This is a genomic window from Granulosicoccus antarcticus IMCC3135, from assembly GCF_002215215.1.
GTDB classification, from domain to species: domain Bacteria; phylum Pseudomonadota; class Gammaproteobacteria; order Granulosicoccales; family Granulosicoccaceae; genus Granulosicoccus; species Granulosicoccus antarcticus.
The window spans coordinates 3152154-3209476 of sequence record NZ_CP018632.1; the positions used below are offsets into that span (position 1 = coordinate 3152154).

The 57323-nt window shown below is 52.4% G+C and carries 55 protein-coding genes (2 of these 55 cut by a window edge); 31 read left to right on the forward strand and 24 right to left on the reverse strand.

Features of this window, described 5'->3' with window-relative positions; translation table 11 throughout:
• From IMCC3135_RS13565 to soxB, 6 genes are all read left to right on the forward strand, one after another.
• Nucleotides 1–1648, forward strand: partial view of a sensor domain-containing diguanylate cyclase gene (locus IMCC3135_RS13565; RefSeq protein ID WP_169727459.1) — the 3' portion only. 158 nt of this gene lie to the left of the window's left edge; the window shows 1648 of its 1806 coding nt (coding positions 159–1806); its start codon lies off the left edge, out of view; the stop codon is at nt 1646–1648.
• A 274-nt stretch (nt 1649–1922) separates the two neighbouring features.
• Entirely contained in the window at nt 1923–2393 is a 471-nt protein-coding gene (soxX, locus tag IMCC3135_RS13570; RefSeq protein WP_205738032.1) for a sulfur oxidation c-type cytochrome SoxX, read from the forward strand.
• A 36-nt stretch (nt 2394–2429) separates the two neighbouring features.
• Nucleotides 2430–2885, forward strand: a complete 456-nt coding sequence (soxY, locus tag IMCC3135_RS13575; protein WP_088918115.1) for a thiosulfate oxidation carrier protein SoxY — start codon at nt 2430–2432, stop codon at nt 2883–2885.
• 74 nt (nt 2886–2959) lie between these two features.
• The gene (gene soxZ, locus IMCC3135_RS13580; RefSeq protein WP_205738033.1) at nt 2960–3265 is read left to right on the forward strand and encodes a thiosulfate oxidation carrier complex protein SoxZ; all 306 of its coding nucleotides are present in this window, start codon (nt 2960–2962) and stop codon (nt 3263–3265) included.
• Nucleotides 3266–3331: 66 nt separating this feature from the next.
• Nucleotides 3332–4192 carry a sulfur oxidation c-type cytochrome SoxA gene (gene soxA, locus IMCC3135_RS13585; protein ID WP_205738034.1) on the forward strand — a complete coding sequence of 287 codons (861 nt, stop codon included), beginning with the start codon at nt 3332–3334 and terminating at the stop codon, nt 4190–4192.
• An 18-nt stretch (nt 4193–4210) separates the two neighbouring features.
• Nucleotides 4211–5905: a thiosulfohydrolase SoxB gene (gene soxB, locus IMCC3135_RS13590; RefSeq protein ID WP_088918118.1), complete on the forward strand. Its 1695-nt coding sequence runs from the start codon at nt 4211–4213 to the stop codon at nt 5903–5905.
• A gap of 242 nt (nt 5906–6147) precedes the next feature.
• Here soxB and IMCC3135_RS13595 read toward each other — a convergent pair whose 3' ends face one another.
• The 10 genes from IMCC3135_RS13595 to IMCC3135_RS13640 all read right to left on the reverse strand — a co-directional run bounded on the left by IMCC3135_RS13595 (nt 6148) and on the right by IMCC3135_RS13640 (nt 16156).
• Nucleotides 6148–8025, reverse strand: a complete 1878-nt coding sequence (locus tag IMCC3135_RS13595; RefSeq protein WP_157735972.1) for a sulfate permease — start codon at nt 8023–8025, stop codon at nt 6148–6150.
• Between the two features lie 171 nt (nt 8026–8196).
• Nucleotides 8197–8865, reverse strand: a complete 669-nt coding sequence (locus IMCC3135_RS13600) for a fumarate hydratase C-terminal domain-containing protein (RefSeq protein ID WP_205738035.1) — start codon at nt 8863–8865, stop codon at nt 8197–8199.
• On the reverse strand, nt 8862–9818 hold the full coding sequence (locus IMCC3135_RS13605; protein WP_088918121.1) for a fumarate hydratase: 957 nt from the start codon (nt 9816–9818) through the stop codon (nt 8862–8864). Before IMCC3135_RS13605 ends, IMCC3135_RS13600 begins: the two co-directional genes overlap by 4 nt.
• The gene (locus IMCC3135_RS13610; protein WP_088918122.1) at nt 9818–11581 is read right to left on the reverse strand and encodes an L-aspartate oxidase; all 1764 of its coding nucleotides are present in this window, start codon (nt 11579–11581) and stop codon (nt 9818–9820) included. Before IMCC3135_RS13610 ends, IMCC3135_RS13605 begins: the two co-directional genes overlap by 1 nt.
• A gap of 2 nt (nt 11582–11583) precedes the next feature.
• Nucleotides 11584–11925 (reverse strand): succinate dehydrogenase, cytochrome b556 subunit, encoded by a 342-nt coding sequence (locus tag IMCC3135_RS13615; RefSeq protein WP_088918123.1) that lies wholly within the window; start codon nt 11923–11925, stop codon nt 11584–11586.
• On the reverse strand, nt 11922–12254 hold the full coding sequence (locus IMCC3135_RS13620; RefSeq protein ID WP_088918124.1) for a succinate dehydrogenase: 333 nt from the start codon (nt 12252–12254) through the stop codon (nt 11922–11924). The genes IMCC3135_RS13615 and IMCC3135_RS13620 overlap by 4 nt, the downstream gene beginning before the upstream one ends.
• Nucleotides 12255–12256: 2 nt before the next feature.
• Entirely contained in the window at nt 12257–12961 is a 705-nt protein-coding gene (locus IMCC3135_RS13625; protein ID WP_236994784.1) for a succinate dehydrogenase/fumarate reductase iron-sulfur subunit, read from the reverse strand.
• Between the two features lie 89 nt (nt 12962–13050).
• Nucleotides 13051–14586 (reverse strand): tripartite tricarboxylate transporter permease, encoded by a 1536-nt coding sequence (locus IMCC3135_RS13630; RefSeq protein WP_088918126.1) that lies wholly within the window; start codon nt 14584–14586, stop codon nt 13051–13053.
• Complete coding sequence (locus IMCC3135_RS13635; RefSeq protein ID WP_088921836.1) at nt 14583–15077, reverse strand: tripartite tricarboxylate transporter TctB family protein; 495 nt, start codon at nt 15075–15077, stop codon at nt 14583–14585. Before IMCC3135_RS13635 ends, IMCC3135_RS13630 begins: the two co-directional genes overlap by 4 nt.
• A 101-nt stretch (nt 15078–15178) precedes the next feature.
• Nucleotides 15179–16156: a Bug family tripartite tricarboxylate transporter substrate binding protein gene (locus IMCC3135_RS13640; RefSeq protein WP_088918127.1), complete on the reverse strand. Its 978-nt coding sequence runs from the start codon at nt 16154–16156 to the stop codon at nt 15179–15181.
• A 183-nt stretch (nt 16157–16339) separates the two neighbouring features.
• Between IMCC3135_RS13640 and IMCC3135_RS13645 the strand changes: the two genes are divergently transcribed.
• The 8 genes from IMCC3135_RS13645 to IMCC3135_RS13680 all read left to right on the forward strand — a co-directional run bounded on the left by IMCC3135_RS13645 (nt 16340) and on the right by IMCC3135_RS13680 (nt 25153).
• Entirely contained in the window at nt 16340–17245 is a 906-nt protein-coding gene (locus tag IMCC3135_RS13645; protein ID WP_088918128.1) for a LysR family transcriptional regulator, read from the forward strand.
• 2 nt (nt 17246–17247) lie between these two features.
• Nucleotides 17248–17991, forward strand: a complete 744-nt coding sequence (locus IMCC3135_RS13650) for a sulfite exporter TauE/SafE family protein (RefSeq protein ID WP_088918129.1) — start codon at nt 17248–17250, stop codon at nt 17989–17991.
• A 123-nt stretch (nt 17992–18114) separates the two neighbouring features.
• Nucleotides 18115–19617 carry a CoA-acylating methylmalonate-semialdehyde dehydrogenase gene (locus tag IMCC3135_RS13655; RefSeq protein WP_088918130.1) on the forward strand — a complete coding sequence of 501 codons (1503 nt, stop codon included), beginning with the start codon at nt 18115–18117 and terminating at the stop codon, nt 19615–19617.
• A 12-nt stretch (nt 19618–19629) separates the two neighbouring features.
• Complete coding sequence (locus tag IMCC3135_RS13660) at nt 19630–19956, forward strand: NIPSNAP family protein (RefSeq protein ID WP_088918131.1); 327 nt, start codon at nt 19630–19632, stop codon at nt 19954–19956.
• Nucleotides 19957–20062: 106 nt separating this feature from the next.
• Nucleotides 20063–21106, forward strand: a complete 1044-nt coding sequence (locus tag IMCC3135_RS13665) for a YeiH family protein (RefSeq protein ID WP_088918132.1) — start codon at nt 20063–20065, stop codon at nt 21104–21106.
• Between the two features lie 232 nt (nt 21107–21338).
• On the forward strand, nt 21339–22943 hold the full coding sequence (locus tag IMCC3135_RS13670; protein WP_088918133.1) for a thiamine pyrophosphate-binding protein: 1605 nt from the start codon (nt 21339–21341) through the stop codon (nt 22941–22943).
• A gap of 437 nt (nt 22944–23380) precedes the next feature.
• The gene (locus IMCC3135_RS13675) at nt 23381–24745 is read left to right on the forward strand and encodes a selenium-binding family protein (RefSeq protein ID WP_088918134.1); all 1365 of its coding nucleotides are present in this window, start codon (nt 23381–23383) and stop codon (nt 24743–24745) included.
• Nucleotides 24746–24799: 54 nt separating this feature from the next.
• Nucleotides 24800–25153 carry a 2Fe-2S iron-sulfur cluster-binding protein gene (locus IMCC3135_RS13680; RefSeq protein WP_088918135.1) on the forward strand — a complete coding sequence of 118 codons (354 nt, stop codon included), beginning with the start codon at nt 24800–24802 and terminating at the stop codon, nt 25151–25153.
• A 38-nt stretch (nt 25154–25191) separates the two neighbouring features.
• On the opposite strand, the gene IMCC3135_RS34985 is transcribed toward IMCC3135_RS13680, so the two are convergent.
• From IMCC3135_RS34985 to IMCC3135_RS13715, 7 genes are all read right to left on the reverse strand, one after another.
• Entirely contained in the window at nt 25192–26796 is a 1605-nt protein-coding gene (locus tag IMCC3135_RS34985) for a sensor histidine kinase (RefSeq protein WP_088918136.1), read from the reverse strand.
• A gap of 31 nt (nt 26797–26827) precedes the next feature.
• The gene (locus tag IMCC3135_RS13690; protein ID WP_088918137.1) at nt 26828–27637 is read right to left on the reverse strand and encodes a phosphate/phosphite/phosphonate ABC transporter substrate-binding protein; all 810 of its coding nucleotides are present in this window, start codon (nt 27635–27637) and stop codon (nt 26828–26830) included.
• 34 nt (nt 27638–27671) lie between these two features.
• The gene (gene nosR, locus IMCC3135_RS13695) at nt 27672–28973 is read right to left on the reverse strand and encodes a response regulator c-di-GMP phosphodiesterase, NosR family (protein WP_088918138.1); all 1302 of its coding nucleotides are present in this window, start codon (nt 28971–28973) and stop codon (nt 27672–27674) included.
• A gap of 256 nt (nt 28974–29229) precedes the next feature.
• On the reverse strand, nt 29230–29667 hold the full coding sequence (trxC, locus tag IMCC3135_RS13700; RefSeq protein ID WP_088918139.1) for a thioredoxin TrxC: 438 nt from the start codon (nt 29665–29667) through the stop codon (nt 29230–29232).
• 251 nt (nt 29668–29918) lie between these two features.
• Complete coding sequence (locus IMCC3135_RS13705) at nt 29919–31211, reverse strand: TRAP transporter large permease (protein WP_088918140.1); 1293 nt, start codon at nt 31209–31211, stop codon at nt 29919–29921.
• Entirely contained in the window at nt 31201–31734 is a 534-nt protein-coding gene (locus tag IMCC3135_RS13710) for a TRAP transporter small permease (RefSeq protein WP_088918141.1), read from the reverse strand. Before IMCC3135_RS13710 ends, IMCC3135_RS13705 begins: the two co-directional genes overlap by 11 nt.
• 49 nt (nt 31735–31783) lie before the next feature.
• The gene (locus tag IMCC3135_RS13715) at nt 31784–32761 is read right to left on the reverse strand and encodes a TRAP transporter substrate-binding protein (protein ID WP_205738037.1); all 978 of its coding nucleotides are present in this window, start codon (nt 32759–32761) and stop codon (nt 31784–31786) included.
• A 208-nt stretch (nt 32762–32969) separates the two neighbouring features.
• On the opposite strand from IMCC3135_RS13715, the gene IMCC3135_RS13720 reads away from it, so the two are divergent.
• Entirely contained in the window at nt 32970–33707 is a 738-nt protein-coding gene (locus IMCC3135_RS13720; protein WP_088918142.1) for a glucosamine-6-phosphate deaminase, read from the forward strand.
• 56 nt (nt 33708–33763) lie between these two features.
• On the opposite strand, the gene IMCC3135_RS13725 is transcribed toward IMCC3135_RS13720, so the two are convergent.
• Complete coding sequence (locus tag IMCC3135_RS13725) at nt 33764–34930, reverse strand: ROK family protein (protein WP_088918143.1); 1167 nt, start codon at nt 34928–34930, stop codon at nt 33764–33766.
• Between the two features lie 316 nt (nt 34931–35246).
• Between IMCC3135_RS13725 and IMCC3135_RS13730 the strand changes: the two genes are divergently transcribed.
• The 9 genes from IMCC3135_RS13730 to IMCC3135_RS13770 all read left to right on the forward strand — a co-directional run bounded on the left by IMCC3135_RS13730 (nt 35247) and on the right by IMCC3135_RS13770 (nt 43608).
• Complete coding sequence (locus IMCC3135_RS13730; RefSeq protein WP_088921838.1) at nt 35247–36242, forward strand: N-acetylglucosamine-6-phosphate deacetylase; 996 nt, start codon at nt 35247–35249, stop codon at nt 36240–36242.
• A gap of 691 nt (nt 36243–36933) precedes the next feature.
• On the forward strand, nt 36934–37593 hold the full coding sequence (locus tag IMCC3135_RS13735; protein WP_157735973.1) for a TetR/AcrR family transcriptional regulator: 660 nt from the start codon (nt 36934–36936) through the stop codon (nt 37591–37593).
• The gene (locus IMCC3135_RS13740) at nt 37590–38363 is read left to right on the forward strand and encodes an ABC transporter ATP-binding protein (protein WP_088918145.1); all 774 of its coding nucleotides are present in this window, start codon (nt 37590–37592) and stop codon (nt 38361–38363) included. The genes IMCC3135_RS13735 and IMCC3135_RS13740 overlap by 4 nt, the downstream gene beginning before the upstream one ends.
• Nucleotides 38356–39072: an ABC transporter ATP-binding protein gene (locus IMCC3135_RS13745; RefSeq protein ID WP_088918146.1), complete on the forward strand. Its 717-nt coding sequence runs from the start codon at nt 38356–38358 to the stop codon at nt 39070–39072. The genes IMCC3135_RS13740 and IMCC3135_RS13745 overlap by 8 nt, the downstream gene beginning before the upstream one ends.
• Nucleotides 39069–39932, forward strand: coding sequence for a branched-chain amino acid ABC transporter permease (locus IMCC3135_RS13750; protein ID WP_088918147.1), 864 nt, complete (start codon nt 39069–39071; stop codon nt 39930–39932). Before IMCC3135_RS13745 ends, IMCC3135_RS13750 begins: the two co-directional genes overlap by 4 nt.
• Nucleotides 39929–40831 carry a branched-chain amino acid ABC transporter permease gene (locus tag IMCC3135_RS13755; protein WP_088918148.1) on the forward strand — a complete coding sequence of 301 codons (903 nt, stop codon included), beginning with the start codon at nt 39929–39931 and terminating at the stop codon, nt 40829–40831. Before IMCC3135_RS13750 ends, IMCC3135_RS13755 begins: the two co-directional genes overlap by 4 nt.
• A 33-nt stretch (nt 40832–40864) precedes the next feature.
• Nucleotides 40865–42073, forward strand: coding sequence for an ABC transporter substrate-binding protein (locus IMCC3135_RS13760; RefSeq protein WP_088918149.1), 1209 nt, complete (start codon nt 40865–40867; stop codon nt 42071–42073).
• 59 nt (nt 42074–42132) lie between these two features.
• Nucleotides 42133–42678, forward strand: coding sequence for a carboxymuconolactone decarboxylase family protein (locus IMCC3135_RS13765; RefSeq protein WP_088918150.1), 546 nt, complete (start codon nt 42133–42135; stop codon nt 42676–42678).
• A 21-nt stretch (nt 42679–42699) separates the two neighbouring features.
• Nucleotides 42700–43608 carry an MBL fold metallo-hydrolase gene (locus IMCC3135_RS13770; protein WP_088918151.1) on the forward strand — a complete coding sequence of 303 codons (909 nt, stop codon included), beginning with the start codon at nt 42700–42702 and terminating at the stop codon, nt 43606–43608.
• 104 nt (nt 43609–43712) lie between these two features.
• Here the strand turns inward: IMCC3135_RS13770 and IMCC3135_RS13775 are convergent, their stop codons facing one another.
• A complete protein-coding gene (locus IMCC3135_RS13775; RefSeq protein ID WP_157735974.1) occupies nt 43713–44606 on the reverse strand; it encodes an alpha/beta hydrolase family protein in 894 nt (297 codons plus the stop codon).
• A 131-nt stretch (nt 44607–44737) separates the two neighbouring features.
• Here IMCC3135_RS13775 and IMCC3135_RS13780 point away from each other — a divergent pair.
• A protein-coding gene (locus IMCC3135_RS13780) for an IS5 family transposase (protein ID WP_418251411.1) occupies nt 44738–45498 on the forward strand; the annotation gives its coding sequence in 2 pieces (ribosomal slippage) (nt 44738–45065 and nt 45065–45498; 762 coding nt in all).
• A gap of 77 nt (nt 45499–45575) precedes the next feature.
• Here IMCC3135_RS13780 and greB read toward each other — a convergent pair.
• The 3 genes from greB to IMCC3135_RS13795 all read right to left on the reverse strand — a co-directional run bounded on the left by greB (nt 45576) and on the right by IMCC3135_RS13795 (nt 48046).
• On the reverse strand, nt 45576–46052 hold the full coding sequence (greB, locus tag IMCC3135_RS13785) for a transcription elongation factor GreB (protein WP_088918153.1): 477 nt from the start codon (nt 46050–46052) through the stop codon (nt 45576–45578).
• A 98-nt stretch (nt 46053–46150) separates the two neighbouring features.
• A complete protein-coding gene (locus tag IMCC3135_RS13790) occupies nt 46151–47437 on the reverse strand; it encodes an NAD(P)/FAD-dependent oxidoreductase (protein WP_205738038.1) in 1287 nt (428 codons plus the stop codon).
• A 78-nt stretch (nt 47438–47515) separates the two neighbouring features.
• A complete protein-coding gene (locus tag IMCC3135_RS13795; protein WP_088918154.1) occupies nt 47516–48046 on the reverse strand; it encodes a hypothetical protein in 531 nt (176 codons plus the stop codon).
• A 141-nt stretch (nt 48047–48187) separates the two neighbouring features.
• On the opposite strand from IMCC3135_RS13795, the gene IMCC3135_RS35225 reads away from it, so the two are divergent.
• Complete coding sequence (locus tag IMCC3135_RS35225) at nt 48188–48316, forward strand: hypothetical protein (RefSeq protein WP_257790409.1); 129 nt, start codon at nt 48188–48190, stop codon at nt 48314–48316.
• 94 nt (nt 48317–48410) lie between these two features.
• Here the strand turns inward: IMCC3135_RS35225 and IMCC3135_RS13800 are convergent, their stop codons facing one another.
• On the reverse strand, nt 48411–49847 hold the full coding sequence (locus tag IMCC3135_RS13800; protein WP_088918155.1) for a hypothetical protein: 1437 nt from the start codon (nt 49845–49847) through the stop codon (nt 48411–48413).
• Nucleotides 49848–50137: 290 nt separating this feature from the next.
• Nucleotides 50138–51103, reverse strand: a complete 966-nt coding sequence (locus IMCC3135_RS13805) for a hypothetical protein (RefSeq protein ID WP_088918156.1) — start codon at nt 51101–51103, stop codon at nt 50138–50140.
• A gap of 888 nt (nt 51104–51991) precedes the next feature.
• On the opposite strand from IMCC3135_RS13805, the gene IMCC3135_RS13810 reads away from it, so the two are divergent.
• The 5 genes in view from IMCC3135_RS13810 to IMCC3135_RS13830 are tightly spaced (at most 60 nt apart) and all read left to right on the forward strand, a layout consistent with a single transcriptional unit that may run on beyond the window.
• Nucleotides 51992–53488: a CoA-acylating methylmalonate-semialdehyde dehydrogenase gene (locus IMCC3135_RS13810; protein WP_088918157.1), complete on the forward strand. Its 1497-nt coding sequence runs from the start codon at nt 51992–51994 to the stop codon at nt 53486–53488.
• A 60-nt stretch (nt 53489–53548) separates the two neighbouring features.
• Complete coding sequence (locus tag IMCC3135_RS13815; protein ID WP_088918158.1) at nt 53549–54694, forward strand: acyl-CoA dehydrogenase family protein; 1146 nt, start codon at nt 53549–53551, stop codon at nt 54692–54694.
• Nucleotides 54694–55782 (forward strand): enoyl-CoA hydratase/isomerase family protein, encoded by a 1089-nt coding sequence (locus IMCC3135_RS13820; protein ID WP_088918159.1) that lies wholly within the window; start codon nt 54694–54696, stop codon nt 55780–55782. The genes IMCC3135_RS13815 and IMCC3135_RS13820 overlap by 1 nt, the downstream gene beginning before the upstream one ends.
• A gap of 4 nt (nt 55783–55786) precedes the next feature.
• Nucleotides 55787–56668, forward strand: coding sequence for a 3-hydroxyisobutyrate dehydrogenase (gene mmsB / locus IMCC3135_RS13825; protein ID WP_088918160.1), 882 nt, complete (start codon nt 55787–55789; stop codon nt 56666–56668).
• On the forward strand, nt 56661–57323 hold the 5' portion of the coding sequence (locus tag IMCC3135_RS13830; protein ID WP_088918161.1) for an enoyl-CoA hydratase-related protein. 120 nt of this gene lie beyond the right edge of the window; only the first 663 of its 783 coding nucleotides appear in the window; it begins with the start codon at nt 56661–56663; the stop codon falls past the right edge of the window. The genes mmsB and IMCC3135_RS13830 overlap by 8 nt, the downstream gene beginning before the upstream one ends.

The window sequence follows — 57323 nt, forward strand, 5'->3', positions numbered from 1 at the left end:
TACCCGTTCGGCCTACTGGTTTGCCACGCAACTCGAACGGCCCGCAAACGGCAACTCCCTGTTTCTGAAAATATCGTATCCACTGCTGGATCAGATTGATTTGTATCTGCGTTCGGATGATGGCAGAAATAAACAGTTTGCAGCCGGGGATAGTTTTGAGTTCGACACACGGCAGGTAAATCACCGAGCCTTCATATTTCCGATATTCTTTGAGCCCGGTGAGCAGACTCTACAGGTATATCTGCGAGTAAAAACCACAAGCGCCATGCAGGTGCCCATCAGCGTGTGGGACCCCGAGGCCTTTCATAGTGAAAGTTATGATGAGCAGATAGTACTGGGTCTCTACTATGGTCTGCTGCTAGCCATCATGGTGTCCAATATCATGCTGGCACTGTCTGTCAGAGAGCCGGTTTATGCTTACTACTCGGCATACATAATGTTCTATGGCGGGTTTCAGCTCTGTCTGAATGGGCTGGCTTTCGAATACCTGTGGCCCACCTCTACCTACCTTGCGCAAAAAGGGACGGTCATGTTCATGGCTCTCAGTGCGGTCATGGCAACAGCCTTCTCAGCAGAAATACTGGAGATAAAGAAGGAGTCTGGGCGTCTACGAGCGTGTTTCATCGCCTTTGGCCTGATCAATATGGGGTCGGTCTTGCTTTGTATTGCGTTGCCGTACTCCATTGCCATACAACTTCAGACGCTGTTGACGACAGCAGGCACGATCCTGTTTTTCTGTGCCGGTATGATGCAGCTTCGTCGTGGGGTCGCAGCTGCTCGCTACTATCTGTTTGCCTGGACCATGTTTTTGCTGGGTATCTTCATCTATAGTTTGAAGACCTACGCTGTGCTACCAGAGAACGTTTTCACCGAATATGCCATCCAGGTGGGGTCCGCTATGGAGACTCTATTGCTGTCTTTTGCTATTGCGCACCGATTCAAGGTCTTGCGAGAAGACAAATTGCGCTTGCAGAGTGAGTCCACCGAGCTGTTGGAGACTCGAGTTTCAGAAAGGACACTGGAGCTGGAGCAAACGCTGCTGGAGTTGTCGACCGTGAATTCGCGTCTGGAAAAACTCAGCATTGTAGATCCCTTGAGTGGTCTTTTCAATCGAGCGTATTTCAATGGCAACTTTGACAGGATGTGGAAGCTGGCACAAGAAGAGCAGAGGAGCATGGCGATGCTCATGATCGACATAGATCACTTCAAGCAGGTCAATGACAAGCATGGTCATCTGGTCGGCGACAACGTTATCAGCGTTGTCAGCAAGCTGATTTCTGACACAGTGTCTCGAAAAGAGGATTTTGTTGTCCGATACGGTGGCGAAGAATTCGCTGTGGTATTACCTGATACAGATTTACAGATGGCAACGGTATTGGCCGAAAAAATTCGTGTCGCGGTCAATGAATTTGTCAGCGAGCTGGAAGCTGTGAGCCGGGTTGGTCGCATCAGTGTGAGTATTGGCGTTGCCGGCGGTATTCCAGCGGCTGCTGATTCGGAAGCTGGTAGTGAGACCTTGTTGTCACAGGCAGATAGTGCACTTTATGATGCTAAAAATCAGGGCAGGAATCGTGTGTGCCGGGCACCCGACAGCCATTCGCAGGAACCGTTTAATGATCCAGACTTTCGCAAGGTGCACCTGGGCTAAAGGCGGTCCCTAGCGAGTCGTCTACCTCCGGATTCAGCCTCGGCCATGTCTTCTGCTACATCCTCTATGGAGGGCTCATGTTTTCACGATGTCTGATGCCATGCAAGCACGGTAGAGGATGAGCTGCTTGCTGGCGTGGTGATATGCATTCATCAATGAACTCAAAAATATGAATTTCTATATTTGTTCCAAAAGAAGATAAGATTAGTGTACAGATAGGTTGGGAAAGTAGCTCGATACCCTGATTCGTGCAGTGCCTGGAGAGAGATTACGCATGTTCTTACGAGTCCCCGGAATGGTTGGTACAACCATGGGTATTGCGATGATTATCACCACCACATTAGCATTGGCTGACGTGACTTTACCTGATGAGGTGGTGGTGGAGAACCTGAGAATCGAGAAATCACTCTCAGGCTCACCCGGTGATGCTGCACAGGGGCGCAAGACGTTTGCCGATCGCAGTCTGGGCAATTGTCTTGCTTGCCACCTCAATTCAGATCTGAGTGATGAGTTGTTCCACGGCAATGTCGGGCCCTCGCTAGACGGCGTTGCCACACGCTGGAAGCCGGAACAGCTGCGTACCATCGTCGTGAATGCCAAGAAAGTCTTCACTGAACGCACCATTATGCCAGGGTTCTACTCACTGGACGTCGGGGAAGACGTGCGTGAGGATCTCATCGGTAAAACCATCCTCACGGCTCAGCAAGTTGAGGATGTTGTGGCGTATCTGAACACCCTTGAATAGCTTTGATCTCATGGATATTCTGGAGTATATTAATCAATGAGCATTAGTAGACGAAGTTTACTGAGCACCTCTGCCGGCCTTCTGCTTGCCGGTTTTTTTGGCACGAGTACTCGCGCCTTTGCCAGTGTGGAGGATGTCGAAAAAGCGATAGCGGACTTCTCTGGAGGCATAAGCCCGACAGATTCCGGCGTACTAAACCTGACAACGCCCGAGATCGCAGAAAACGGTAATAGTGTGCCGGTTTCCGTGTTTGTTGATAGTCCAATGAGCCCGGATTCCTACGTTGAGTCGATAATCATTCTGGCTGAAGATAACCCGCATGCTGATGTCATCACTTTCCACTTCACACCCGCAAGCGGTGTGGCAAGTGCCTCTACGCGTATTCGGCTTGCCAGAACTCAAAGTGTCATGGCTCTGGCAAAGATGAGTGACGGATCCATTCATTCTGCAAGGAATGAAATCAAAGTCACGATCGGAGGCTGCGGCGGGTAACGCTCGATCCCGTTCCCGATCTCGTCTACATTTGAAAAGAACCAGAGGCAGTTATGGCAATCGCAAAACCCCGCATGAAAATTCCCAAGAGTGCCGCAGCAGGCGACATCATCACGATCAAGACCTTGGTGAGTCATGCGATGGAATCTGGTCAGCGAAAGGATCTGGACGGTGAAGTCATACCGCGCATGATCATCAATAAATTCTCGTGCGAATTTAATGGCAATCCTGTTTTTTCCTGTGATATGCACTCTGCAGTTTCAGCCAACCCCTATTTTGAATTCTCTGCCAGGATTGAGGAGGCAGGCACATTCAAGATGACCTGGGTCGATGACAACGGAGTCGTTATCGAAGCTGAACAAGATATAGCGCTCAGGTAGTCATGCTGTGAGAGACCACTACAAGAAAGTCCCAGAAGGCAGAAGGTGCGAAATCGGAGTTTTGACTTGAAGAATTTGACGCTAGCAATCGCACTCGTTGCCGCCGGTGTAATGGCTTTTTTTTCCATGTTTGTTGCCGCAGCGCCAGTTGATGAAGAATTGATTATCGATGGTGAATTCAATATGATCACGCGCACCGCATCACCTGAAGGCCACCCATTGTCGGAGGTCACATCAGGCTGGCTCTACCGGACTGATGAGACGCGAGACCAGCAAGCTGATTCTTTTGAAAATCCGGGTATGTTGGCTGTGGAAGAGGGGGAGGTTTTTTGGAATACCGTTGATGGCAGCGCCGGTAAATCCTGTGCGTCTTGCCATGATGATGCAGCGACATCAATGAAAGGCGTGGGTGCCAAATACCCTGTCTGGGATGTAGCCTCATCAAAACCTATCAATATCGAACAGCGTATCAACCTGTGTCGGATCGACAATATGGGTGCCCAAGCCTGGGAGTTTGACGAACAAGGTCAGAAACCACTGGCTGCTTACATCAAGAATCAGTCTCTGGGGCTGCCTGTTTCCATGAAGTTGGATGAAGGGGATATGCAGAAATGGTGGGAAAAAGGCAAGGAGACGTATTACTCCCGTATGGGGCAGCTCGATTTTTCGTGTGCCAACTGTCATGAGCAATACAACGGCAGTTATATTCGTGCTGATCACCTGAGTCAGGGCAATGCGAATGGCTTTCCGACTTTCCGTCAGAAGCAGGGAACGCTTGTATCGTTGCATAGCCGGTTCCAAGGATGTATCAGGGATACGCGTGCTGAAATACCCGAGGCATTTTCCGATGACATGATGGCGCTGGAAGTCTATGTCACCTGGCGTGGAACTGGCCTGTCAGTAGAAACACCAGCGGTTCGACAGTAGCTTCTCTGGATACTCGCCATGCATTCTCGTAGAGATTTCCTTCAGTTTGCTGCAGTGATAGCGGCAATGAGCGGATTCTCAGGTGGGTTGACGCGGGTTGCAGCACGGCAAAGAGTAACTCAGGATGATCTGTTGTCATTCGATAGCAAGGGGCAGGTTACCTTGCTGCATATTACCGATATGCATGCGCAGCTGATGCCCATGTATTACCGGCCACCGTCCCAGAACATCGGTGTCGGTAGCTATTCCGGCATACCACCTCACGTTGTAGGGGAGGATTTTCTAAAGCATTTCGGGCTGGAGCGAGATAGCGCACTTGCCTATGCACACACCATGGTCGACTACGTCGATATGGCCAGAAGCTACGGCCGGCTGGGTGGGCTTGATAACACTGCAACTCTGGTTAATGCCATACGTGCAGAGCGCGGTGATGACAAGGTATTGCTTCTGGATGGCGGGGACACTTGGCAAGGCTCCTACACCACGTTGAAAACAGAGGCACAAGACATGGCCGAGTGTATGAGTCTGCTTAAACCTGATGCCATGGTGGGGCACTGGGAGTTCACCCTCGGTGAAAAACGTGTTCTTGAATTAATCGATAGTCTGGATTATCCCTTCCTTGCCGGCAATATTGTCGATAACGACTGGGAAGAACCCGTTTTCGAAAGTACCGCTTTCTACGACAAGGGAGGGGTGCGAGTAGCGGTTATCGGGCAGGCCATGCCATACACGCCCATTGCCAATCCTCGCTGGATGTTCCCGCAATGGTCCTTTGGATTGCGAACCGAGCTTCTGCAGGTAAACGTTGATAAGGCGCGCAGTGATGGAGCCCAGCTTGTGGTGCTGCTGTCGCACAACGGGTTTGATGTTGATCGAAAACTCTCAACGGTTGTCAGTGGTATCGATGTGATTCTCACCGGACATACCCACGATGCCATTCCAAAGGCCATCAAGATAGACAACACACTGATTCTGGCATCAGGCTCACATGGCAAGTTTCTGGGTCGAATTGATCTTAAGGTGAAGAATGGCAAGGTGGCGGACTATAGTTCCAAGCTCATTCCCGTGTTGTCCGACGTCATAAGACCTGACGTCAGCATGAGTCAGATGATTGCCAAGGTACGAGCACCCTATGAATCGGAATTGAAGCGGGTTATTGGTAAAACAGATTCACTGCTTTACCGTCGTGGCAATTTCAATGGAACCTGGGATGATCTTATCTGTCGGGGCATGATGGAAGAGCGCGATGCCGAGTTGTCGTTCAGCCCCGGATTCAGATGGGGAACGACGGTGCTACCTGGTGATGAGATTACGATAGAGGATCTCTACACACAAACTGCCATGAGCTACCCCTCTGTTTATCGTCTTGAATTTACAGGTGCACAGATTCATGAAGTACTGGAGGATGTGTGTGACAACCTGTTCAACAAGGACCCCTTTCTGCAGCAAGGTGGGGATATGGTGCGCGTAGGTGGCATGGGCTACACCTGTGAGCCTGAAGGTTCGATGGGTTCGCGTATCAGTAATATGACGCAGCTATCCACCGGAGAACCTATTGACCCTGCCAGGAAGTACGTTGTAGCGGGGTGGGGCTCTGTCAATGAAGAAGTCGAGGGGCCGGCCATCTATGATGTGATGGAGAACTACATCAGTAAGCAGGATGTCGTCACCATAGAGAAAAATGATGCTGTGAAGCTCATTGGCGGCTATTAGCTATTTGTGACCATTCGGGAGGGCTTGTTGAAAACTACCGTGCGCAGTAGTGCTGATTGCAGGGTAGTGCTGATTAAGCGATGATTGGTAAGTTGATTGAGATGCGTGAACGGTGGTCGTGAGATAGCCTGGGCTTGACTGAATCAGATCAGAACTTCGATTATCAGGGTGCCGCGATGTCATGCCATGAAGAGTCTGCCGGGTGATCTGCCCCGCCAGTTTGGATTACTGGAAAAACAGATTTATTTATCCTGCTTCTCCCCAATTACTCCGTTCTCTTCATCGGGCTTTGGAACCAGTATGATTTCCTGTTTTCTTGTCCGTGGTAATTCAACTGGCTCTTGCCATCGATGTTCGGCCAGAGCTGTGTCTGTCACATCTATATCATCTGGTTTCTTCCCTGCTGCCTGTTGATGTTTCAAAAAAGCTTTTATCGCAGGCTTGAGTGTCTGGAATAAGTGATTCTTGCCCCGTTCACGTCGATTTTCGACAAAGTCATCGTTGAAGAAATGTCCCAAGTGACGCCGCAAACGCGCGACATACACTGAAACTCCCATCTCTGCCAGTTCCCGGCGCAATTCATCGAACTTTCTAAGACCCGTTGCATCAACGATGTTGATGGCACTGGCATCCAGTACCAGCCATTCCACAGGTGTATTCTGTGCATTCACGATGGCTCGCACCCGCGATTTCATGAAGTCGGCGTTGTAGAAAACCAGGTTGGATTCAAAGCGGTAGAGCAGTAGTCCCGGGATAGTTCTGGCATCCGGGTAGTCGGCAATATTATGAAAACCCTTTTGTCCTTTGACTCTTCCCAGTACCGCATCGTTGGGGCGAGACTCTACCGAAAGCAACCAGATCAGCGACAAGGCGACAGCCAGCAATACACCGGGTAGAACGCCCAGTATCAGTACTCCCAAAGTGGTCACGAGAGACAACAGGAATTCACGATAGCTCATTCGATACAACTGCCGTAGATCCGCCAGGTCAATCAAACCAATCGCCGAGACCAGAATGACCGCTGCAAGAGCTGTGGTCGGCACGTAGGCCAGTGGTGCAGTCAGGTATATCAATACCAACATCATGACCCCACCTGCCACCAGGCCCACCATCTGGGTTTTGCCTCCCATGGCGTTGTTGACGGCTGTACGCGAGTCCGCACCGGTTACAGGAAAGCCTTGTGCCAGACCCGATGCAAGGTTGCAGGCACCAAAACCAATCAGCTCCTGATTGGCATTGACTTCATAGCCATTGCGGCGAGCAAAGCTCTTGGCCGTCAAGACACCGCTGGTAAAACTGACCAGTACAAGTCCTGCCGCAGCTCCGAAGATATCGTTGAAGACTGCGAAATTGAAGTGTAGTAGTACGATGGAGGGCAGACCGGCAGGTACATTTCCCAGCACCTCCACACCGTGTTCTTCCAAGCCCAGTCCCCTTACCAGCAGAATGCTGAGTCCTACCACAACGAAGGCGGCGGGCAGGCGTGGCAGAAAGCGCAGAATAAGGACCAGAACCACGAGTGTACCTACACCCAGTGCCGCGGTTGGCCAATGGCTTTGCTCTACGTGCTGAAAAAACTCCATGCTCCTTGGTAGAAAGTCCTTTTCACTGGCAGGATAACCGAGCAACTTGTGTAGCTGCCCTACCATGATGAGTAAGGCGATACCGTTCAGATAGCCTGTGAGTATGGGTTGCGAGAGAAAGTTTGCCATGAAGCCAAGCCTGATCACACCCGCAAGAAGAAAGAGCAGGCCGCTCATGATCGTTAATCCGAACAACAGTGTTGCATAGCGTTCCGGATCACCACCAGCCAGAGGCCCCAGTGTCGTGGCAATCAGAATGCAAGTGGCTGCATCTGGCCCTGTCATCAATTGGCGTGAGGAGCCGAACAGGGCGTAGGCGAAGAGCGGGAAAATTGCGGAATACATGCCAACCACGGGTGGTACGCCCGCCAGTTCCGCGTAGGCGATTCCGACGGGAAGCGCAATTGCAGCGACCGACAATCCGGCTGCCAGATCATGGAGCAGCCAAGATGGCCGATAGCCCGACAGGGCGAGAAGGCCAGGAGCGACTGCCTGGATCAGACGGCGGAGTCTGCGCTGTGTGTGGCCAGCAGCCATATACCAAGGCCTCCTGTCGTGTGATATCGGTTTCATCAACGATAGCACTGATGTTGGCAGCGATCGGTATTTTCAGGTGGAATGAAGGATCTTGAGTGGGCACGTTCACTATTGTCTTGCGTTATTCGCAGAGCAATAGTGGACGTGCTACTCAGGTTACGCTGTTCAGCTTCAGCCGATCAACTCATCACTCTTGTCGTCTGTTTCACCGTAGCGTTTGAGTGTCGCTGGCCGGGTGCCTTCATAGACGCGATCAAGGTTTTTTGCAATCTTGTCATTCTCCCGCTCGAACAGACAATCGCCATGCTTGTCGGATGCCACGATAAAGGGGCCCATCTTGTTGCATCGGATGACCCACATGGCCTGTGCTATTCCAAGTTCTTCCTCCCAGTGCACGGCCTCGACCCGTTCGATTCCACGCCCCAGCAAAGCGCCTGTGCCATAGCCGACCGTGCTTAGATAGATAGCGCCATTGGGGACGAAATAGCTCTTGTAGTCCTTGCTGGTCATGCCGCCCTTGCCGATGACCAGTTTGGCGCCGGATTTTTCGAACCATTCGGGTAGCCATTTGGCAAATCGAAAAGAGGCCGTGGCTGTCACTGCACCCATTTCGAATGAACCATCCGGATTGATCCGTGCCGCCGGTGAGCAGTGGAAATTGGTCGCACTCTGCGAGGGCAGGTCCATCGGAATGTTGGCCTTGTCTTCCAGAGCGCGCTTGTAGACGCCTTCACGAGCCGTATAAAGCAGTCCGTCAAGGTAGACAATATCTCCTAGCTGGAGATCATCCAGCGCTTCCTGGGTCGGTGTCGTGGAGAGTCGAACCTCTCGGATCTTCATGACGCTTGCTCCATTGCTTCTTCCCATTCAACCGTGTGGCGTCGCTGATACTCTGTAAACCAGTCCGGGTCGGTGCGATGTTCAACTCGACCATCAGGAAAAATCCGGGCGACCGCACGTCTGGATGACAGGCAGAACGCGTGTACTGACATCTGCATGCCGCCGGTATGACAGTAACCGACTTCGATATGGGTATCGATGACCATGTTCTTGCCCACAAAACCCATCGCGCCCATACCAATGGAATTACCGGCAGCTGTCAGCTCCAGTTCCAGCATGGAGATGCGAGGATCCTGGTTGCGATCACCGACCGTACGAAGACAGGCCGCGCGCTTGCCTAGCACCATACAGGTGTCCTTGCAGCCACCCAGGCCTATGCCGATAATCGCTGGTTGGCAGGAAAGACCGCGCTTACCGAAGGCGATAAGCGAGTCCAGATAAAAACGCTTGATGCCTTCGATGCCGTCCGAGGGAAAGAGCATGCGGTAATCGGTACCAAACAATCCACCTTTGTGAACAGTGATCAGATCGATCCATTCTCCACCGGGCTCGTAGCCGTATTCGATCTCGGGGGCACCGATGCCGACGTTGTTGTTATGGTCTGTCCGCCACAAGGGATGAACACGGTTGGGCCTCAATGGCACACCATTAGTGGCATTGGCTGTGGCACGGCGCAGAGCGGCTTCAAGAGCTACGGGGCCACCCTCGATTTGCGTCTGATTACCCATCTTCACGTACCAGCGCGGAGTGCCGGTATCACCACACATGGCGCGCCGATCCTCTTTGGCAGCGGTGTAGTTCTGCAGCATGGTCTGCAGCACAAAGCTGGAGAGGTCGCCGGTTTCATCGGCAGCGGCAGTTTCCAGTCCTTGCAGGTAATCCTCAGGAATCTCGATGGCAGCTTTATCCATCAGGAATTCTGCTGTTTCTTGTATTAAATCAATTGATATCATCAGTTGGCCCCTACTAGTGTTTCTGGTTCATGGGATGGCAGGATGGTGTTCCCAGGCTTTACGAGTGTGAATTGCACAGGCTCGCGCACCACTTCAATGTCATTGCCTTGCTTACGAGCGACCGTGAACCAGGAGTCGAGCATCGATCCTGAATCTGGATAGTCTTCTCGAAAGTGTGCGCCGCGTGAGTTGTCTCTGGCTAATGCCGCCTTGGCGATGACTTCCGAGACATCGCACAGGCTCGACATGTTCAACCAGTCATGCCAAGTCAGGTTAAATGCAAGGTTGCCACTCTCCACTCCGGTGCTCATCAGTTCTTGCTTGATGGCATGAACTCGTTCGATACCCCGGTTCAAGCCAAATTCGGTGCGCATGACACCAACGTCCTCCCACATCGCTTCCTGTAGTTCCTGGCGCAAGGCCTGAACGTTGCCTGGTTTTATATGCAGTGGTGCCATGGCACGCTCGATCTCGGCCGCCAATACAGCCTCGTCAGGATCTCTGAGGGTGTTCATCTTGCGCACATCAGAGGCCATGACATCACCTGCCACGCCGCCAAACACGGTCGAATTGGCAACACCGTTGCCACCCAGTCGATTCGAACCGTGGGCACCACCCGCATCTTCACCAGCCACATACAAGCCTTCCATGGCCGTCCGTGTATCCGGGTCGACAACCACTCCACCCATGAAATAGTGAGCCGTGGGTACCACTTGTACCAGGCCACCGGCCAGATCAAAGCCGCTGTCAGCGCAGCGCTTGACCATGCCGCTGAACTTCTTGCGTACGACATCAGGCCCCAGATGTGACATGGAGATAAAGACACCGCCACCTTCGGGCTGGTTGCTTTTGCGCATCTCCGCATAGATGCCACGGCTGACCACATCACGTGTCGCACGTTCGCCTCTTTCGTCGTAGTCGAACATGAATCGATGATTGGTATCGTTGAGCAGCTGACCACCGGCACCGCGCAATCCCTCTTCGAGTACCGTGCCGGTCATCTTGGTATGTTCGCCAGCCAGTAAACCAGTAGGGTGGAACTGGACCATTTCCATATCACGCAAGGGCAGGCCCAGTCGCAGTGCCATCGCCAGACCATCCATGGTCTTGTCACCGGATGGCGTATTGTATTTGTACATGGTCGGACCTCCACCGGTGCCCATCATGACGGTCTTGGCACGCACCAATCGTAGCTTGCCATTGCGCATATTGATGAACAGCACACCCGCCAGGGCTGCGCCATCCTTGCTGGGGATCAGGCCAATGGCTCGATGTTCCTGCAGCTTTTCGATGGGGCGACTCAAGACCTGCTCCATGAGCCGGTTGATTATTTCAATACCAGTCAGATCGCCTTTATGAACCGTCCTGTCTGCCGTCTGGCCCGCGAAAGCCTTGTGGTGCAATGAGCCATCTCTGTTTCTGTCGAAGAAGCAGCCGATCTCGTTCTCCAGTTCCCGAACTCTGACAACGGCCTGTTCGCACAGTTTCCAGGCCATATCCTGATTAGGCAGCCACTTGCCACCATTGATGGTGTCCATGAAGTGGCGTTCCACCGTATCTCCATGCCCAAGAGAGACGTTGTAGCCACCCTGGACCATGCGGGTACAACCGCACTTTCCCAGCAGTCCCTTGACTGCAATGGTGATGCGGGTACCTGCTGGGGCCTTTTGCGAGGCGTGGAGTGCGGCAAACATACCGGCACCTCCAGAGCCCAGAATAAGGATGTCTGTGTCGGTTCTTTCTATGTTTCCGATGATGCTCATGTTCAGATCGCTCTCAGAAAGAAGATGGTTGAAATGGCTAGTGCCGCTACGATGGAGCAGGCGGCCGCTGTTTTTTGATTGTTGGACCACTCGAGTGATTCAAAGGCCATCAAGCGCAAACCGCCAAACAGATGAATGGCCAACAGGAATACCAGACCGTACTCTGCAACCTTGACCAAGGGGTTCTCGCCCCAGCCAAGGTACTTGTCCATGCGATCTGGCTGATTCAGGGCCAGTGATAACAGATAGAAATGGGCAGGTAGAAAAAGTGCCAACCCCAGGCCGGAAAGTCGGTGCAGCAGATAGGCCAGCCAGAGAGGGTGTTTTCGATGGGGTTTGATCATGACAGGGTGACTCCGATCACGGCTTTTGCACCCATGTAGAGAGCAATCAGAAAAAAGGCCCACGACAGGATGGTCAGTTGGGTGCCGCGCACCTTGAGCGTTTCCGAGATGATGACTCTCAATCCAATGGCGGCATGTATCGATACGCTCGCCACAAACAGGCCGTAGAAGAAGAACCAGAAAATGCTGCCTTGTGTTCTTCCCAGAATTTCAGCGGCTGACAGGCCGCCCTGAATGGCGTAGATCATGAGAGCGATATGAACCAGTGTCAGTGGTGCCATTATCAGCGCAGTAAGGCGCTGCAGCATATACAGTCTGATATCGAGCATGGCTACTTCCCCCTCTTCAGTAGCGACATGATAGAGGCGCGCTTCAAACCAGCGATGGCCTCCATGGGTTTGAGTTCATTGGGGCAGTACAGCGAGCAGCTACCCTGGGTGTGGCAGTTGTGGCAACCACCGCTGCCTGATACGGACTTCAGGATCTTATCCTTGTCGTTATCCTTGGCATCGTTGTAGACAGTCCAGGCGCGTTGCAGTGCTGCTGGCCCCAGATAATCAGGGTTGTTGTTGACCGTATCGCAAGACGAGTAGCAGACGGCGCAGTTGATGCACTCGATACCGGCATTGGCTTGTTGGCGGTTCGGGGACTCAGGATCGATCATCTCGATCGGATCATCACGGGTGCTGGAGGGGTGGTGCAGTCCTTCGGCAGCAATCCACTTGTCGAAGAAAACATCCATATCGGTTGCCAGGTCCTTGATCACCGGCAGGTTTCGAAGTGGTGCTATCTCCAGCTTGTTGTCAACGACGACTTTGTTGATATGTGTGCGGCAGGTCCAGCGTGGCTTGCCATTGACCATCATGGCGCATGAGCCGCACATACCGACTCGACAGGCATAGCGATAGGTCAGCGAATAGTCCTGATTCTGTTGTATCCAGGCGACGACATCCAGTACGGTCTGGCTTTCCTGGGTCGGTACCGTGAAGGTTTCAAACCCGCCAGACTCATCGCCTCGCCATACACTTACTTTCATCTCACTGTTCATCGTCGTATGACAACTCCACTTGGTAAACACGTACATTGAAGAATTTGATCAGCCCACTCATTGGCTGGACCAGCCCGTTACTCTGCAGACTCATGCATTCCCGTCTCTACAGGGTCTGCAGATTTATCAGCCTTGCGAGTGGCGGTAATGCCTGCACGCACGATGGCTACGAGCGCTAGAAAAGTGACCAGCCAGAAAAACCAGGTAATGGGACTTCGAAACAGGATGGCCGGTGAATTGTTAGACATCAGCATGGCCTGTCTGAAATTGTCTTCCAGCAGTGGTCCCAGAATGAAGGCAATCAGAAAAGGGGCTGCCGGGACGCGAAAGCACAACATGAGGAATCCTACCCAGCCCATGGCGAACATGACGCCAACATCGAACAGATTGTTATTGACCGCGAACACCCCGAAAGTACACAGCACCATGACACAGGGAAACAGTACGCTGGGTGGAACATTAGCGACATGTTTGAAACCGCGGATAGCCAGTGAGCCGATGAAAAACAGAAACACTGAACTCACGATCAGTCCGATGAACAGGCCGTAGATGATGTCGGCATTCATGATGAACATCAGTGGGCCAGGTTGCAAACCATGGATCATGAACGCACCCAGAATAATGGCTGTGATGACGTCTCCGGGTATGCCCAGTGCCAGCAGGGGAATCAAGGTGGCCCCTGCGACTCCGTTGTTACCGGCTTCGGAGGCCGCTACGCCTTCGATCTCACCCTTGCCGAAGTTCTCCTTGTTGGGTGAAGTTCGTCGCGCCTCCGAGTAGGACAGGAAGGCCGAGGGCGCAGCACCGATACCCGGGATGGATCCCAGAAAAACGCCGATGAAACTGCCACGAACAATGGACTTGAAGCTACGTTTGTATTCTGCAAAAGTGACCTTCGAATCTCCGAGTGAGCGCGTTTTTCCATCCATTGACTTGGGCTTCCAGACCAGTGAGATAATCTCCGGTATGGCAAACAATCCAATCAATACGGCGATGAAGTTGAGTCCACCCATCATGTTGGCATTGTCGAAGGTAAAGCGACTGGTGCCGTAGATGAGGTCCAGGCCGACGGTCGCCAGCAGCAGACCCAGAATGGCTGACAGTGCCCCCCGGAGTAGGCTTTCACCCGACACACCGGCAATGATGGTCAGAGAGAACAGAATCAAAGTGAAGAATTCGGGAGGGCCGAATTTCAGGGCAAACGATGCCAACCAGCCTGCAAACAGGATCAGGGAAAGGTTTGAAATGGCATCAGCAGTACAGGATGCCCAGAGCGCCATACCCAGAGCCTTGCCAGCCTGGCCTTTCTCGGCCATGGGGTAACCGTCAAGTATGGTTGCAGAGGAGGCAGGTGATCCCGGCGTCTTGATCAGTATGGCGGGAATTGAGCCACCGAAAACGCCACCCTTGTAGACACCAAGCAGCAGAAGGATGCCAGTTGTGGGAGCCAGTGAAAAAGTAAAGGGGAGCGTCAGTGCAACGGCCATGGTCGCCGATAGTCCAGGGATGGCACCTGCGATAGTGCCTACGGCTACGCCGACAAACAGGGCAAAGAAACTCTCGAAGTTGGCTACTAGAGAAAGTCCTGCAGCAATATTATCCAGGAAGCTCATGGCAGTCTCAGAAAAATACCTTGCGGTATGGCTACACCGGCAACGTGAGCGAAGAAGGCGTAAAGAACCAGTGGAACGATGATGGCGCACAACACCACCGTCTTGGGATATCGCGATTGAATCAATAGTGCAAGAGCCACAATGGTCAGCATGGATGTCCAGACCAGTCCAAGGAGCGGCAGTACGTAGACAGTCGCTATCATTAGCACTGCAAGAGCGGCAAGTCGGCCGTATTCAGCAAAATGATCGGTATCAGAACTCTCGCTGATGGAGTCGGCAGACTTGTCAAACTTCCTGGCGCTGGCCAGCAGGCCAGCTCCTACCAAGGCCAGAAAAACGGCCACAACCATTGGCCAGAAAACAGGAGATAACACGATCTTCGGAACGTTTGCGGGGGACGTCACCCAGTTGGGTATTGCATAGAAAATCAGAAACGCCGAACAGATCATCGTCCCGATACCGAGCCGAAACTGGATAGTTCTAATACTCATGCTTCTTGCAGCCTCAGAGGAGAGAAGTCCCGACATGGCGACTGGGGGCGCAGCATGCCGGGTTGAAATTCACAGTTTATTGCTGAGCGAGCCCTTGGAATTCAGCCCTCGACACGCATGCCCAGTTTTTCAGCAAGCGCTTTGAAAGTCTCGTATTGAGCTCGAATGAAAGTGTTCGCATCTTCCGGTGACATCAGCTCGATGACAGATCCCAGCTTTTCCATTGATTCGCGAAACTTCTGATCATCCGTTGCCGTCTTCATCCAACCGCCCCATTGTTCAGCAATATCGTCTGGCAAGCCTGCCGGACCTGCAATACCAGTCCAGCCCACAAGAGCTGCGAGTGCAGGTTTGTCAAGGTCTTTGATGGTGGGGGCGTCGAAACCCGGTATCGGCTCTTCAGTGGTCACCATCAGTGGCCTGAGCAATCCATTGGTGACATAGCTTGCCAGGGCCGAACTGTTAGTGCAGACAAAGGTCACTGTGCCGTTCAGTACCGCCGTTGCAGCAGCGCCGCCGCCTTTTTGAGGAATGTGAGTGACTTGTTTCAACGGTTCCTCTATGCCAAATTCGTCTAGTACCATGACGGCGGCAATGTGTAACAAGGAACCGACGCCCGAGGAGCTGTAACTGGTGCCTCCCTCACGCGCCTTGGCGATCAGATCGTCCATACTGTTGATGTCTGACGAGGCAGCCACCGCGCAGGCGACGGGATTGATTTCATAAACGGTAACAAACCGGAAATCGTCCAGTGTGTAGGGCAGAGTGGCCTTCATGGCCGGGCTCACCGTGTGCGAGCCGACCCGTGCGAAAATCATTGTATAGCCGTCGGGTTTTGCATTCTTGGCAGCCACAGATCCGGTTGCGCCGCCGGCACCATCGACGTTGGCCATGACCAGAGGTTTTCCGACGGTAGCACCCAGGGGAGCAGCAATCATCCGAGCCGATATATCAGTTGCACCTCCGGCACTGAATGGAATGATCATGTTGATAGGACGTTCGGGATACTCGGCTTGCGCTGCAGTAGCGAGCATTCCCAGTGCGATAGCACCTAGCCATGCTTTTTTATTCTGCTTCATGATTCCTCTTCACTTTGTCGTGGGGGTGCAGTATTTGAATGTCTTTTTTTGATTGACATTTCAGATCTATATGAACAATATATTAAGTCAGGCTTTTTTACATCGATTTTTACTTACAGATAGTGTAAGGAAAGCTTACATTTAAAACTTCAGATTCATTCCGAATCTTTCTAGAGATCTTCTATGTCCATTCGGCTACTCAAGACGCTGATTGCCGTCGAAAAGTACGGTAAGTTCTCCGCAGCGGGTGAAGCCGTGTGCGTTAGCCACGCAGCGGTCAGCCAACAGATGCAGTCCCTGGAAGAAAAATGGCAAGTAAAGCTATTCGATAGAACCAGACGCACACCGGAGTTGACCCCTGTAGGCAGAGCCTTGGTGGCTAGGGCGCGCGAGGTGGTGTTCGACTATGACGGTCTCGTCGAATCCGTGATTGGCGATCACGGCATCAGGGGTGAATTGTTGCTGGGCGCAGTACCTACGACATTGACAGGTCTGGTGCCACTGGCCGCCTCAAGGCTGAAACAGGAGTACCCGCAATTACACGTTCGAGTTATTCCGGGCCTGACAAATGAGCTCATCAGAATGCTGGAACGAGGCAGTATCGATGCTGCCATCGTGTCCAGCCCCAATGTTATTCAGAAAACCTTTTCATGGAATCTACTGGCAGTAGAACCGTTGGAGCTGCTGGCATCCCAGGAGACTGACAGTGATGATCCGATGGAGCTGCTGCAGACAAATTCCTTCATTCGTTTTTCTCGCGATGCGGTGGTCGGCGAGCTCATCGAGGCGTGGCTTGAAAGTCAGGGCATAACGGTCACTGACAGCATGGAGCTGGAGAGCCTGGAAGCTATTTCCAGTATGGTACTCAGCAATCTGGGAGTATCAATCGTACCCAGACGCTGCGTGCTGAACATGAATCCCTTACCCCTGAAACGTCTGGCGCTGACGCACAACCCGCCCAGCCGTCAACTGGGACTGCTCTATCGCCGTGACAGTACCAAGTGCATTGTTCTTGATGAAGTGCTGCGCGTACTTTTGGGCGCTGTAAAAACGGGCCAATTCCTGCCACCTCACCTGCAAACTGATTAATCATGCCCATCGAATTCTATCTCTACCTGATTGCCGGTGCTCTGGCAGGCGGGTTCATCAACGGTCTGGCAGGCTTCGGCACAGCCTTGTTTGCTCTGGGTTTCTGGTTGCAGATTCTGGAACCGGGACAGGCGGTACCTATGGTGCTTGTATCAGCCATTGTCCCGGGACTGCAGGGGGCCTGGATCGTACGCACGGAAATTCTGAATCAGCCAAAGCGTCTGATGCGTTTCCTGTTGCCGGGTCTTGTCGGTGTGCCGCTGGGTGTGAGTATGCTGGCACTGATCAATCCTGATCAGTTGAAGGTAGGCATCGGCGTCATAATGGTGCTCTACGGTGGTTATTTCTCTTTCCGGAATACGTTGCCGAAGCTGGAAAAATCCATGCCGTTTGTCGATGCCTTCATCGGCCTGATTGGCGGTATTCTGGGCGGGCTTGCTTCTCTTTCAGGGGCCTTGCCTGTCATGTGGTGTTCACTGCAGGCTTGGTCCAAATCTGATACGCGCGCTGTCCTGCAGACCTTCAATCTTGCCATCCTGACAACCGCTGCTGTGGCGTTCTTGATCAAGGGAATGTATACGCAGGAGGTTCTGAAACTGATTGCGGTGACCTTGCCGGTGTCGTTGCTTTCCGCGCAGGCAGGACTGGCCTGCTTCAAGCACCTGAATACTGATCATTTCCAACGATTGATCATCTTCATGATGTTTATATCTGGCACAGCGTTACTGATTCGCGGAGTAATCTAATTCTATTTAGAGCTGCCCTGTAGAGTTCATTATCTGTTTTTGGATAATGGCTAATCGTTTTTGACTATATATCTGGATGATAAATGTCGATAGTCTGGCATTCTGAATTCGAGGAGACCTGATATGACCGACATAACGCATTACATCAATGGTTCCACAGTCACTGGCACGTCCAGCCGCACTCAACCGGTTTACGACCCGGCGACAGGTGATTCTGACAAGAACGTGCTGCTGGCATCGGCCAGCGATGTAGATACCGCTGTTGCAGCTGCCAAGGCCGCCTGGCCAAAGTGGTCCAAGACACCGGCACTGCGACGCGCCCGGGTACTGGATCGATTCAAGTCAATCCTCTGGGAGCGAGCTGATGAGCTGGCTGGCATTCTGGCCTCCGAGCACGGCAAGACACATGATGACGCCCTGGGTGAGGTGACTCGTGGCCTGGAAGTGGTGGAATTCGCCATCAGTGCTCCTAGTTTCCTGAAAGGAGAATTCTCCGAAAACGTCGGTACGGGTGTCGACAGTCACAATATCCGCCAGTCACTGGGTGTGTGCGCCGGTATCACACCATTCAACTTTCCTGTCATGGTCCCCATGTGGATGTTTCCGGTCTCACTGGCGTGTGGTAACACGTTCGTACTAAAGCCATCAGAGCGTGTGCCGTCCGCTTCTCTGAAGCTGGCCGAGTGGTTGACCGAAGCCGGTCTGCCGGAAGGTGTTTTCAATGTCGTACAAGGTGACAAGGAGGCTGTCGATGCGCTACTGAATCATCCGGATGTCAAGGCCATCAGTTTTGTTGGTTCGACGCCCATTGCAAAGTATATCTACGAGACCGGCACCAGCAATGGCAAGCGGGTACAAGCACTGGGTGGTGCCAAGAATCACGCGATCATCATGCCTGACGCCGATCTGGACATGACGGCCAATGCCCTGATGGGTGCAGCGTATGGTTCAGCCGGCGAACGATGCATGGCCATCTCGGTAGCCGTGCCCGTCAGCGATGTCGTTGCCGATGCACTGATCGAAAAGCTGGTGCCTATGATCAATGCCTTGAAAATCGGTCCAACATCTGAAAGTGATTCGGATATGGGACCGCTGGTTACCGCCCAGCACCGTGAAAAAGTCAGTGGATACATTGATGCCGGCGAAGCGGCAGGTGCGAAAGTGGTTGTCGATGGCCGTAACTATCGGCAGGACAAGCAAGGGTTCGAAAATGGATACTACATTGGTGGCACCTTGCTGGACAATGTCACACCTGATATGTCCGTGTGGAAAGATGAGATATTTGGCCCGGTACTCTCAGTGGTACGACGCAACTCCTACCAGGAAGCGCTTGACCTGGTGCACAGCCATGACTTCGCCAACGGTACCGCCATCTTCACCCGTGATGGTGATACGGCACGGGCATTCAGCCAGGATGTAGAAGTAGGCATGATCGGTATCAACGTGCCGATTCCGGTACCGATGGCCTTCCATAGTTTCGGCGGCTGGAAAGCATCGATCTTCGGTGACCACCATATGCATGGGATGGAAGGTGTACGTTTCTATACACGTATCAAGACAACCACGACTCGCTGGCCGGATGGTCAACGCAGTGATGCTGAGTTCGTCATGCCGACACTGGGTTAGGGGGTAATCCGAATGTTTATTGATGAGCGCATCTACACGCTGAAAAATGGCAATGTGAAACCTTTCCTGGCGCTATATGAAGCCGAGGGCAAGGATGTACAGATCCGTATCCTTGGCAACATGATCGGCTATTTCTACACCGATATCGGTCCCTTGAACCAGGTTGTACATATGTGGGGGTACGACTCCATGGATGATCGCTACCGCAGACGTGCTGAATTGCAGGATAGTCCCGAATGGCAGGCCTATGCCAAGCAGATGCGTCCGCTGGTGAGGCATATCGAAAACAAGATTCTGATTCCGGCAGATTTCAGTCCGATAGGTGGCACACACACATAACGACCTCTTGTGAGCAGTTCGCTCACGAGTTCACCCTACACGAGTACTTTGCTACGACGCCCGTGTGGGGTGAGCCACTTCCTTATTTCTTCAATAGTGATTCATCATGACGACGTACGATACAGCGCAGTCTTGGCTGAGCTCGCAAATTGCTGGCATATCCAAATCACTTGAAGGTGTTCCCAAGGGCTTCTTCGTATCGGCCGTTATTGCGGTGTGCGCGCAGTTTTTGTCCGATCACTACGGCGCGCCCGCCATGCTCATGGCGCTGCTGTTGGGTATTGCCTTTCATTTTCTGGCCGAAGAAGGGCCGTGCAAGGTGGGTATCGAGTTCACGGCCAAAACAGTGCTGCGCATCGGAGTGGCTCTGCTTGGTGTGCGTATCAGCGTGGAGCTGCTTATTGGACTAGGGCCAGCATTTATTACTCTGATAGTGGCAGGCGTCATCCTGACAATCCTGTTTGGGCTGCTTGGTGCGAAACTTCTGGGCCGAGGCTGGCGACTCGCATTGTTGACCGGTGGCTCAGTGGCAATTTGTGGTACATCGGCCGCCATGGCCATCGCTGCGGTGTTGCCACGCAATGAACACTCAGAGCGTAATCTGTTATTTACTGTATTGAGCGTGACTGTGCTCAGCACTCTGGCCATGATCGTCTACCCCATCATATCGACTGCGCTGGATTTTGATGACATGGCTGCCGGCATATTCATTGGAGGCACTATTCATGATGTTGCACAAGTGGTCGGTGCCGGTTTCTCAGTGTCTAATGAGGCTGGAGAGACGGCGACACTAGTCAAGCTTATTCGCGTCAGTATGCTGGCCCCCGTGGTTCTGGTGTTTGCCATCGTCATGAGAAGTCGTGCAGATGCCTCCGAGGTGTCTGGTAAACGGCCACCGTTGGTGCCGACATTCGTTATCGGGTTCCTGGTGTTGGCGACGCTGAATTCTCTACATCTGGTCCCTGTCCCTGTGGCTGTTTTTTTCAGTGAAGTATCGCGTTGGGCACTGTTGATCGCGATTGCAGCCGTTGGCATGAAGACCTCGCTGAGCACCATATCGACAGTCGGTGGTCAAGCCATCGTGCTGATCGTTGGTGAAACGTTGTTTATTGCCGCTTTCATTTTGATCGGCATCCACTATTTGCGCTGATGATCGTCCCTGTGAATGAACTGAGGTTACTCTCGGTCAAGGCCTTTCGCTGGGTACCTTGATATGGCAAGAGGCTCGTGAAAAAAAGCCATATTTGATGCTGATCGATGGGGGCGAATAATCCGGTTTCGGTAGTAAGGGATCAAAGCACGGCATTTATAAATATTTTGATATAAAATACCGATTTACTTTCCTGAGCACTTCAGATGTCAAAGAATATAGGAAGACTGAAATGAGAGGTGCTGACCTCCTGGTAAAATCTTTGGCAGCGGCAGGCGTTACCAGAATATTCTCATTATCTGGCAACCAAATCATGCCGATTTATGACGCATGTTTTGATGCGAATATCGAGATCATTCATACACGTCACGAAGCTGCGGCAGTCTTTATGGCCGAAGCTTATGCGCAACTTACTGGCAAGGTCGCTGTCGCAATGGTGACAGCCGGCGCAGGCGCAGCTAATACCTTGGGTCCGTTGTTCACCTGTTCCGAATCGCAAACGCCGGTTTTGCTTTTGACCGGCGATTCCCCGGTTAGCCAAGACGGGCGTGGTGCGTTTCAAGAGCTGGATCAGGTGCCCATGACATCACCGGTAACAAAGCTGTCGTTCCGGCCAACGCGGGCCCGGGATTTTGGAGTTGATGTTGCGCGCGCCATAAGAACGGCGCAGTCTGGTCGTCCCGGTCCAGTCCATATGGCCTTGCCCTTTGATTTGGTTGATGCTGATATTTCTGATGGGGTTGTCCCGCATTCAAGTGCATTCGCGCGTGAATGCATGCGGATTAGTGAAGGGGACCTGCGGCAGATTAGTCAAACGCTGGCAGCCGCTAAACGCCCCTTGGTGATTTGCGGGCCAGCGATGAATGAGACACGTAATGCAGGACGGTTAGAGGCACTAAGCAACGCTTTGGATGCCCCCGTCGTCGCGATGGAAAGCCCAAGAGGTTTGAGGGACCCCGCTCTGGGAGACTTTATGCAGGCCTTGGCACAGGCGGATGTAATCGTAAACCTCGGGAAACGCGTCGATTTCACATTGAATTTCGGTAGTTTCAATCCTTTATGCTCTTGGATTGTTGTTGAGCCTGATGCGGATGAACGCAGCCGCGCTCATCTCAATCTGAACAAACAGTTGGCCGCTTGTTTTGCCGCTGATCCGCGCGATATCATTGACGATCTAGTCTCTGCGGCATCGGCGACGGCCACACGTTCTGAATGGCGCGGGCAGGTTGCGGCATTTATCGAGGCGCGCGGCTACTCTGAAGACGACTCGGTCGACAGTGGGAAGATTACACCAGCCCAGCTTTGCGCAGCGGTTCAACGTCAAATCAGCAAAGCATCCAAATCCGTCATGATCTGTGACGGTGGTGAATTTGGTCAATGGGCACAGGCAGCAACCCAAGCTGATCGTCGTGTCATAAACGGTATTTCCGGCGCTATTGGTGGTGGTTTGTGTTACGGCCTTGGTGCAAAAAAAGCCGACCCTGATGCAACTGTGTTTGCTCTTATGGGGGATGGCACTGTGGGATTTCATTTCGCTGAATTTGAAACGGCAGCGCGTAACGATGCACCCTATGTTGTTGTTATCGGTAATGACGAACGCTGGAATGCCGAACACCAGATTCAAATGCGTGACTATGGTCCGGACCGGTTAATTGGCTGCGGCTTAAGTGATGCGCGATATGATAAGGCGGTCAAGGGCCTTGGCGGGCACGGTGAATATGTCACCGATCTTGCTGATCTTGATGCCGCACTTGATCGTGCCGTAAAAAGCGGTAAAGTTGCTTGCGTCAATGTGATCATGGAAGGTGTTCCGGCACCCAGCGGGTCTGCACATTAAGCGATAAAGGGGGCGTTCAATGATTGTTGAGTCTTCTCGGTATTACGTGGATCTACAGACAGCGCTGGCTGGTTTAAGCTCTTCAGGTGTTGCTTTTAGGGCGATAGAAAATACAAGTGCCAAGGCAGTTGACGATGCCAATTCTAACGCTCTAGCGCCTTTCCGACAATCTGACGGTAGCTATCGTATAGGAGCAAACTTTCGATGCTTGTATACGAGAGCTTGAAGCGGTCAGAAGAAAAGTAGATATAAAATTGCGTTGCAGCTGAAAATATACATTTCTCTGCCGGCGCTGCCCGCTCTGGTCATTAATAAACGTTGGTGCTATCTTTAACAATTGTTCCAGCTGAAACACAGCTTGGGGCAGGTTACGGCCGATTAATTTCCGGGAAAAGGCATCCCGGTCATTCCATCAATAACGAGTGGAGATATCAGGCATGTCCGAAGCGAATGGAAGTTGTTGCGCTGGCCCCGGCTACGCATCGCCGCAAGAGGCGATCAAGGCACCGCGGGAGAAAGTGGTGTACACAATCTGCATCTATACCGGCACAGGGGTCGAGAAGCCCGATTATCTGGCCACGATTGATGTCGATGAAGCGAGCTCGACCTACGGCCAAGTGGTTCATCGAACCGAAATGCCGATCATCGGTGATGAACTGCATCATATGGGCTGGAACGCATGCTCCTCATGCAACGAGGACGGCAGCATGGAGCGCAAGTACCTGATCATTCCCGGGGTACGCACCACTAATTTCTATATAGTCGATACCGCGACAGATCCCCGCAAGCCCACCCTGTTCAAGACCATTGACGGCGATGAAATCAAGGCAAAGACCAACCTGTCGGCCCCCCACACCGTACATTGTCTGGGCTCCGACATCATCGTGTCGATGCTGGGTGACGCCGATGGCAATGGGCCGGGTGGCTTTCTGCATCTGACCAAGGATTTCGAGATAGTCGGTCGCTGGGAAAAAGACCTTGGAGAGATGAAATACAACTACGACTTCTGGTATCAGCCACGGCACAATATGATGATCTCAACGGAATGGGCGTCACCAAACACGTTCATGCCAGGCTTCGATCTGGAGGATGTGGCACGCGGCAAATACGGCCAGCACGTTCACTTCTGGGACTTTAAAAACCGCACGGTCGAGAACAGTATCGACCTGGGGGAAGAGGGAATGATCCCGCTCGAGGCACGCTTTCACCATAACCCGGATAGCACTCACGGGTTTGTCGGCGCTGCACTGGCGTCCAATATATTCCATTTCCACAGGGACAACGGCAAGATCGAAATCAACAAGGTCATCGATGTACCGACTGTGGATGTCGAAGGTTTTCCGGTGCCGATGCCAAGCCTGATCACCGATATTCTGGTGTCCATGGACGATAAGTTCCTCTACTTTTCGAACTGGCTGCACGGCGACTTGCGCCAGTATGATATCTCCGACCCGGCAAACCCGAAGCTGACAGGCCAGGTCTGGATAGGCGGCTTGCTTGGCAAAGCGCCAGAGGTCAATGGACACTCGGTTGATGGTGCGCCACAAATGATCCAGTTGTCGCTCGATGGCAAGCGGCTTTATGTCACGACCTCACTGTTCTCTACCTGGGACAATCAGTTCTATCCTTCGATGAAGGAAAAGGGTGGAATCATGTTGATCGTCGATTGTGACAATGAGAATGGGGGTATGACGATCCGAGAGGATTTCATCGTCGACTTCAACGATGAACCGCACGGGCCAGCGCGAGCACATGAGACCCGCTATCCCGGCGGTGACTGCTCCTCAGATATCTGGGTTTGAATCGGATTTCCCGGCCCGTATGACGGGCCGGGCTGTTTCGCAGCGGGAGGTTTCATGCGTAAACACAAGGTGACGCTTCGGAATCGTAATGGCGTGAGCTTCGAAGTCGGTGAGAACGAGGCAATTATCGATGTTGTCGAGGCGGCGGGCTACGTATTGCCTATCGGCTGTCGCTACGGCGGCTGCATTACCTGCGCTGCCAAAATGATCTCGGGGTCGGTTCGTCAGCCCCAGGCCACTGCGATCAACAAACGGCAGTCGTCCGAAGGCTATGTGCTGCTCTGTGTGGCTCGTCCCAAAGAAGATTGCGTCTTCGACGTTGGTGTCGAAAGCCATGACAGGCTTTACACAAATCCTTTCGCCAGCGCCGCTGCTGTCGATCAACTTGAACGAGTCCGCGGGAAGTGAACGGGCGTGAGAGACCGAGCGCGTGGCTTTACTCAGATTCAGGAGCTGACCGGCAACAGAATGGTGAAAGTGGTGCCTTTACCTTCCTCACTTGAAACCAGGATCTCGCCTCCATGATCTTCAACGATCCCGAATGAAATTGACAATCCCAGCCCTGTGCCTTCTCCTACGGGTTTTGTAGTAAAGAATGGGTCAAAAAGCTTTTCAATATCTTCTGGTTTGATTCCATAGCCGTCGTCAGTGACTCTTATTCTGATCTTGTCATCGATGTCGTCAGTAGAGATTGAGACTGTGCCTCCTTCTTCTATTGCTTGACCCGCATTCATTAGCAGGTTGAGAAATACCTGATTCAGCTCTCCTGTATTGCCACGTACCAATGAGCGACTCAATAGCTCAGTGTGAACATTGCATTTGTACTTCAGCTCGTTATTGACGATTTTTAGTACCGTCGAGATGATTTCATTGGTATCGCAGTCAACCTTGTTTTCTGTGTTTGTGCGAGAGAAGTTCTTCAAGCCGTGGACGATATCGCGAACTCGGGTGGTGCCATCTATCGAGTCTTTAAGAAGTTCTTCGATATCATCATTGATGAAAGCAATGTCCTCCTTTTTCTCCTGTTGTTCTATCTCTGCGGCGATCAGTATTGCTTGATCCGCGTCTGCTGTCGAAAGCTTTTTGTAGTTATGTAGAAGATTCTGGTAAACCCCTACGTACTCTGAAAGGGTATTGAGATTGCTGCGTACAAACCCGATTGGATTGTTGATCTCGTGGGCTACGCCCGCCGCTAGTTGACCGACCGATGCCAGCTTTTCTGATTGAACAAGTCTTGCCTGAGTTTGTGCGACTTGATCGTTTGCAGCACTTAACTGATGGATTTGAGCATTGATTTTCTCTGTGCGACGCTCAACTCTTTGCTCAAGCGTTCGGTTCAACTCTTGTAGCAGTGCATCTTTTTCATTGCGTGATTTTTCAGACAGAGACAAGGCTTCACTCATCTGGTTGAAGGCCTTGGCAACATCGGAGACTTCGTCATTGGATGTTATTTCTATCTGGACCGAATAGTCGCCACTGGAGATCATCTTCGCTGATTTTTGCAGAACCTTCAGCTGTTGTGTCAGGTAGGTTCCCAGTAGAAGCGAGAAGAGCGCAACTAGCGTCATCTCGACAGCTGCAATAATCAGGCTTTGGCGCCGACTCGCATTTATTGTTTCCTGGATGTTGTCGGTATTGATACCGAGCTGAACAGAGCCGTAGCTTATGCCGTTTTCACTTATTTCTGCTGATGTGTCAAAAACATGATCGTCAACACTTTCAAGCGATAGGTCTTCTTGAAAATCTCGCTCCAGGAATATGACATTTCCTAATTCGGAGAAAACCAATCCACTGGCATCGAGAACCCTGACATATTCAATGTCCGGGTTGACCATAAGCTCCTCGCTGAAAGCTTCGAGCGATGCCAGATCGTAGGACAGTACTGGGTCTTTCGTGGTCGTCGCAAACAATGTAGCCGTGGTGTGAGCCCGCTTTAACAGAGCATCACCAGCACTGTCATTCATGAAGCCCAGTACAGTGAGAATCAGATAGGCAAGTAATACTGCCTCAATGAGTGCAATGCCAATGACAGTTTTGAATTTAAGAGACATCGGAAAACTCTGAGGATTTATCAGTCGAGAGCTATTCGGTCAGAATATTTATGTTGAGGTCTCGCACGTCATCCCAGTCTTCATCCGTTGCTGGCTCAATGCCTGCAAAGCGAATGCTCTTCAACAATTCCACACCGCTTTCAGTGTTCTTCAGTTCTATGAGTGCTTTCTGTAGTGCCAGTCTGTCTGCTTCGGGAACATCGGGATGGGCGGCAAATGCATGTGGCGTGTATTTTTCGGTTTTCCACAATATCCTCAAGTTCTTGCGAACATCAGGGTCAGTGTTGTTGAAGGTTCGCATGACGCCACCACCCGCGGGCATCAGGCCGCGGGATACCGTCATGTACACAGAGTCATGCGATGAGACATAGCGTGGTTCGTACTTGATATTGCTGTTGTTGAGTTTTGCCTGTGGCAACAGGGAGGCGGCAAAAGCGGCAGGAGAGGGGAAGGCCAGCGTTGAGCCGTCCAGTTCCTCAAGTGTTTGCAGCTTGCTATCCTTGTGCACAACAACAATACCTTGTATCGACTTGTTTTCCTGATGTGCGATGGCGAGGTAACCAGGCGACTCGTTGAACACTGTAAAATGATAGGGATTCATATAAGCAAAAGCGTAGTTTCCCGCAGCCAGCCTGGCTTCAAAAGTCGGTATGTTCTTCGCTGTTGCAAATTTCAGAGTAAAACCTGAATCCTCACTGAGCCGGGCGAGAATGGGGCCCCATAGGCGGGCCAGCTTTTTTGCCGATTGCTGGGGAACAATACCGAAAGTATATTCTTTAGCATGGACACCGGGACTGAGAAGCAATGAGACGGCCAAGCCGATGGTCAGACACACTTTCATATTCTAGTCTCTCTATGACTCAGACTGGTTGTTTCTACCCGCGAATGTATACAGTTATTTCTTCTTCAAACGACTGTTGCAGTTGTGTCAACTTCAAAAGCAGAGAATCAGAGATTACTTTGTCTTTTGCAATTATCAATACGCCACTAGGGTCGCAAATATCCCGAGATAGCCTATTTCCTTGTCGTAAGGAGTTAATACATGTCTTGCGTTCTGCCAGGTCGTTTGCCGTTCTTTTCGGGTTATCCAGCCATGCCAGAAACTGGGTCACCACTTGCCCGTCATATCGCTTGCCTGATTCTTTTAGCAGGTACTTTCGAGCCTCAGCAGCCGTCAGGCGTTCACTAATAATCCGTCCGTCCTGAAGATCAATATAGGCCTTCGTGACAGCTAGAATACGGGACGACATCGGAATCTGTTCGGCGCTCATCTGATCAGGAAATCCGGTGCCGTCCATACGCTCACAATGATGCCTTATGGTAATAGCCGCCTGGCTCAGTGGCTCAAGGCTGAGCAATGTTGCTTCGGCCACGATAGGGTGTCGTTGATATTCCCGCTGTGAATTGGCTTCCAGACAAGTGTAAGGCAGCTGAACGGATTCGTCAGACAGGCCTAGCTTGCCAATGTCACACAACAAGGCGGCGTTATACAAAGATTCGCAGATGTTCTTGTCCAGCCCCATATTCTGGCCCACTGCTCTGGAATCCAGTGCCACTGATGCCCTTGAGGTCAAACCGCTGCGTGACTGCACTATGCGGGAAAATACTTCAATAGTTGCAGCATAGCCAGACTTCAATAAATCATGCGCTTCGGCAGTCCTTTGTCGTGCGAATTCAATTTCCCTGGTGCGCTCTTCTACCTTTTTCTCAAGACTTTCATTCAATATCGAGAGCTCTTCATTCTGTTGGGCATTCAGTAATTCGAGGTGGGCTTTTTCCTCCAGCAAGCGTTTATTCTGAAGGGCCTGTTCAACGCAAATTATTATGTCGGAATCATCCCAGGGCTTGGTGAGATACCGGGATATCTCACCCTGATTGATGGCCTCTATGGCCGATGACAGATCAGCGTAGCCCGTCAAAAGCATGCGTACGGTCGCAGGCCATTGCTTTGCAACCGTTGACAAAAACGCCGCACCATCCATGGCAGGCATTCGCATGTCACTGATGACTATATCGATCTTCTCCTCGGCGAGCAGAGTCAATGCCTCTGCACCAGAGTTCGCTAGGTGTATTTTGTATCCGGTGGACCTGAACAGTCGGTTCAAGGAGTTCAAAATTGGACGCTCGTCATCAACAAACAGTATCTGGGCCTGCTCGTGCTGTAATACTGCGTTCATGTCATTTGTCCTCTATCACCGCTAGGTTCATTCTCCATCCAGAGATGAGTGTTTTCTTCAGCGAGCAAGCGTTCAGTGGGCACTACGTATTTTCATGCAGGCAATCACCTTATCGGATGAAAGGTGCAGGGAGTTAAGGGATCAAGGGGATAAATGGCCTGCCGCGGGTCGACACTTTGAAGTGGGTTGGTATGTAGCCCCCTTTTTAAGCCACATCGTCCTATGAGTCGCTAGACTCTCTGGCCTGCCTCATCTCTCACACATGAGTCTTTATCCAACCGAGAATCTGCTGCTCGCTCATAACGCCCATGCGCCGGGCGATCTCCTTGCCATTGATGAAAAGGGCAAGGGTAGGGAGACTGCGAATCTGATGCTGTGCGGCTTGCTGGGGATAGGCCTCAGTATCGAGCTTGGCAAAACGCACTCCTGGTCCGGCTAACGCAGCCGCACTTTTGAATGAGGGCGCCATTTGCTGGCAGGGGCCGCACCATGCAGCCCAGAAATCAACCAGCAGGGGTAGCTCATCCTTTTTCATGAGTGCATCAAGCTGGGCACCATTGAGTTCCAGAGGATGGCTACTGAGTAGCTTCTTCTTGCATTTCCCACACGATGGTCCATCGCCCAATCTGGCGCGCGGCACACGATTAGTCGTGCTGCAGAAAGGGCATACCAGGATGAGATTGTTGTCGGTCATGGTTTCTCTCACTTGACAAATTAGTTGGCGAATTCACTCATAAGTAGTAATCAATCCGCAATGAATCAATGCCCCAGGTCTTCTGTCACCCCATCTACGTAGTGGCGATCCTTTGGTGTTAATTGCTCAGGTGCAATCGGATCTCAGAGGTCCAACTTGTCGTTGTTTACGCAGCCGCTGGAAGTCAACCGGACTAGATGGATCGCTATGCATGCTTCGAACCCCCAGCGCTTATGCGTGTCTGTCAGCTCTCAACGCAACAACGCAGGCAACGTCAATGAAAATGCCGGAATATAAGTAACCAACAACAAAACAACAACCATCGCCGCGTAGAACGGTACCAGGCTGCGAACAGTTTTCTCCAAACTGATTCGGCCAATGCCAGCGCCCACCAGCAAGGATGTGCCGACGGGCGGTGTACAAAGCCCAATGCCCAGGTTCAGAATCATGATGATGCCGAAGTGTATGGGGTCGACTCCCACCTGTACAACAATGGGGAGCAGTATCGGGGTCAGCAGCAAGATCAGAATGCCCATGTCCATCAGCATGCCGAGTATCAGCAGCAACACGTTGACGGCGAGCAATACAAACAGTCGATCGTCTGATACGGAAAAAATGGCTTGGGTCAAAAAATCCGGCACTCGAAGGTAGGAGAGTAGAAAGCCGAACACAGAGGAGGTCATGATGATGGCTGTGACCATGGCAAGGGTGGTGAGTGTGGTCGAGAAAATACGTCCCACCGCTTTAAAGGTCAGGCTGCGATACCAGAACAGTGTAACCAGCAAAGCGTAGACGACGGCGACGGCCGCAGATTCTGTGGCGGTGAATACGCCAGTCAGGATGCCACCGATAATGATCACGATGGTGAAGAGTCCGATAGCGGCATCGGCGATGACGGCAAGGGCTTCACGGCGCGTATATTTACCGCCTAGCGGGTGACCATGTTTGCGTGCCATCACGTAGCAAATAATCATCAGTGACAGGCCGAGCAGTAGTCCGGGTACATAGCCCGCCAAAAAGAGGGTGGAGATCGGTAATCCACCCGCAGCCAGAGAGTAGTAGATCATGTTCTGGCTTGGGGGAATCAACACCCCTTGTACGGATGAAGTAACGGTGACCGAGACCGAATAGCCGGCAGGGTAGCCACTGCGTTTCATGGCAGGAATGAGAAAGGAGCCCACGGAGGCAACGTCTGCCACTGAGGAGCCGGATATACCGCCGAACAGTGTGCTGGCAACAACGTTGCCCTGAGCCAGGCCGCCACGCATTCGGCCGACCAGTACATCAGCAAGGCGTACCAGTCGATCGGAGATGCCGCCTTCTGTCATGATATTGCCGACCAGTATGAAAAACGGCACAGCAAGAAAGGTAAAGGAGTTGAGCCCGTTGACCATGCGTTGCGCAATCATCAGCATCGGCAGGTTCAGGTAGTGTGCGGTTGCCAGTGATGAGAGGCCCAATGCAAAAGCCACTGGTACACGAAGCAGCATGAGGGCAACGAAAAGCCCCAGTAGGAGCGTTATGCCAAGCGTGTCAATTGGCATTGGATGTTTCCGTAGAGTCGAGGGGTTCGGGGGCAATATCGCCCAGAAGCAGGTTGGCTGCCGCGTTCAAGGTGCCTAGAGTGCCCCCGACAATAGTGGGTAAATACAGCAAGGATTTTGGTAGTGATGAGGCGGGAAGTACTTGTACGCCCACCAGTTTGATCAGGTCGCCGGCATGAAGCATGACTGTGAACATGAAGTATCCCATCGCCAGTTGGGCCAGGACGTCCAAGGCGGTTGCCAGTGGTCCGGGTAGCAAGTCACGAAAGAAGGTAATGGCCACGTGCTCATGTCGGCGGATGCCGATAGCCACGGCAAGCAGGCCAAACCAGATAAGGCAAAGCAAGGCTACCTCCTCAGACCAGCTCGTTGGTGAGTTGAGGGCAAAGCGAAGGAATACCTGGGCTACGGTGATCGTCGTGATGATCACGAGCAGCCCATGGCAGATCAGGGCGGCGACGCTATTGAGCCTATCGATCCAGAGTCGTAAAACGCTGCGCCAGCTCGCCACCTTCTCATTCATCGCTTTTAATGTCCGCTATAGTCTGGATTGAGACGCCGGATGTACTATATCAGCGAGCCGCTTTGATGCGATCCAGAAGCGGTGCAAGCTCTGGAAATTCGTCATAGATTGGTTGTACGGCTTCCTGGAAAGGACCGTTGTCGATCTGTTGGACGGTTGCGCCACTGGCCTCAACGGTTTCCCGTGCCTTCGTGTTGGCTTCTCGCATGATCTCTCGTTCGTACAGGGCTGCTTCGTGTCCGGCTTTCAACAGTATTTCTTGCAGCTCTGGGGTGAAGGAGTCGAACTTGGCCTTGTTCATCAGCAATAAGGCAGGCGGACTCAGATGCGCATCTTCAACATAGTTTGGGGCAACTTCGTAGTGGCCTGATGTGTGGTAGCTGACATAGTCGTTTTCTGCGCCGTCGATAACGCCCGATTGCAGAGACGAATACACTTCGCCGTAGTTCATCGGCGTAGGTACTGCGCCGAGTAGCTCCATCATTCGAATGGAGATAGGGGCAGGTTGCACACGAATCTTCATGCCCTTCAGGTCTTCGATGCTTTTGATAGGTTTGCCTTCAACGGTATAAAAAGAGCGCGCACCTGCGTCCATATAGCCGAAGCCCATCAAGCCGATATCATGCAGGTCTTCCAGCACCTCTTTGCCAATGTCGCCATCGAGCACACGATACTTGTGGTCCCAGTCGCTGAAGATGTAGGGCAGTGTGAACGCACTCATTGATGGACTCACGTTGGCAAGGACCACGGAGTTGACTCGTGTCAGGTCGATGATGCCCACTTGTGCCTGTTCAATGGTTTCGGGCTCTTGCCCTAGTTGTGCGCCAGCGAACACTTGCACGATCACCTCACCTTCCGAGTACTGCTCGACAAGATCAGCGAAGTGATGCATGGCCACCGTCACGGGGTTGGACTCGGGCTGGTTTTCTGCTAAACGCAGTACGGTAGCAGCGTTGCTGACCTGTGGAATGGCCAGGGCAGCAGCAATCAGTGCGCCGAGAGCAGTTTGGCGAATACTTGTCATCATTTGTCAGATCTGTTCACAAGGCGAAGCAGCCTGTCGAAGATATTCGGTCATTCTCTGGTAGCTGTCAACTTAAAGAACACTGATGGTTCAAAATAATATGTCAAAAAAATGCTGGCTAAACTTGAATGATGATAAAGTCGATATCAATTATGAACTTTAATGTTCGTTAATAGTTTTCCAGTTTTGGCGACTGAATATTCGGAGAATCATGAGAGTCCAGATACACAAAGACAAGCAGGCGCTTGGCAAGCTCGCTGCGGAAGAGGGCGCGGCAGCAATACGAGTGGCCATTGCAGAAAAAGGGCATGCCGCGATCATCGTCGCGACCGGTGCCAGTCAGTTTGAAATGATCGACGTGCTGGTCGAGAGTGATGTTAACTGGAGTTGTGTCACCGTCTTTCATCTCGATGAGTATGTGGGGCTTGGTATCGACCATCCCGCCAGCTTCCGCCGCTATCTACAAGAGCGTTTTGTTGAACGAGTGTCCGGGCTCAAGGAGTTCGTACCTGTCAATGCCGATGCAGAGGATCTGGATGCAGAGATGCTGGCTCTGGGGCAGCGTATTGCGCAAGAGTCCATCGATGTGTGTTTTGCCGGTATCGGCGAGAACTGTCACCTTGCCTTTAATGATCCGCCAGCCGATTTTGAAACCAAATTACCCTATATCGTCGTCGAGCTGGATGAAGACTGTCGTCGTCAGCAAATGGGCGAGGGTTGGTTTTCCTCACTTGAAGAGGTGCCAAAACGTGCTGTATCCATGTCGATTCGACAGATCATGGCGTCGAGCAAGATCATCTTGTCAGTGCCTGACGAGCGTAAGGCACGTGCGGTGAAGAATGCTCTGGAAGGCCAGGTCAGCAATCGTTTCCCTGCCTCCATCGTTCAAGAGCATGCCGATACTGTCATGCATCTGGATCAGGCCTCGGCTTCGCTGTTGTCAGCGTAACGACGATTGTGTGTGGGACGGGATCCAGGGTGCTGTGCCAGTGTTGGCACCCTGTATCAGTGGTGTTCGTGTTGGAGTGAAGATTCCACCAGGCGCTGGAGCCCTGACTCCAGTGGTTGGTGCAGTGCTCCTATGATCTCGTCTTGCATGCTCGCTGAATTGACAGAAACCCGAATTCGCTCCTGGTTGTCGAGTAGTGATGCGGACTCGAAGGCCATGACGAATTTGCTGAAAATCAAGGGGTTCTGAACAAAAGGTCCGGTCAGAATGACTCTGTCAGGAAAAAACAGTTTGCACAGATTGGTGGTCACCCTCAGTACTTGCTTCAATCCTTCTGTCAGGACAGGGCTTTGCATAGGATCAACCTTGCTTAGCTGATCAGCAACGTCGTTCTCATTCAAGGCAAGCGAGGGGAATGTCTTTTTGAGCTCTTCCCCTATGGCCCAGAGTGCAGCGACGGTCTCAAGGCAATCGTGATTCCCACAGGTGCAAGGTTTGCCCTGTGCATTGCCCAGGCTCCAGTGGCCAATCTCGCAAAAACGCCCTCGGCTTTTGTTGACGATCACGCCATCCGCGCTGTATGAAGCGCCGATACCTTCGCCCCAATGCAGGAGCAGTGAGTTTTCGTTCTTGGCGTGCTTTTCGTTTATCTGGATACCGGATAGCTCTGCATCCAGATTACGTATTATGTCGATGCTGCAAGGCTGATCTGACAAGGCCTCTTTCAGGTTCAGATTCTTGAGCTTTGGCCAGCGAGAGGTAAAGCACCAGAGTGAGTTTGGTTTGTCCAGCAGGCCTGATATGGACAGCGTGATGGTGCTCAGCTCGATCCCTTGGGGTAATTGTTCCACTGTCGCGAGGACAAGCTTGCGGATGCAGTCGGCCATCTCCTTGTTGTCTGCATCAGGGGGTGGTGTGATCGACTGCTTGCCGATGACTCGGTAGGTCAGATCCACAGCATTGGCTACCAGAGTGCGATCTATCACGCCAATGACAATGCCGGCCAGGCGCAGATGGTTGAAGCTCAGTGAGGTGGCAGGTCTGCCTCGGCCTCGCGGTGGAGTCGTGTTTTCACGCAATATGTCCGAGCTTACAAGATTGCCGACCAGCTCCGATACGGTGGTCGATCGAAGCGACAAGGCCTTGCCGATTTCTCGACGGGTGGTTGCGAGCCCGGCACGTACCAGCTCGGAAACCGCTTGCAAGTCTTCTAACTGGCTCATACGGTTTTCTCAAATAGAAGGGAGTTCAGCGAGTCAGTAGTGGTGGCAAATGCCATCATGAGAAGGTAGGTTTCAAAGAAGTTGTCTCAAGTTTATATTTGCTGACAGGCGTTGTGTGAGTGCCGGCGTGAACTTTGGGATGACGCATCGTTGATCGACTCATGTTTTTGCTTTACATATTTGAACGAACGTGGTCGTAAAGCAATATATATCGCCAACGTATATTAAAAAGAACATAGAAAGCTTAGATTAATATTAAACAGTCAGGTTCTAATATATGTAATCATACACATTCTGTATGGATCCAGGCAACATCATGAAATCCGAAGGTCTATTTGATCTGCAAGTCAATGGCTATGCGGGAGTCGACTTTAATGACTCGTCCATAACCCCCGAACGGCTTGATCATGCGCTGGAGGCGATGTTGGCTGATGGCGTGACCGGCTGTCTGCCAACGCTGATAACAGCTTACCCTGAGGAGCTTGAACAGCGTTTTCAGGCACTGGATGCTGCAGTAGCGAACAGTAAATTGGGAGCCGCCATGGTTCCTGGCTATCACCTGGAAGGCCCTTTTCTGAATTCCGCAGAAGGCTACCGTGGATGCCATCCTCACGATGCGATGACAGACCCTGATGTCGCGTTGGTCGCTCGGCTGGGGGAGAGGCTGCATAAGCCGATTCTCCTGCTGACACTGGCACCGGAACGTGCTGGGTCTCGTGAGGCGATAACAGCCTTTCGTTCCATGGGAATTGTTGTTGCCATGGCTCATTCTCAGGCCAACTATGCGGAAGTGGAAATGGCTGCCGATGCAGGTTTGACATTATCGACCCATCTGGGTAATGGCCTTCCACAGCAACTCCACAAGGTCGACAATACGTTATTGGCACAACTGGCTGAACCTCGCTTGATGGCTTGTTTAATCGCCGACGGATTACACCTGTCGCCCAGCGCTCTGAAAGCGATGCTGCGCCTCAAGACTCATGATCGTTGTATTCTGGTTACAGATGCCGTGCTTGCGGCGGGAGCTGCACCCGGGAATTATTCATTTGCTGGTATGCCCGTGGTTCTGGATAATCAAGGCAGCGTCAGGCAAGCAGGTGCGTCGTCTCTAGCAGGTTCTGCCTTGTGCCTGGATCAAGCCGTGCGTAATGTGTGTGAATGGTCTGCGGCGACAGCTCCAGTAGCCGTTGGCATGGCATCCCTCAATCCGCGAAGAGCCATAGCGTCCGCGCTCGAGTTCCACTCCATCACATTGCGCGTCGGTGAGCTTGCCTGGAACTCTGCCATGCAGCCTGAATTGCAATCCCATTAAGTGGTGAGGAAGTTGAACACTGTGCTTGGCCGTGTGCAGTTTTCCAGGGTCAGATGAAGCACGAGTATATTTTTTTAAAATATTTTTCCAGCGATTCGATTTCGTGAAACAAAAAATAGTGCGCAATTCGCGTTGCCGTATTTCGTTTTCATGAACTGTTTGTTGTCGCAATTCGGCGTGTACGAATCGACGGTCACTCTGGTGTGGTGTGCACCAAGCTGATGCGAGCCGTTTTTATCCTGGCGGCTGTGGTCGTATGGCTGACGGAAATTATCATTTTTGATCTACCTGGATAATGAAATGAATCCAACTGACGAGCCGCCGATGTACTGAGTGTGGGCTGCTTGTCGAGCGGTAGGGACGTGTTTGTGGCTGTTTTTGTGTGACAACAGCAGGGGTCTGTCTCCATTCACACACCCCAGCACCAGCCTGGACGTTTGCGCCTCATTCTGGAGCGATTGAAAGATCGGGTGAGTTCGAGTGAAGAAGAATCGCTTGAAAATGCAAACGGATGTCGCCCCGGTTTGTGCAAGATACAGCCCGCTGAATTTGCACCAATGTGGTCGGACCTGGCAAAACGACCCCTTTTATTTCCCCACAAAAGCGTGTAGAACTGATTCAGCAGAAACAAACAATCACTACTGTTTGTAAGTTTCTAGTCATATGTTGCATGTGGGGGAGAGAGTCATCCATGTCCTATGAGAAACATCCGGCAACGGTAACAGTCAGTACCGGTAAGGACGCTGTCCGCCGAACACAGACTGAACGCTCTGCCGAAACGATCGATGCATTAAGGCATGCAACCATCGCTCTGATGACCGAGGTTGGTTTCGTTAACATGACCACCACGAGCATCGCGGAGCGGGCCGGTGTGTCGCGCGGTGCGATGTTGCATCACTTTGGCAACAAGGTAGCATTAGTGAAGTATGCCACCGGGGAAATGTGGAACGGTGTGGTTATCTCGACCGATGCCCTGCGTGCGCAATGCGATCCATACAAGCCTGACCCCAAGATGTTTGTTGACGCGTTGTGGAATGGTGCCATGGCGGCGACTCATGTCTCCGTGACGGCCGATATCACACTGGCGGCACGCGGCAATCCGGAACTCAAGGCTCATCTGGATAGTTGGGTGAGCCGGATGTTCAAAAGTTATAACGCGACGGGTAGGCATGCCTTCGGGAAAACAGGCTTGTCTAACAAAGAGTGTGATGCCTTGATCGCAACCATTGCTTCGACCTTACGCGGTCAGCGTGTTGCACAGATGTTTTCACCAAGTCCTGCGACCGACGTTGCTGTACGGGCAATGCTGACTCAGCTGTTGACTGATCGGCTAGAGAGGGCGGCACCATGAGCGTCATGCTGTCAGCAAGCGGATTGTCCCGGCGTTTTGGCGGTATTCAAGCCGTCAGCAATATGGGCCTTGAGGTGGCAACAGGTTCCATCACTGGCCTGATCGGGCCAAATGGTGCGGGCAAGTCAACCTTGTTCAATCTGTTGAGTGGTGTCATCCGTCCGCAAGCCGGGAAGGTACTGTACAAAGGGCAGGATGTGACTCGCCTGGCTCCTTACAAACGTGCCAGACTTGGCATGATAAGAACATTTCAGTTGTCCAGAGAGTTCGGACGACTGACGGTGCTGGAGAATCTGATGCTCTCCCCTCAGCAGCAGCTGGGCGAACAACTGTTTCCCTTGTTTTCCAAATCCAGAGCAGTCGCGCAAGCCGATGACGTGGTGTACGAGCGTGCTCTGGAAGTGATGGAAATTGCGGCATTGACAGATCTGCGGGATAAATACGCCGCTGATTTGTCCGGTGGCCAGAAAAAACTGCTGGAGCTTGCTCGGACACTGATGATTGATTGTGATCTGATCCTGCTGGACGAGCCGGGTGCAGGGGTGAATCCTGCATTGATGGGCACGCTGATGGACATGATCCGTCGTTTGAATACCGACTATGGCAAGACATTTCTGATCGTCGAACACGACATGGATCTGATCGGCAAGCTCTGTGATCCGGTGGTTGTCATGACGGAAGGAAGCTTTCTGTCAGCGGGCCCGTTTGATGACATCAGGGAAGATCCGCGTGTTATTGAAGCTTACCTGGGAGGCGTCCTACTTGACTGAAGCAATCTTATCCGTGTCCGATCTGCGCTCTGGATATGGGCGTACCGTGATCTGCGACGACATCTCCTTGCAGGTTCCTGCGGGTCAGATCAGTTGCATTATCGGGCCTAATGGTGCGGGAAAATCAACACTGCTGAAAACCATTGCCGGGGTGGTTCCGGCTATTGCCGGCAGCATCCGCGTCTCGGGGGCCGAAATAGCGGGCCTGCCTGCGGCTCAAGTGGCAGGCTCCGGCATGGCTTACGTCCCGCAAGAGGCGAATGTCTTCAGGGCGCTGACCACGCATGAAAATCTGGCGATGGGAGGCTGGCAGGACGAGAGTCGAATGCAGGCTGCCCGTGACAGAATCTATGAGATGTTCCCGGATCTGAAGCCCCTGGCGCGCGTTCCTGCGGGCAATCTGTCGGGCGGGCAACGGCAGATGGTGGCCTTCGGAATGGCCTTGATGCTGGAACCGAAAGTACTGCTTCTGGATGAGCCGTCTGCTGGATTGTCACCGCTGATGGTCGGCGAGATGTTTGAAACGGTTCGCCGCGTAAATGCAGAGGGCGTTGCCATCCTCATGGTGGAGCAGAACGCACTACAGGGTCTGAAAACGGCCCATGAAGGTATCGTCATGGCCTCTGGCCGAATTGCCATGCAGGGCACAGCATCGGAGCTGTTGAATTCAGCCGATGTCTCTGAACTCTATTTGGGATCGCGCATATGAATCTTCAGATATTTGTCAACGCGCTGGTGAATGCCGCCTTGATTGCACCACCCGCAATGGCGTTTTCATTGTTGTTTGGTGTTTTGAAGTTTCCGAACTTCGCCATCGGTGGCTATATCACCATCGGTGCCTTCGCAGCCTATACCTTCAACGTCCCCCTGGGTTTGCCCTTGCCATTGGCAACGATTGGTGCCATGGCTGTCACGGGGTTTGTCGTCTGGCTGGCGCATGTATGGGTGTTCAAGCCCATGCAGGCTCAGTCCGCTGTGACGCTGCTGGTTGTGTCCATCGCGCTGACTCTGATTCTGGAGAGTGTGGTGCGCTTGTTCTTTTCTGCTGATGTCCGTGGATTCGATATTCCACTGGAACGGCCCTGGAAATTTTGGGGTGCACGGATCACCAAAGAGCAGGTGCAGATCATCGCTTGTGCCGTGGTTCTGGGGACGGGCTTGCATGTGTTGCTGAGGCACACTCGTATTGGCCGCGCAATGCGAGCGGTTGCGGATAATCCGATGCTGGCGGCCATTCGTGGTGTGGATGCGGCAAAGATCACGGCGCTGACCACCATCTTGTGCGGTGCCATCTTCGGGCTGACCGGCGTTTTCGCCGGACTTGATCTGGTGATCGAACCTCTGGTGGGTTGGAATCTGACCATTCCGATTTTTGCTGCCGCGATTCTGGGCGGGATCGGATCTCCCTATGGGGCCATTCTGGGTGCCTTGTTACTGGGCTTGGCGGAGGAACTGACTATTCTGGTGTTGCCGTCGACCTACAAGATAGCCGTCGGTTTCGTGATCATCGCAATCTTTCTGTTGGTACGGCCGCAGGGTTTGTTCGGCACAGCTGAGATCAAAAAATGAGCGCTTATCTTGTATCAATGGCCACCTATGCTGGCTTTTTCATGATTCTTGCCCTGGCGTTGAACCTGCAGTGGGGATTGACGGGCATGGTCAATTTCGGCATCGCTGGATTTTATGCTCTGGGGGCTTATACATCGGGGCTGTTATCAGCCAAGGCCGGTTGGCCGCTGGGTCTGAGCATTCCCATGGCCATTGCTGCCGGGTTTGCGGCAGGTGGTCTGGTGGCACTGCTATCCATGCGATTACGGGAGGACTTCCTGGCCATTGTCACGCTGGGTGTGGGGGAAGTCATTCGTCTGATTGTACTGAACGAAGACCAGATTACGGAAGGGCCGCGTGGCCTCAGAATCGAGGCTCAACCTTTCCAGTCACTGGTTGAACCTGAAAACTATCCACTGTTCTATCTGTGTTTTGTCGCGGTGTTTGTTGCCATCACCTATTGGATCTGCGAGCGCATTCGTAAAGCGCCAATGGGGCGAACGCTACGTGCAATCCGGGAGGATGACGTTGTTGCCGGCGTGCTGGGCAAGAATGTGTTTCGTCATCGAGTGCAGATATTTGCCATTGGTGGCGGCTTCATGGGCTTGGCCGGCGCGCTGTATGCCCATTACACACAGAACATCAGTCCCGAGGTCTTCATGCCCACCGTGGCCATGTTCATCTGGATGTCAGTGATTGTTGGTGGTGCCGGCAACAACAGAGGCCTGCTGATTGGTGCGGGCACAGTGATCATGTTCCTGGAAGGCACCCGATTTATCGGTGACATCCTGCCTTGGCTGGATGCAGAAATCATGAGTTCGGTTCGCATCATAACCATCGGACTTCTATTGATTGTCACATTGCGCTTGCGGCCCAGAGGGCTGTTACCAGAGCCAAAATTTTCTTATACCAAACGCTAAGTTGTTGGATAACCTGAAAAGGAGATAGAAAAGATGACCTTTCACATGAATCGCCGTAGCTTTCTGGCTGCGGGAACTGCCGCGCTCATCGTCCCTAGCATCTTGCGTGCTCAAGAGAGTGAAATCACCATTGGTTCCCTGACACCCAATACCGGTGGTGGAGCGCCTTTTGGTCCGAACATCACTGCATCACACAAGCGGGTGGTTGATGCTGTCAATGCCGCTGGCGGCATTCTGGGGCGACAAGTTCGCCTGTATCAGGAGAATTCCGAGACTAACCCTGAAACGGCTGTTCGGGCGGCGGACAAGCTGATCAATGTCAATGGCGTGTGTGCCATCGTTGGTACATTTTCTTCATCTGTAACGCTGGGTGTCATGCCTAAATGTCAGGCGGCTAATGTGGTGCAGATGTGCACCTCATCCTCGTCCGACATTCCGGTGTCCGATGAAAAAGGGCTGGTGTTCAACTTTCAGCCGCTGTCTCCCATCTGGGGGCGAGCCATTGGAGAATTGGTCAAAGCCAGAGGCCTTGAAAGCTTTGGTCTGATGGCCCTCAATAATGATTTTACCCGTTCCATGATGGATGGTTTCATCGAGGTGGTCGGGCAGGAGGCATTGGTCAACGAACCGTTCTATTACAATGCACAGCAGTCAAGTTATCGATCTGAAGTCACGCAGTTGATCGAGAAGAACCCACAGGCGGTCTTCGTGCCATCTTATATAACCGATTTTACGGCGGTCTACAAAGAGCTCTATCGGCAGGGGTACGAAGGTACGGTTATCACGACATCGCTGTCAACGGGGCAACAGTTCAAGGATGCCATTGGTGACGCTGCGGATGGCATCGTTCATGGATTTCCGGTTCCGGCCATTAATTCGCCTGCTTACAAGGAATATCTGAAAGAGGCCGGGCTGGAAGAAACCAACTCTGTTCAGCACCCCTTCGGCACGGCAGGTCGTGATCAGCTGACCACCTTGTTGCTGGCGATTGAAAAGGCGGGCAGCACAGCAGGGTCGGATATTGCGAAGGCGGTATGGGAAGTGACTACCGGTGAAGGAAAAACCACCGTCTATAACCTGGCAGAAGGCCTGGCTGCGCTGCGTGAGGGCAAAGAGATTAACTATTCAGGGGCATCCGGCTCAATCGAGTTCGACGAGGAAGGGATGGTGCTGGGTCGTGATTTCCAGCTATCTGAAATTCGCGATGGCGAAGACGTTGTCATCGAACGCCTCGAATACTGAAACCCACAGGGGAGTGCAGGCTTTGCCGCTCCTCGCATTCAAAACCAGGAGTATGAATAATGGCACGTGTTAGTGATGTTGATATTTCGCAGGTACCGGATGATGTAAAGCCGATTTACGAGCGTTACGCCCGTGAGTACGGTCCGTTTTTGAACCAGGTGCGTGTGTTTGCTCATCGCCCGGTAGCGCTGAAACATATCATGGGCTTGCTGCTTGAGCTTCATGATGATGCGATTCTGCCCAAGCGATACCTGGAAATAGCAGTGGTTGTGGTGTCTACAATCAATCGCTGTGAATACTGCATTGCACATCATGCGCCTCGTGCACTGGAGCATGGCCTGAGTGCAGGGGCGATTGAAGATATTCTGAGCGAGGCGCCAGACGGCTTCGATGAACTGGATCTGTTGGTGCGTGATTACGCGGTGCAGGTGACTAATGATTTCAACAGGATGCGAGATGGCGTCTTTACTGAGTTGAAAAAGCATTTCAGCGAAGAGCAGATTGTCGAGTTGACGCTACGTATCGCCCTGTGTGGTTTCTTCAACCGCTTCAACGATTCATTGCAGATTGAAATGGAGGAGGGGGTAGAGCGTGTCCTCATCTGAGGGTCGCCCTGGAGAGACGTCATGAGAGATCGCAGTAAGGAAGGTCTTTGGGCCTGGAAGCAAAGCGAAAACAACAATCGGATGATTGCTCTGCAGAGCGCAGAGGTGCCGCAGGGTGAGGGCGAAGGTGCTATCAAACTGGCGTATTTTGGCGGATCCTGCTTTCGAATCACGACACCTGCCGGTATGAGCCTGATGATAGACCCCTGGCGAAATCCGCCCTGGGGGAGTTGGGATTGGTATCTGTATGATTTCCCGCAATGCGAGGTAGATATCGGTCTCTCGACGCATGCGCATTTTGATCACGACAATCTGCATTCACTGCATGCGAGCACACTGCTCGATAGATTGGTGGGGCGGTTCGAGTTCTCTGATGCGGTGGTGACAGGCATAGCCGATAAGCATGTGTCTGATTCTACGCATGGTGTCTACGATTGGGCAGGTTTGACTCGTAAGCTGACTCCGATGGAGACGGTGCCGCCCGATAACTGGCGATCCTTTGATAACTCTATACTGGTCGTGGAGGCGGCGGGCATTCGCATTTTGCACTGGGGTGATAATCGACCCAATCCACCGGACTCTGTCTGGCAGGCTTTGGGCCGAATCGATATTGCTCTATTGCCCATTGATGGCTCTCAGCATGTGCTTGGCTACGAGCACGTAGATGCTATCCGGAAGCGATTGAATCCGCGTATCACTATTCCGCATCACTATTTCGTCTGGAACATCACACACCGGGCCTCCACACTGCTGCCGCCAGATGAATGGATGGCGACACAGTCCAATGCGCGTTTCACTGATGCCGGGGAGATTTCCCTGTCTGTCAGCGAAGTGAAATCAGAAGAGAATCTGGCGTTGTGTTTTGGTGAAAAAGTGGCTTTTGATCCTGCGGCGGAACTGGCCAGAAAGTCTGAAGTTGGCGGCGCCTAGTGGGCGGATGTGATTTTCAACAGCAGATCGGTTTTATCACTTGAGCGCTGGAGATAGCTCCAACGCTCAAGTGCAGCCTCTCAGCTGCAAAGCCACTGAACAAATCAGTCTTTATGATCGTCGAAGAATGACAGGGTGTCCGCGATCATGGAATCAAGGGTCTTTGTGCTGCTGTAGACGTTGAACAAGTGGCCCATATCTGCGGTCCAGAGTTGTTCTGGCCCTTCATGCGCTGCGATATAGGCATCTGCACTGGCTGGGAGTACCGTGGTATCCGCTGTGCCTTGTGTGACAAACAGAGGCCCGGTGTAGGCCGCAATCTCAGCCATTGGGTCCAGAGCTTCGATACCGTGGAAAAAAGCACTATTGAGTGATACTTCAGGGCCCCAGGAGAGTGTCGCAACCAGAGTGTGATCTGAGGCGGCCGCCTTGCCGGCTGCGAGCGTCTCTTCGCCCATCATTCCGCCATAGCTTGCATCGAGGTCTCCGACGGCTTGCCAAAGTGCAAGGGCGTCCGGTTTACCGCTTCGCCCAGCGGCTGCTGCTGCAATGACGCCACCCTGACTCCAGCCGATCACATAGAGGTCGTCGCCATCGACACTATCGAGTTTTTCAAGGTAATCGATTGCCGCCAGGGCATCAGATATCTGGCCTTCAAAGGTAGTGGATTCATAGGTGAAGTCAGCAATGCTGTCGCCGGAGCCTCGAAAGTCTATGCGAAGGCTGGCATAACCATTATCGGCGAGAGTGTCGGCAGTTCTTTCAAATACTCCTTCATCGGTGCTGGGGATGACGAGCTCATCTCTCGTCCCCGTAAAGCCATGTAGCAGTAATACAACGGGTGCCGGATTGCCTTCGGGTAGCTGCAGTGTTGCTACCAGGTCTTGACCTTCCGATTGCAGAGTGACAGTCTCTTCGGAGCTCTGTGCTACGGCCATCAAAGGCAGCGTTGTAGCTGCAACGGCAACTGAAACCAGAAGTGGAAAGGAAGCATTCATATCGGGATGTCCAGGCAGGTTCATGCCAGCATACGCTAGGGCCTGTCATCAATTAAAAGATAGATATTTTGACTTGTCGACCCGTTATAGTTGACGCCTACAGAGAACAGGCGTCGATGGGGCTCCAAACCATGGTTGGACGATACGGGCTTTCCGACAGACAATGGCAGCAACTTGGCCCGTTGTTACCTGGTCGTGCTGACACGGTCGGTGTCACTGCCAAGGACAACCGACTATTTGTCGATGCCGTACTTTATCGCTACCGTGCCGGTATTCCCTGGCGGGATCTGCCAGCTCGTTTTGGTGACTTTCGTGTCATCCATACTCGCCATTGTCGGTGGTCGAAAAAAGGGATATGGGAGCTTGTTTTCAAGGTATTAAGCGAAGACGTAGACAATGAATACGTGATGCTTGACAGTACGATTGTAAGAGCACATCAGCACAGCGCTGGCGCGGCTGGGAGCGAAAAAAAATAGAGTGCCTCGGGTTGTCGCGAGGGGGAATAAGTACCAAAATTCATGCACTGTGCGATGCATTGGGAAATCCGATCAGCTTCAAGCTCACACCCGGACAAGCATCGGATCTAGAGGGCGCTGACGCACTGCTGCCAGGACTCACGGCCGGTGCGCTGCTGGCCGATCGAGCTTATGATGTCGAGGAACGCGTGCGTAAGCGATTGCGAGAGGCGAACACTGAGGCCGTTATTCCCAGTAAGAAGTCTCGCCTTGTAAAGATCGAACATGACCGTGATTTGTACAAAGCTCGACATCTGATCGAAAATTTCTTCGCTAAAATCAAGCAGTACCGTGCGATTGCGACGCGCTACGACAAGCGAGCATGCAATTTTCTGGGAGCGATTCACTTGGTTGCCGCCATTGAATGGCTTAATTGATGACAGGCCCTAAGGGCTTGCAACAAATTATTTCACTACTCTTGTGTCGATACTGCAGCTATCTTTGGTACCTGCAATTATTCCCGGTTGTAGTCTATGGACTGTATTTGCCACTCCTTGTTTCCATCCGAGGTGCTGACGACGACATCGTCCCCAACGCTTTTGCCAATACAGGCCCTGGCCACGGGGGCATTGACTGAGGCGAAGTCTTTTTTGCCATAGATCTCATCGGGTCCAACGATTCTGAAGGTGAGTGTTCTATCGGCCTCATCAAGCAGCGTTACCCAGGCACCAAAAAACGCTTTCCCTTCCTGAATCGGGTTGTATTCAACGACGCGTAATTTTTCAAGCCTTTGTCTGAGGAACCTTACCCTGCGATCAATTTCACGAAGGCGGCCCTTATTATATTTGTAATCAGCGTTTTCAGAGCGATCGCCAAGACTGGCCGCCCACTGAACGATCTTGGTAACCGCCGGTCTTTCTTCACGCCACAGCTTGTCCAGCTCTTGTTTTAATTCGGCGTAACCTTGCGGTGTTATGACGTCTGAATCCATGATGGTTTCACAAGTGGGTGAGGGCGTTCTTTGTAGTGTCTAAGCTCGCAGCTTTCAGAGTCATGTGTTTACATGACCTTTTCCAGTTCAAACCTTGCCTATAAAAATCGATCCCGAAGCTTGTAGTACGCAAGCGACGGTGCGAGAAACCACGGATGACCGTAATACAATGGCCTACTCGAAAATGGCAGGCTATCAAAAGGCGTGGCACCCTCTTCGTGCCCCAGCGCTTTCAGGCCGGTACGCATGCCAAGATAGCTGGAGAAACCTATACCCGATCCGCAATACCCCATGGCGTGATAAAGGCCGTTTTCGCCGCCAGCGCGCATGAGTTTGTCGAATGTAAATGCCACGTAGCCCATCCAGGAATGGCTGATTTTTGCCGATTCGAGTTGCGGGAAAATCCGAATCATCTCCGCACGCAATTTCAGGGCGCTGGCGCGAGTATCGGTTTCTTGCAAGGACACACGTCCGCCAAACAGAATCCTTTTTTTATCCGGGGATGCACGGTAGTAATAGACTACTTTCCGGGTATCACAGATATTACGGTTTGTTGGAATTAGTTGATTGACAAGTTCGGTGGGTAGTTCTTCCGTGGCGATAATATAACTGCCAATCGGTATTACCCTGCGACGATGCCAGGAAAGGGCCTTGTTGGTATAGCCGTTGGTGGCCACGATCACTTTTTTTGCTTTGACAGTACGTTGCCCAGTGTGCACAAGGTACCCCTCGCCGCTGCGCTCTATTTTGCTGACAGTGACATGCGAAACAGCCGTGGCTCCGGCTGAAATCACCTTTTTCAGCAAGGCCGAGTGATACTTGCCGGGATCCAGGGAGGCATGATGAGGGTATACCGCGCCGCCTGCATAAATATCGGTACATACCTCGTGGTGGACCTCTGATTTTGCAACCAGGTAACCATCCTGCTCATCACCCTTGCGCAGGGGAGCACTCAATTCGCGCGCAAGTTCGTTGAAGCTGCGCTGATTGTGCGCACCAAGAAAGCGGCCCACTTTTGCATAATCGCATTCGATATTCTCTACACTAATAAAGTCAGCCACATAGTTCATGGCTTGCTCACCCGTACAGCGAATCGCCATTGCCTTGTCGGCACCAAAACGTTTAGTGAGGGTTGTCAGGCAAGGTTTTACGCCGAGGCTGATTTGTCCGCCATTGCGCGTGGAGCAACCTGCGCCCAATGCTTGCGAATCCAACACCAGTGTATGCATACCGCCGCGCGCGGTTTGCAACGCGGCGTGTAGGCCGGTGTAGCCGGAGCCGATGATCAGAACATCTACCGCGCAGGGCAAGTCAGCTTCCCCGGACTGTTGCGGAGGGCTTTGCTCCCACCAGTAGGGCGTGGTTTTGAAGTCGTCGGTGAACACTGGTTTAGGAATTATCCTGTGTGCCATCATTCGGGCGCATGCGACAAGTGCTGTCGGGGTGATAAAGAGTCGGTGTCGCTATATATTCCGTATCGTCCCACGAACCTCTCCAGCCACACTTCGATCACGAATGTGTAGCACCCGTTCAAATTCCTGTTCAAGGTACAACGCCTGCCCAATATCGCTGAATCTTGTTGATAGTCGCTTTGAGGCATTGTCTCGCAATACTGCATTCAGAAGGTAATAGGGTGTTCGAGTGCCGTTCTTCGATTGGGTGTATCCCTCGCTGACAAACAACTGTTCAATGGATGCAGCGTCGATCGTAGGCGCGGGATACCACGGCATGGGGGAGTGGCGTACCGTCAGCTGGTTCTCATTGACCGTTATCGTTGTGGAGTTGAGCACCCCGGCAAGGCCGCGGTACAACAAGCCAAAGCCTGCGAGTGCAAAGACGCCCCGGATCAGATCGATTCCGGTAGAGCCAAGCTTGAAGAGCAATAGCAGATTCCATAATACGGCGAAACCTAACAAGAACAGGCTTGAAATGCTGCGCCAACTCCAGCGAACCGAGAGTTGTCCATTCCCGGTGACGCTGAACCCTGGTGGCATTGCCGCCACTGGCCGTGAGCTTGCGACGTCCTCTGTCTTGACATTTACGTTCTGAGCCGGTTGTACGTTCGCGGCAGAGTGGGAGGCTGAGTCGGTATCGTGTGTGGTACGCGGCTTGGTCAGATCAAAGAGGACACCGCAATGAGAACAATGAACGACAGCAAGGCGACGGTCGAAACCGTCAACCTGGAGTGGGGAACCGCACGACTGGCAGCTGAGTTGATTCATGGAGACTGGCTGCACCTGATGTTGGGGTCCTGCCCAGTATAAGTTATCGAGAACGAGTAAGCGTTATCGATCGACTTGCTCCGGAAACAGACGGCCTGTCGCCTGCCTGTCCCAGGATTTGGATCCATCTCATGTTCTAGTCGATATCGATCCCGGAAAATCCCAATATCGAACCATCAAGGCTCACCGCTACGACATCATAGTGATAGCTCTCACCTGGCTCGACTATGTCGTAGAAACTGATTCCGCGTGTGAACGCATGGAAGGTGTTATTGCGTCGAATTTCGTAGCCATGAAAGTTGCTGGATAACGAACCAGGCCTGTCCCAGAAGAGCTCCAGAGTGCTGGAGCTGTAGCTTTTGACTGTCAAGCCTGTAGGTTCGAAAGGACTGTAAGCCGGCGAGTATCCAGAGTCTGATCCATCTTCCCCGGGTGCTGAATTTACAATGATCGGATTGCTTGTCGAGCTGAGCACACCCTCATCAGAATAGGTGGCCACCGAATACGCGTAATCGATGCCAGGAGTCATCGTGTTATCGATGTAACTGCCACCATTTGAGGTAGAGTCGAGTAGCTGGCCGTCTCTGTAGATATCTGCTCCTCCTGTCGTTGTGTTGTTCTCACCCCATGTCAACTCGACTGTCGTATCCGAATAGACATCGGCATTGACTACAGGTGCACTCGGTGTGGCAGCTTCATCACCAGGTAGCATCGGATCCCCCTGGTTTTCTCTGACAAAGCAGTTGAAATCTCCGTCTGAAGTGGCATAACACATCTTTGTCTCACCTATGCCGCCATAGAGTGCAACGACTTCTGGGCCTCTGTTTATCTCGAATATATTGGCGCTCAAGTGCGGCAGCCACGCTGCAGTGCCATTGTTGGTTGTACAGACAATATCTCCGCTTGCCTGCAAGCCGCAGATGAGGTTTCTGGTCATAGCGAGATCAACCATGTCACTGCCAAGCGGCGTTTGTGATTCATATCGGCAATGAATCTGATGGGTATCGGTCAGGCCACACGCATTGTCATCGTCGACGAGCAACTTGGTGTAGTTAACATCACTGTTCAAAAAGTCGGCCAGATCAAATTGTCCCCAGCAGGATATCGAACCATCCAGTGTCAAACCGCAGCTGGTAGTCAGATCATTGGCGAGCTGGGAAAACAACACATCAGCAGGTGGCTCTGACTCACCATGTGTATCCAGACCCCAGCATAGTGCGCGGTTGTCAGTGGTGACACCACACGTAAGATTTAGCCCTGCGCTGACGTTGATGAACTGTTCACCGTCGGGCACCTCATTCTGCCCAAAGCTGTTATCACCCCAACAGAAAATTGAGCCGTCCTCCGTCAGTCCACACATGTGTACATTACCCGCCACTATGGATGTCAGTGCCGGAGTATTTGGAGGTGGTTGCAAACGAGAGAAGTAATTCTCAGAAGCACAGCTCAGAGCGCCTGCATCAGATAAAGAACAGATACTCCAGGCTCCAACGGCATAATCCGTGACAGACTGTGCCTTTGCAGTGAAAGGGTACGAAGCGATCATCGCCAATGCCAGTAGCCAATATTTCATGTTTTGAACCTTCTAGTGTCAAGGCTCGAGTATAGCAACATGTATTTTTAGTAATGTTGAAAGTAACAGGGTGATACTACCGTACGGCGGGTGGAGGTATTGCTTGTGCTGTCATCGCGGACAGCGATGAGATAAACATATCGCTGCAGAGCGCATCCTTTTCGATAATGGTGGGCAAATCGTCGCCAGAAGCAATGAGACCATCGGTCAAGAGTTGTCTTTAATTGAATGGGGCCAGGGTGCATTCGGGGCAATTGCCGAAACAATTGCCCCTAATACTTTTCGATTGATTAATCGATCAAGGCCGTCGCAAAGCCGATGCCACGAAACGCAGAAAAGTTCTCAAACAGTTCACACTTGATGCAGAATTCAGGGTATTTCATCCGCGTGGATGCCATACGGACATTCGAACCCAGGACAAAATGGGCATCTTCAGAATTCTGTGCATACTCCAGAACATTTGAACCTGGGGTTCGATCGATATGGGTAAACGTACTGCCCATTGCGATGTTAAACGCAGTCAGAATGGAATCCTCACCCGTTTCGGGCAATCCTGCTATCGCGATATTGATCGTTGGGTCAGCCATTGCTGCGCGAATATCGTCAGCATTTCTAATCGGAGCAACGCCTTCAGGCAATGGTACATTTGTTCTGATTGCCGCCATATTGAAAGGATAATAAGAAGGCGTGATATCAGTGAGACCTGAACGCCGTTCATTGATCGCATAAGCTCCTCCAATCACGTCATAGCAACCATCGACTACTCTGTCTTCAGCCGTGCAATCAACGTCATCAGAAGTCGACAGCCACAGATACATATCATTGTTACCTGCTGATTCAGTGAATGAGACCCATTCGAGATCGATGTCGGTATTGTAGTGAGCGTTCAACTTTTCTTGAATGATGTCGAAATAGTCCACGGAAAACCCTATCGGCTGAGATGGGTTCTCGCCGGGGATCGCCCACGGCGCGCCGACAGGAATCCAGCCAAGGCTAAGCTTATGGGTGTCAAGCACATGAGCGAGCAGTGTGCCGGGCATTACTTCCGGATAAGGGTAGTCCTCGGAGTTTACCAATGTTGGATCGGACAGGTCCGGTGCAGGCATTCCGTATTTGGTTGTGACGTCCACATATCTAGCGTCCTCAATGGCCTCTCCCATCGCGGCGGTCAGTGCAGCGTGCAAATCCTGCTGCGCAAGGGCAGGCGTGGCGAGAGCAAATATCATCGCAGTAGCAGCAAATGATTTCTTGAACATATTTTCTCCTCCAAGATATTAAGGTATCGAACCTAATGGTGTGCAGGGTCGTCTCTTTTCCAATGTCATGAACAGGGAAATATTCTGCGCTAGACATCAGTTTGAATACGCTAACCCAATGGAATTATGTACTCGCACACCTCAAACCTTGCATCAGAAGACTTTTTATCTGGTAGTAGAAATCATGATATCGGGCAGAGATATTCCGTAATTTTCAGTCCTGACTGATATTGATGTGAACAATGTTGAAGGTGGGTAAATGTCTGTGTGGTTATAAGAAAGTGACCTTTCAAAGTGTCTGGAGTTGTATTAATACGCATTGAGTGCAATAGTGCCGAGGTGTTGAATTTCGAGATGTGATGACTGTCGTCGCTCATTCAGGCATGTGCATACATCGATCAACGTGCCAAATTACGCTGTTCTGAAATACCGCAACAAGGAGATCCAGTACGGCTTTATGCGTAGCTATGGCCCATCCAGGGGGTTACCCGGCTCGTTATCGCGCCGACTTGTAGAAGACGAGGTGCCAGAATGTCTGAGCACTGCGGGTCGCAGCCTCACCGGCAGATAGCGTTGAAATGCTACCGTAATACCATTCCTCAAAAATACTGGACGAATACAGGAAAATGTGCTGGGCTTGCGAGTCAGAAGCGTGTATTCGGAATCGAGATAACGATCTGCAGAAGTTGTAGAGCTCTATCTCATTCGCCATGACTCGTCGTTTCCGACGAGAGCGATACTATCGCTGATGTTGAGATAGATCTGGGGTCCTGCGCCCATCGTGGATTGGCTGGGTTAGGCTGGTCAGACTGTGAAGCTGCGTGGTATCTTCGCAAGATAACAACAGCTTGAATCTATCCGCATTTCCATCAGAGGAAGACGAATATCATGAGCAAGGTAATTGGCCACTTCATTGGCGGCGAACGCGTAACGGGAACCTCCGGTGTGCTTAATCCGGTCTATGACCCGGCGACAGGAAAGGTACAGGCACAGCTTGCCATGGCCAATCTTGATGACCTGAATAATGCGGTCAACAATGCCAGCCAGGCCCAGCCAGCATGGGCTGCGCTGAACCCTCAAAAGCGAGGGCGTGTATTCATGAAATTCGTCGAGCTACTGCATCGAGACATGGACAAGCTGGCTGAGGCCTTGTCCAGCGAGCATGGCAAGACGCTACCCGATGCAAAAGGCGACGTTATCCGCGGTCTGGAAGTGGCGGAATTCTGTATTGGTGCTGCCCAGATGATGAAAGGCGAATTTACAGAAGGTGCAGGTCCTGGCATCGATATCTATTCCATGCGACAACCGCTGGGTGTGGTGGCGGGCATAACTCCCTTCAATTTTCCGGCAATGATTCCGATGTGGAAGTTTTGCCCGGCGATCGCTGCCGGCAACGCCTTCATACTCAAGCCATCGGAGCGAGACCCTACAGTACCTTTGATGTTGGCTGAGCTGCTGCTGGAGGCCGGATTACCTGCAGGCATACTGAATGTGGTCAATGGCGATAAGGTAGTTGTCGACGGCATCCTCGATCATCCAGATATTGCAGCCATCGGCTTTGTAGGTTCGACACCCATCGCCGAGTATATCTACTCGCGCGGTTGCACGAATGGCAAGCGTGTTCAGTGTTTTGGTGGTGCAAAGAACCATATGATCATCATGCCGGATGCCGATATGGATCAGGCCGTTGATGCCTTGATCGGTGCCGGATACGGCGCGGCAGGTGAACGTTGCATGGCAATCTCGGTTGCGGTGCCGGTGGGCGAGGAAGCCGCCAACGCCCTGATGGAGCGACTGAAACCACGGGTGGAAGCACTGCGTGTTGGGCCATATACTCAAGCCGATGCAGATTTCGGACCGCTGATCACCGCTGAGGCCAGGCAGCGCGTCCTCAGTCTGGTGGATTCGGGTGTCGAAGCTGGTGCCACTCTGGCGGTTGATGGGCGAAAATTGTCGGTAGAGGGATACGAGGACGGAAACTTTGTCGGGGCTTGCCTGTTTGATCACGTCACTACCGACATGGCTATATACCGTGAAGAGATTTTTGGTCCCGTATTGTGCGTGGCGCGTGCGGCTGACTACGAGGCTGCGTTGCGATTGCCCATGGAGAATGAGTACGGTAACGGTGTGTCCATCTTCACTCGCGACGGAGATGCCGCTCGGGATTTCACCTCACGCATCAACGTCGGTATGGTCGGGGTCAATGTGCCCATTCCCGTACCTTTGGCGTACTACACATTCGGTGGCTGGAAGCGTTCCGGGTTTGGTGATCTGAATCAGCATGGTGCTGATGCCTTTCGCTTCTATACGCGAACCAAAACCGTGACGCAGCGTTGGCCCTCGGGTATCAAGGATGGAGCGGACTTCAATATACCGACCATGTGATAGTGGAGAGCTAACGATAATGCTTTGGGATCGAATGATGACGTACAGGAGTGCTCGGTAATGAATTTTGAACTGACTGAAGAACAACGTGCCATTCAGGATATGGCACTTGCCTTTGGCGAGGCAGAAATTGCTCCACACGCGGCGCGTTGGGAGCAGGAAGGCTCCATACCGAAAGAGCTTCTGCGTCAGGTGGGTGAGCTGGGTTTTGCGGGTATCTACGTCTCGGAGGAATTCGGTGGATCCAACCTGTCCAGGCTTGATGCCACACTGATTTTCGAGGCATTGTCGAAGGCCTGTCCTTCTGTGGCAGCCTTTATATCCATTCACAATATGTGCGCATGGATGATTGATCGTTATGGGTCTGATGAGATGCGAGCGCGTCTGCTGCCCTCGTTGTGCTCGTACGAGAAAGTGGCTTCTTATTGTCTGACGGAGCCCGGATCAGGTTCCGATGCCGCAGCGCTTCGAACCCGTGCCGAGAAAGTCGGGGATAATTTGTCGTTAAACGGTAGTAAAGCCTTCATCTCTGGCGGTGGATACGCGGATCTATATCTTGTGATGTGCCGCACTGGCGGTGAAGGCCCGTCGGGTATTTCTGCAGTGCTCGTGGAGGATGGTACGCCAGGGCTGAGCTTTGGGGCGCCAGAGAGAAAGATGGGTTGGCGCTCACAGCCAACGGCTGAGGTACAGTTTGCTGATTGCCAGGTACCGGCGAGCAACTTGTTAGGCAAAGAAGGTGACGGTTTTCGCTACGCCATGTCAGGGCTTGACGGAGGACGGCTTAATATCTCAGCCTGTTCGCTGGGTGCAGCGCAAAATGCAATGGATAAAAGTGTCGTGTATGCCTCTGAGCGCAAGGCGTTTGGTGCTCCAATAAATCAGTTGCAATCGTTGCAATTCAAGCTGGCAGATATGGAGATCAGCCTGCAGGCCTCTCGAAGCCTTTTGCACAAGGCGGCCTGGAAGCTGGATCAGAAAGCTCCCGATGCGGCAAAATTCTGTGCAATGGCCAAACGTTTTGTGACGGACCAATGCTTTGATGTCGCCAATGATGCCTTACAGATACACGGCGGCTATGGGTATCTTGAAGACTACGGCATAGAGAAAATTGTACGGGACATCCGGGTTCATCAAATTCTGGAAGGCACCAACGAGATCATGCGACTGGTTACCGCTCGTGCACTGATGTCAGAGTACACTTGATGGATACGCAAGTAGATACAGAGACGACACAAGCAGTAGCCAACGCTGATGTGTCGGTTCGGGTTGAAGGACGAGTGGGGCGGCTGACCTTGTGTCGTCCCAAAGCGTTGAATGCCTTGTCGCACGAAATGGCGCTGACGATTGAGGCGGCTCTACTGGAGTGGCAAACGGATGATGACATCTCGCTGGTCCTGATTGATGCAGAAGGTGAGAAAGCCTTCTGTGCCGGTGGTGACGTTGCCACGCTCTATCATCAGGGCAAGGCTGGCGATGTCGAGAGTGGCAGGCAGTTCTGGCGCGACGAGTATCGCTTGAACACACTGATTGACGGCTACGCTAAACCGTATGTGGCCGTCATGGATGGTATTACGATGGGCGGTGGTATCGGTATCTCGGCCCACGGCTCACACAGAATCGTCACCGAACGCAGTTCACTGGCCTTGCCTGAGTGTTCTATCGGGCTTGTGCCGGATGTCGGGGCCAGCCACCTGTTGTCGCAAGCACCGGGTCATCTGGGTGAGTTTCTGGCGCTGACGGGTGAACGTCTCAATGCCAGTGATGCGCTGTTTGTCGGATTTGCTGATTACCATGTGCCTGTCGAACGTCTGGGCGCGCTCAAGGATGCGCTCATCGAGTCCGGTGATGTCTCTGTCCTTGATAGCTTCCATGAATCAGCGGCTCGTTCGGTGCTTGTCGACAGAGAGTCTGAGATCAACCGGGTGTTCGGGGCACAGACACTGGTTGGAGTGATGGAGAGCCTGGAACAGCTAGAGGATGAGTGGGCACAATCGGCTGCAAAGAAAATTGGCTATTCATCGCCGTTATCATTGTTGCTTGCCTTTGATCTGGTTCGACAATCCCGTTCGGTTCCGGGGATCGAGCCGGCACTGACCCGCGAATACCGCTTCGTGTCGCGTGCCATGGAATATGGCGATATTCTCGAGGGCATACGTGCAGCCCTTATCGACAGAGATCGACAGCCGAACTGGAAACACGCATCGATTTCGGCAGTTCCTCAAGCGTTGATTGATCAATTCAAAGACGATGCTCCCGGGGGCGACCCGGATTTCAAGTCATTGCAGGGGTAGTTAAATGAAAATTGGATTCATAGGGCTGGGCAATATGGGTGCGCCAATGGCGGCTAATCTTGCCAAGGCGGGTCACGAAGTGTTCGGCTATGACACCGCCGAGGTCAGTGTGGAGGGCGTCACGCAAGTCTGCGAGGCATCGCAGGCAACGATCGATATGGATGCGGTCATTACGATGTTGCCCGATGGACGCATACTCAAGAGCGTCTATGAGCAAATCGTACCGCTGGGTAAACCTGGCGCCCTGTTTCTTGATTGCTCGACGGTTGATATGCTCAGTTCAAAATCTGCGCATCAGCAAGCTGCAGAAGCGGGTTTGTTATCCGTCGACGCCCCCGTCTCGGGCGGCATGGGAGGGGCTATTGCAGGTACGTTGACGTTCATGGTGGGTAGCAGTGCCGAGGCCTTTGAGCAGGTCAAGCCGTTGTTGGACATCATGGGCAAGCGTGTCGTACATTGCGGTGAGGGTGGTGCCGGTCAGGCCGCCAAGATCTGCAATAACATGTTGTTGGGAATATCGATGATAGGCACGTGTGAGGCTTTTGCATTAGGTGAAAAGCTTGGACTGGATGCGGAGCGATTGTTTGAGGTCATGTCGACATCATCAGGTTCATGCTGGTCAGTCAATACCTACTGCCCGGTGCCTGGTGTGGGCCCTTCGAGCCCTGCTGATAATGGCTACAAGCCAGGGTTTGCAGCCGAGCTGATGCTCAAGGATCTGCGCCTCAGCCAGAATGCTGCCGAGCAGGTTGATGCCAGTACGCCAATGGGGCTTAACGCCACCCGAATATACGAAAAATTCGTTGAACGTGAAGGCCTGGGCAAGGATTTTTCTGCCATGTTGCTGGCGTTGGCAGCGAGTACACGAGGACAATCAAATGACTGAACAAGCCGCGAACAAATGTGTCCGTGTCGAGCGTGAAGGGCGAGTTGTAATCCTCACGATTGATCGACCCGAAGCGCTGAATGCCCTTAATTTACAGGTGTTGAGCGAATTGACGGATGCCATGGTGCCGCTCGACAGCGACCCCGGTGTTGGCTGTTTCGTGCTGACAGGCTCGGCCAAGGCGTTTGCTGCCGGAGCCGACATCGCCGAGATGCGTGATAGAACCTATCCTGATGCATTTCTGACCAATATGCTCGCAGGCTGGGAGGCCATCGCACAGCTTCGAACTCCTAAAATTGCAGCGGTATCAGGCTATGCGCTGGGTGGCGGTTGCGAATTGGCGATGATGTGCGACACCATCTATTGCGGACAATCCGCACGTTTCGGGCAGCCGGAGATCAAGCTGGGCGTTATTCCCGGCATGGGAGGATCACAACGTCTGACGCGACTGGTGGGGAAGAGCAAGGCCATGGACATGATCCTGACCGGGCGCATGATGGATGCAGACGAAGCCAAAGAAGCAGGTCTGGTTGCACGCATCTATCCGGACGATGAGTTGCTGGGTGCTGCAAAAGAGGCTGCTGCTCAAATCGCCTCCTACTCCAAAACCACTGCCCTGGTTGCCCGAGAGGCCGTGGATAGAGCTCTGGAAACC

Excerpts from the sequence above, each read along its gene's own strand:
- greB (WP_088918153.1), bottom strand. The coding sequence starts at position 46,052 with ATGGATTCAGACGTCATAACACCGCAAGGTTACGCCGAATTAAAACAA.
- IMCC3135_RS13630 (WP_088918126.1), bottom strand. The coding sequence starts at position 14,586 with ATGAGCTTCCTGGATAATATTGCTGCAGGACTTTCTCTAGTAGCCAAC.
- IMCC3135_RS13755 (WP_088918148.1), top strand. The coding sequence starts at position 39,929 with ATGAGCGCTTATCTTGTATCAATGGCCACCTATGCTGGCTTTTTCATG.
- IMCC3135_RS13810 (WP_088918157.1), top strand. The coding sequence starts at position 51,992 with ATGAGCAAGGTAATTGGCCACTTCATTGGCGGCGAACGCGTAACGGGA.
- IMCC3135_RS13710 (WP_088918141.1), bottom strand. The coding sequence starts at position 31,734 with ATGAATGAGAAGGTGGCGAGCTGGCGCAGCGTTTTACGACTCTGGATC.
- IMCC3135_RS13645 (WP_088918128.1), top strand. The coding sequence starts at position 16,340 with ATGTCCATTCGGCTACTCAAGACGCTGATTGCCGTCGAAAAGTACGGT.
- soxZ (WP_205738033.1), top strand. The coding sequence starts at position 2,960 with ATGAAAATTCCCAAGAGTGCCGCAGCAGGCGACATCATCACGATCAAG.
- IMCC3135_RS13655 (WP_088918130.1), top strand. The coding sequence starts at position 18,115 with ATGACCGACATAACGCATTACATCAATGGTTCCACAGTCACTGGCACG.
- soxB (WP_088918118.1), top strand. The coding sequence starts at position 4,211 with ATGCATTCTCGTAGAGATTTCCTTCAGTTTGCTGCAGTGATAGCGGCA.
- IMCC3135_RS13635 (WP_088921836.1), bottom strand. The coding sequence starts at position 15,077 with ATGAGTATTAGAACTATCCAGTTTCGGCTCGGTATCGGGACGATGATC.
- nosR (WP_088918138.1), bottom strand. The coding sequence starts at position 28,973 with ATGAACGCAGTATTACAGCACGAGCAGGCCCAGATACTGTTTGTTGAT.
- IMCC3135_RS34985 (WP_088918136.1), bottom strand. The coding sequence starts at position 26,796 with ATGTCTCTTAAATTCAAAACTGTCATTGGCATTGCACTCATTGAGGCA.
- IMCC3135_RS13820 (WP_088918159.1), top strand. The coding sequence starts at position 54,694 with ATGGATACGCAAGTAGATACAGAGACGACACAAGCAGTAGCCAACGCT.
- IMCC3135_RS13815 (WP_088918158.1), top strand. The coding sequence starts at position 53,549 with ATGAATTTTGAACTGACTGAAGAACAACGTGCCATTCAGGATATGGCA.
- IMCC3135_RS13625 (WP_236994784.1), bottom strand. The coding sequence starts at position 12,961 with ATGAAAGTAAGTGTATGGCGAGGCGATGAGTCTGGCGGGTTTGAAACC.
- IMCC3135_RS13665 (WP_088918132.1), top strand. The coding sequence starts at position 20,063 with ATGACGACGTACGATACAGCGCAGTCTTGGCTGAGCTCGCAAATTGCT.
- IMCC3135_RS13670 (WP_088918133.1), top strand. The coding sequence starts at position 21,339 with ATGAGAGGTGCTGACCTCCTGGTAAAATCTTTGGCAGCGGCAGGCGTT.
- IMCC3135_RS13610 (WP_088918122.1), bottom strand. The coding sequence starts at position 11,581 with ATGAGCATCATCGGAAACATAGAAAGAACCGACACAGACATCCTTATT.
- IMCC3135_RS13800 (WP_088918155.1), bottom strand. The coding sequence starts at position 49,847 with ATGAAATATTGGCTACTGGCATTGGCGATGATCGCTTCGTACCCTTTC.
- IMCC3135_RS13765 (WP_088918150.1), top strand. The coding sequence starts at position 42,133 with ATGGCACGTGTTAGTGATGTTGATATTTCGCAGGTACCGGATGATGTA.
- IMCC3135_RS13740 (WP_088918145.1), top strand. The coding sequence starts at position 37,590 with ATGAGCGTCATGCTGTCAGCAAGCGGATTGTCCCGGCGTTTTGGCGGT.
- IMCC3135_RS13720 (WP_088918142.1), top strand. The coding sequence starts at position 32,970 with ATGAGAGTCCAGATACACAAAGACAAGCAGGCGCTTGGCAAGCTCGCT.
- IMCC3135_RS13675 (WP_088918134.1), top strand. The coding sequence starts at position 23,381 with ATGTCCGAAGCGAATGGAAGTTGTTGCGCTGGCCCCGGCTACGCATCG.
- IMCC3135_RS13770 (WP_088918151.1), top strand. The coding sequence starts at position 42,700 with ATGAGAGATCGCAGTAAGGAAGGTCTTTGGGCCTGGAAGCAAAGCGAA.
- IMCC3135_RS13600 (WP_205738035.1), bottom strand. The coding sequence starts at position 8,865 with ATGAAGATCCGAGAGGTTCGACTCTCCACGACACCGACCCAGGAAGCG.
- IMCC3135_RS35225 (WP_257790409.1), top strand. The coding sequence starts at position 48,188 with ATGAGAACAATGAACGACAGCAAGGCGACGGTCGAAACCGTCAACCTG.
- IMCC3135_RS13595 (WP_157735972.1), bottom strand. The coding sequence starts at position 8,025 with ATGGCTGCTGGCCACACACAGCGCAGACTCCGCCGTCTGATCCAGGCA.
- IMCC3135_RS13680 (WP_088918135.1), top strand. The coding sequence starts at position 24,800 with ATGCGTAAACACAAGGTGACGCTTCGGAATCGTAATGGCGTGAGCTTC.
- IMCC3135_RS13620 (WP_088918124.1), bottom strand. The coding sequence starts at position 12,254 with ATGCTCGATATCAGACTGTATATGCTGCAGCGCCTTACTGCGCTGATA.
- IMCC3135_RS13715 (WP_205738037.1), bottom strand. The coding sequence starts at position 32,761 with ATGATGACAAGTATTCGCCAAACTGCTCTCGGCGCACTGATTGCTGCT.
- IMCC3135_RS13750 (WP_088918147.1), top strand. The coding sequence starts at position 39,069 with ATGAATCTTCAGATATTTGTCAACGCGCTGGTGAATGCCGCCTTGATT.
- IMCC3135_RS13795 (WP_088918154.1), bottom strand. The coding sequence starts at position 48,046 with ATGCCACCAGGGTTCAGCGTCACCGGGAATGGACAACTCTCGGTTCGC.
- IMCC3135_RS13640 (WP_088918127.1), bottom strand. The coding sequence starts at position 16,156 with ATGAAGCAGAATAAAAAAGCATGGCTAGGTGCTATCGCACTGGGAATG.
- IMCC3135_RS13705 (WP_088918140.1), bottom strand. The coding sequence starts at position 31,211 with ATGCCAATTGACACGCTTGGCATAACGCTCCTACTGGGGCTTTTCGTT.
- IMCC3135_RS13605 (WP_088918121.1), bottom strand. The coding sequence starts at position 9,818 with ATGATATCAATTGATTTAATACAAGAAACAGCAGAATTCCTGATGGAT.
- IMCC3135_RS13805 (WP_088918156.1), bottom strand. The coding sequence starts at position 51,103 with ATGTTCAAGAAATCATTTGCTGCTACTGCGATGATATTTGCTCTCGCC.
- soxX (WP_205738032.1), top strand. The coding sequence starts at position 1,923 with ATGTTCTTACGAGTCCCCGGAATGGTTGGTACAACCATGGGTATTGCG.
- trxC (WP_088918139.1), bottom strand. The coding sequence starts at position 29,667 with ATGACCGACAACAATCTCATCCTGGTATGCCCTTTCTGCAGCACGACT.
- IMCC3135_RS13650 (WP_088918129.1), top strand. The coding sequence starts at position 17,248 with ATGCCCATCGAATTCTATCTCTACCTGATTGCCGGTGCTCTGGCAGGC.
- IMCC3135_RS13725 (WP_088918143.1), bottom strand. The coding sequence starts at position 34,930 with ATGAGCCAGTTAGAAGACTTGCAAGCGGTTTCCGAGCTGGTACGTGCC.
- mmsB (WP_088918160.1), top strand. The coding sequence starts at position 55,787 with ATGAAAATTGGATTCATAGGGCTGGGCAATATGGGTGCGCCAATGGCG.
- IMCC3135_RS13760 (WP_088918149.1), top strand. The coding sequence starts at position 40,865 with ATGACCTTTCACATGAATCGCCGTAGCTTTCTGGCTGCGGGAACTGCC.
- IMCC3135_RS13660 (WP_088918131.1), top strand. The coding sequence starts at position 19,630 with ATGTTTATTGATGAGCGCATCTACACGCTGAAAAATGGCAATGTGAAA.
- IMCC3135_RS13775 (WP_157735974.1), bottom strand. The coding sequence starts at position 44,606 with ATGAATGCTTCCTTTCCACTTCTGGTTTCAGTTGCCGTTGCAGCTACA.
- IMCC3135_RS13730 (WP_088921838.1), top strand. The coding sequence starts at position 35,247 with ATGAAATCCGAAGGTCTATTTGATCTGCAAGTCAATGGCTATGCGGGA.
- IMCC3135_RS13735 (WP_157735973.1), top strand. The coding sequence starts at position 36,934 with ATGTCCTATGAGAAACATCCGGCAACGGTAACAGTCAGTACCGGTAAG.
- soxY (WP_088918115.1), top strand. The coding sequence starts at position 2,430 with ATGAGCATTAGTAGACGAAGTTTACTGAGCACCTCTGCCGGCCTTCTG.
- IMCC3135_RS13615 (WP_088918123.1), bottom strand. The coding sequence starts at position 11,925 with ATGATCAAACCCCATCGAAAACACCCTCTCTGGCTGGCCTATCTGCTG.
- IMCC3135_RS13690 (WP_088918137.1), bottom strand. The coding sequence starts at position 27,637 with ATGAAAGTGTGTCTGACCATCGGCTTGGCCGTCTCATTGCTTCTCAGT.